The sequence below is a fragment of the Pseudomonas sp. DR 5-09 genome (genome assembly GCF_001655595.1).
Lineage (GTDB): Bacteria > Pseudomonadota > Gammaproteobacteria > Pseudomonadales > Pseudomonadaceae > Aquipseudomonas > Aquipseudomonas pharyngis.
Genome location: NZ_CP011566.1, coordinates 5,661,216 through 5,716,642 on the forward strand (window position 1 = coordinate 5,661,216; position 55,427 = coordinate 5,716,642).

At 61.7% G+C, this 55,427-nt stretch carries 58 protein-coding genes (1 of these 58 only partly in view); 25 read left to right on the plus strand and 33 right to left on the minus strand.

The window, feature by feature from the left end; all coding sequences use genetic code 11:
* The 3 genes from ispA to PDR5_RS25465 all read left to right on the plus strand — a co-directional run.
* Positions 1 to 423: the 3' portion of a (2E,6E)-farnesyl diphosphate synthase gene (ispA, locus tag PDR5_RS25455; RefSeq protein WP_064599720.1), read on the plus strand. The gene continues 465 nt to the left of window position 1, outside the view; only the last 423 of its 888 coding nucleotides appear in the window; its start codon lies off the left edge, out of view; its stop codon occupies positions 421 to 423.
* 91 nt (positions 424 to 514) lie between these two features.
* The gene (gene dxs / locus PDR5_RS25460; protein ID WP_064599722.1) at positions 515 to 2,413 is read left to right on the plus strand and encodes a 1-deoxy-D-xylulose-5-phosphate synthase; all 1,899 of its coding nucleotides are present in this window, start codon (positions 515 to 517) and stop codon (positions 2,411 to 2,413) included.
* Between the two features lie 152 nt (positions 2,414 to 2,565).
* Positions 2,566 to 4,449, plus strand: a complete 1,884-nt coding sequence (locus tag PDR5_RS25465) for a TonB-dependent receptor domain-containing protein (RefSeq protein ID WP_064599725.1) — start codon at positions 2,566 to 2,568, stop codon at positions 4,447 to 4,449.
* On the opposite strand, the gene PDR5_RS25470 is transcribed toward PDR5_RS25465, so the two are convergent.
* From PDR5_RS25470 to nrdR, 12 genes are all read right to left on the minus strand, one after another.
* Positions 4,446 to 5,246 carry a cobalamin-binding protein gene (locus PDR5_RS25470; protein ID WP_064599726.1) on the minus strand — a complete coding sequence of 267 codons (801 nt, stop codon included), beginning with the start codon at positions 5,244 to 5,246 and terminating at the stop codon, positions 4,446 to 4,448. The genes PDR5_RS25465 and PDR5_RS25470 overlap by 4 nt on opposite strands.
* On the minus strand, positions 5,246 to 5,665 hold the full coding sequence (locus PDR5_RS25475) for a hypothetical protein (RefSeq protein WP_064599728.1): 420 nt from the start codon (positions 5,663 to 5,665) through the stop codon (positions 5,246 to 5,248). The genes PDR5_RS25470 and PDR5_RS25475 overlap by 1 nt, the downstream gene beginning before the upstream one ends.
* The gene (ribA, locus tag PDR5_RS25480) at positions 5,662 to 6,279 is read right to left on the minus strand and encodes a GTP cyclohydrolase II (RefSeq protein WP_007955551.1); all 618 of its coding nucleotides are present in this window, start codon (positions 6,277 to 6,279) and stop codon (positions 5,662 to 5,664) included. Before ribA ends, PDR5_RS25475 begins: the two co-directional genes overlap by 4 nt.
* A gap of 132 nt (positions 6,280 to 6,411) precedes the next feature.
* Positions 6,412 to 7,137: a substrate-binding periplasmic protein gene (locus PDR5_RS25485; protein WP_064599730.1), complete on the minus strand. Its 726-nt coding sequence runs from the start codon at positions 7,135 to 7,137 to the stop codon at positions 6,412 to 6,414.
* Positions 7,138 to 7,165: 28 nt separating this feature from the next.
* Positions 7,166 to 7,669, minus strand: coding sequence for a phosphatidylglycerophosphatase A family protein (locus PDR5_RS25490; RefSeq protein WP_007910933.1), 504 nt, complete (start codon positions 7,667 to 7,669; stop codon positions 7,166 to 7,168).
* Positions 7,666 to 8,631 carry a thiamine-phosphate kinase gene (gene thiL, locus PDR5_RS25495; RefSeq protein ID WP_064599733.1) on the minus strand — a complete coding sequence of 322 codons (966 nt, stop codon included), beginning with the start codon at positions 8,629 to 8,631 and terminating at the stop codon, positions 7,666 to 7,668. Before thiL ends, PDR5_RS25490 begins: the two co-directional genes overlap by 4 nt.
* Positions 8,632 to 8,658: 27 nt before the next feature.
* Positions 8,659 to 9,159: a transcription antitermination factor NusB gene (nusB, locus tag PDR5_RS25500; RefSeq protein WP_024014489.1), complete on the minus strand. Its 501-nt coding sequence runs from the start codon at positions 9,157 to 9,159 to the stop codon at positions 8,659 to 8,661.
* Entirely contained in the window at positions 9,156 to 9,632 is a 477-nt protein-coding gene (ribH, locus tag PDR5_RS25505) for a 6,7-dimethyl-8-ribityllumazine synthase (protein ID WP_003228649.1), read from the minus strand. Before ribH ends, nusB begins: the two co-directional genes overlap by 4 nt.
* A 91-nt stretch (positions 9,633 to 9,723) precedes the next feature.
* Positions 9,724 to 10,815, minus strand: a complete 1,092-nt coding sequence (gene ribBA / locus PDR5_RS25510; protein ID WP_039771922.1) for a bifunctional 3,4-dihydroxy-2-butanone-4-phosphate synthase/GTP cyclohydrolase II — start codon at positions 10,813 to 10,815, stop codon at positions 9,724 to 9,726.
* A gap of 16 nt (positions 10,816 to 10,831) precedes the next feature.
* The gene (locus PDR5_RS25515) at positions 10,832 to 11,509 is read right to left on the minus strand and encodes a riboflavin synthase (RefSeq protein WP_064599735.1); all 678 of its coding nucleotides are present in this window, start codon (positions 11,507 to 11,509) and stop codon (positions 10,832 to 10,834) included.
* A gap of 47 nt (positions 11,510 to 11,556) precedes the next feature.
* Positions 11,557 to 12,690, minus strand: a complete 1,134-nt coding sequence (ribD, locus tag PDR5_RS25520; RefSeq protein WP_064599737.1) for a bifunctional diaminohydroxyphosphoribosylaminopyrimidine deaminase/5-amino-6-(5-phosphoribosylamino)uracil reductase RibD — start codon at positions 12,688 to 12,690, stop codon at positions 11,557 to 11,559.
* A complete protein-coding gene (gene nrdR, locus PDR5_RS25525; protein WP_003228656.1) occupies positions 12,687 to 13,151 on the minus strand; it encodes a transcriptional regulator NrdR in 465 nt (154 codons plus the stop codon). The genes ribD and nrdR overlap by 4 nt, the downstream gene beginning before the upstream one ends.
* A gap of 128 nt (positions 13,152 to 13,279) precedes the next feature.
* Here nrdR and PDR5_RS25530 point away from each other — a divergent pair, with 128 nt between their 5' ends.
* From PDR5_RS25530 to trxA, 3 genes are read left to right on the plus strand one after another with little or no spacing between them, the layout of a single operon-like run.
* Positions 13,280 to 13,744: a YbaY family lipoprotein gene (locus tag PDR5_RS25530; protein ID WP_011336139.1), complete on the plus strand. Its 465-nt coding sequence runs from the start codon at positions 13,280 to 13,282 to the stop codon at positions 13,742 to 13,744.
* A complete protein-coding gene (locus tag PDR5_RS25535; protein WP_064382218.1) occupies positions 13,741 to 14,397 on the plus strand; it encodes a class I SAM-dependent methyltransferase in 657 nt (218 codons plus the stop codon). Before PDR5_RS25530 ends, PDR5_RS25535 begins: the two co-directional genes overlap by 4 nt.
* Positions 14,398 to 14,436: 39 nt before the next feature.
* Positions 14,437 to 15,309, plus strand: a complete 873-nt coding sequence (gene trxA, locus PDR5_RS25540) for a thioredoxin (RefSeq protein ID WP_007955581.1) — start codon at positions 14,437 to 14,439, stop codon at positions 15,307 to 15,309.
* Positions 15,310 to 15,314: 5 nt separating this feature from the next.
* Here trxA and PDR5_RS25545 read toward each other — a convergent pair whose 3' ends face one another.
* Complete coding sequence (locus tag PDR5_RS25545) at positions 15,315 to 15,671, minus strand: hypothetical protein (protein WP_064599739.1); 357 nt, start codon at positions 15,669 to 15,671, stop codon at positions 15,315 to 15,317.
* 134 nt (positions 15,672 to 15,805) lie between these two features.
* Here PDR5_RS25545 and PDR5_RS25550 point away from each other — a divergent pair, with 134 nt between their 5' ends.
* The 5 genes from PDR5_RS25550 to PDR5_RS25570 all read left to right on the plus strand — a co-directional run bounded on the left by PDR5_RS25550 (position 15,806) and on the right by PDR5_RS25570 (position 19,853).
* Positions 15,806 to 16,399 carry a DUF2796 domain-containing protein gene (locus tag PDR5_RS25550; protein WP_064599741.1) on the plus strand — a complete coding sequence of 198 codons (594 nt, stop codon included), beginning with the start codon at positions 15,806 to 15,808 and terminating at the stop codon, positions 16,397 to 16,399.
* Between the two features lie 14 nt (positions 16,400 to 16,413).
* Positions 16,414 to 17,124, plus strand: coding sequence for an ABC transporter ATP-binding protein (locus PDR5_RS25555; RefSeq protein ID WP_064599743.1), 711 nt, complete (start codon positions 16,414 to 16,416; stop codon positions 17,122 to 17,124).
* A 1-nt stretch (position 17,125) separates the two neighbouring features.
* Complete coding sequence (locus PDR5_RS25560) at positions 17,126 to 18,391, plus strand: ABC transporter permease (RefSeq protein WP_064599744.1); 1,266 nt, start codon at positions 17,126 to 17,128, stop codon at positions 18,389 to 18,391.
* Between the two features lie 11 nt (positions 18,392 to 18,402).
* Positions 18,403 to 18,921 carry a DUF3299 domain-containing protein gene (locus PDR5_RS25565; RefSeq protein ID WP_039772003.1) on the plus strand — a complete coding sequence of 173 codons (519 nt, stop codon included), beginning with the start codon at positions 18,403 to 18,405 and terminating at the stop codon, positions 18,919 to 18,921.
* Positions 18,922 to 19,154: 233 nt separating this feature from the next.
* A complete protein-coding gene (locus PDR5_RS25570) occupies positions 19,155 to 19,853 on the plus strand; it encodes an OmpW/AlkL family protein (protein ID WP_064599746.1) in 699 nt (232 codons plus the stop codon).
* Positions 19,854 to 20,030: 177 nt separating this feature from the next.
* Here PDR5_RS25570 and PDR5_RS25575 read toward each other — a convergent pair whose 3' ends face one another.
* Positions 20,031 to 20,960, minus strand: a complete 930-nt coding sequence (locus tag PDR5_RS25575) for an NAD-dependent epimerase/dehydratase family protein (protein ID WP_064599748.1) — start codon at positions 20,958 to 20,960, stop codon at positions 20,031 to 20,033.
* Positions 20,953 to 21,837 carry a sugar nucleotide-binding protein gene (locus tag PDR5_RS25580; RefSeq protein ID WP_064599750.1) on the minus strand — a complete coding sequence of 295 codons (885 nt, stop codon included), beginning with the start codon at positions 21,835 to 21,837 and terminating at the stop codon, positions 20,953 to 20,955. Before PDR5_RS25580 ends, PDR5_RS25575 begins: the two co-directional genes overlap by 8 nt.
* 179 nt (positions 21,838 to 22,016) lie before the next feature.
* Here PDR5_RS25580 and PDR5_RS25585 point away from each other — a divergent pair, with 179 nt between their 5' ends.
* Positions 22,017 to 26,312 carry a DEAD/DEAH box helicase gene (locus PDR5_RS25585; RefSeq protein WP_064599752.1) on the plus strand — a complete coding sequence of 1,432 codons (4,296 nt, stop codon included), beginning with the start codon at positions 22,017 to 22,019 and terminating at the stop codon, positions 26,310 to 26,312.
* On the opposite strand, the gene PDR5_RS25590 is transcribed toward PDR5_RS25585, so the two are convergent.
* Complete coding sequence (locus PDR5_RS25590; RefSeq protein ID WP_064599753.1) at positions 26,306 to 28,411, minus strand: mechanosensitive ion channel family protein; 2,106 nt, start codon at positions 28,409 to 28,411, stop codon at positions 26,306 to 26,308. The genes PDR5_RS25585 and PDR5_RS25590 overlap by 7 nt on opposite strands.
* Positions 28,412 to 28,819: 408 nt before the next feature.
* Here PDR5_RS25590 and PDR5_RS25595 point away from each other — a divergent pair, with 408 nt between their 5' ends.
* From PDR5_RS25595 to PDR5_RS25615, 5 genes are all read left to right on the plus strand, one after another.
* Positions 28,820 to 30,031 carry an MFS transporter gene (locus tag PDR5_RS25595; RefSeq protein WP_039771949.1) on the plus strand — a complete coding sequence of 404 codons (1,212 nt, stop codon included), beginning with the start codon at positions 28,820 to 28,822 and terminating at the stop codon, positions 30,029 to 30,031.
* Positions 30,032 to 30,133: 102 nt separating this feature from the next.
* Positions 30,134 to 31,060, plus strand: a complete 927-nt coding sequence (locus PDR5_RS25600) for a DUF72 domain-containing protein (protein ID WP_064599755.1) — start codon at positions 30,134 to 30,136, stop codon at positions 31,058 to 31,060.
* Entirely contained in the window at positions 31,057 to 31,854 is a 798-nt protein-coding gene (locus tag PDR5_RS25605; protein WP_064599757.1) for an endonuclease/exonuclease/phosphatase family protein, read from the plus strand. The genes PDR5_RS25600 and PDR5_RS25605 overlap by 4 nt, the downstream gene beginning before the upstream one ends.
* Positions 31,851 to 33,137, plus strand: coding sequence for a cardiolipin synthase ClsB (gene clsB, locus PDR5_RS25610; RefSeq protein ID WP_064599759.1), 1,287 nt, complete (start codon positions 31,851 to 31,853; stop codon positions 33,135 to 33,137). Before PDR5_RS25605 ends, clsB begins: the two co-directional genes overlap by 4 nt.
* Positions 33,134 to 34,135 carry a lysylphosphatidylglycerol synthase domain-containing protein gene (locus PDR5_RS25615; protein ID WP_064599761.1) on the plus strand — a complete coding sequence of 334 codons (1,002 nt, stop codon included), beginning with the start codon at positions 33,134 to 33,136 and terminating at the stop codon, positions 34,133 to 34,135. Before clsB ends, PDR5_RS25615 begins: the two co-directional genes overlap by 4 nt.
* Here the strand turns inward: PDR5_RS25615 and PDR5_RS25620 are convergent.
* From PDR5_RS25620 to PDR5_RS25630, 3 genes are all read right to left on the minus strand, one after another.
* Entirely contained in the window at positions 34,123 to 34,881 is a 759-nt protein-coding gene (locus tag PDR5_RS25620) for an alpha/beta hydrolase family protein (protein WP_064599763.1), read from the minus strand. The genes PDR5_RS25615 and PDR5_RS25620 overlap by 13 nt on opposite strands.
* Entirely contained in the window at positions 34,871 to 35,977 is a 1,107-nt protein-coding gene (locus PDR5_RS25625) for a DUF3182 family protein (protein ID WP_064599765.1), read from the minus strand. The genes PDR5_RS25620 and PDR5_RS25625 overlap by 11 nt, the downstream gene beginning before the upstream one ends.
* Before the next feature lie 177 nt (positions 35,978 to 36,154).
* The gene (locus tag PDR5_RS25630) at positions 36,155 to 37,150 is read right to left on the minus strand and encodes a GlxA family transcriptional regulator (protein WP_064599766.1); all 996 of its coding nucleotides are present in this window, start codon (positions 37,148 to 37,150) and stop codon (positions 36,155 to 36,157) included.
* Between the two features lie 100 nt (positions 37,151 to 37,250).
* Between PDR5_RS25630 and PDR5_RS25635 the strand changes: the two genes are divergently transcribed.
* The 7 genes from PDR5_RS25635 (at position 37,251) to PDR5_RS25665 (ending at position 42,426) form a co-directional block, all read left to right on the plus strand.
* A complete protein-coding gene (locus PDR5_RS25635; protein WP_064599768.1) occupies positions 37,251 to 37,805 on the plus strand; it encodes a cysteine hydrolase family protein in 555 nt (184 codons plus the stop codon).
* Positions 37,806 to 37,957: 152 nt separating this feature from the next.
* A complete protein-coding gene (locus tag PDR5_RS25640) occupies positions 37,958 to 38,626 on the plus strand; it encodes a YjfI family protein (protein ID WP_007955624.1) in 669 nt (222 codons plus the stop codon).
* A 17-nt stretch (positions 38,627 to 38,643) separates the two neighbouring features.
* A complete protein-coding gene (locus PDR5_RS25645) occupies positions 38,644 to 39,342 on the plus strand; it encodes a PspA/IM30 family protein (protein WP_064599771.1) in 699 nt (232 codons plus the stop codon).
* A gap of 124 nt (positions 39,343 to 39,466) precedes the next feature.
* A complete protein-coding gene (locus PDR5_RS25650) occupies positions 39,467 to 40,117 on the plus strand; it encodes a DUF2491 family protein (RefSeq protein WP_064599773.1) in 651 nt (216 codons plus the stop codon).
* Positions 40,118 to 40,130: 13 nt separating this feature from the next.
* On the plus strand, positions 40,131 to 40,556 hold the full coding sequence (locus PDR5_RS25655) for a DUF350 domain-containing protein (RefSeq protein ID WP_064599775.1): 426 nt from the start codon (positions 40,131 to 40,133) through the stop codon (positions 40,554 to 40,556).
* Between the two features lie 17 nt (positions 40,557 to 40,573).
* Positions 40,574 to 41,266, plus strand: a complete 693-nt coding sequence (locus PDR5_RS25660) for a DUF1190 domain-containing protein (protein ID WP_011336163.1) — start codon at positions 40,574 to 40,576, stop codon at positions 41,264 to 41,266.
* 2 nt (positions 41,267 to 41,268) lie between these two features.
* Positions 41,269 to 42,426: a glutathionylspermidine synthase family protein gene (locus PDR5_RS25665; RefSeq protein WP_064599777.1), complete on the plus strand. Its 1,158-nt coding sequence runs from the start codon at positions 41,269 to 41,271 to the stop codon at positions 42,424 to 42,426.
* Between the two features lie 76 nt (positions 42,427 to 42,502).
* Here the strand turns inward: PDR5_RS25665 and PDR5_RS25670 are convergent, their stop codons facing one another.
* Together PDR5_RS25670 and PDR5_RS25675 are read right to left on the minus strand one after the other, a co-directional pair.
* Positions 42,503 to 43,021: a single-stranded DNA-binding protein gene (locus PDR5_RS25670; protein WP_003228709.1), complete on the minus strand. Its 519-nt coding sequence runs from the start codon at positions 43,019 to 43,021 to the stop codon at positions 42,503 to 42,505.
* Positions 43,022 to 43,030: 9 nt separating this feature from the next.
* Positions 43,031 to 44,428, minus strand: coding sequence for an MFS transporter (locus PDR5_RS25675; protein ID WP_039771979.1), 1,398 nt, complete (start codon positions 44,426 to 44,428; stop codon positions 43,031 to 43,033).
* A 191-nt stretch (positions 44,429 to 44,619) separates the two neighbouring features.
* Here PDR5_RS25675 and uvrA point away from each other — a divergent pair, with 191 nt between their 5' ends.
* Positions 44,620 to 47,454, plus strand: a complete 2,835-nt coding sequence (gene uvrA, locus PDR5_RS25680; protein ID WP_064599779.1) for an excinuclease ABC subunit UvrA — start codon at positions 44,620 to 44,622, stop codon at positions 47,452 to 47,454.
* 66 nt (positions 47,455 to 47,520) lie between these two features.
* Here the strand turns inward: uvrA and bfr are convergent, their stop codons facing one another.
* From bfr to rpsE, 12 genes are all read right to left on the minus strand, one after another.
* A complete protein-coding gene (gene bfr, locus PDR5_RS25685) occupies positions 47,521 to 47,988 on the minus strand; it encodes a bacterioferritin (protein ID WP_064382244.1) in 468 nt (155 codons plus the stop codon).
* Positions 47,989 to 48,137: 149 nt separating this feature from the next.
* Positions 48,138 to 49,592, minus strand: a complete 1,455-nt coding sequence (locus PDR5_RS25690) for a catalase (RefSeq protein WP_039771983.1) — start codon at positions 49,590 to 49,592, stop codon at positions 48,138 to 48,140.
* Between the two features lie 238 nt (positions 49,593 to 49,830).
* Positions 49,831 to 50,217, minus strand: coding sequence for a 50S ribosomal protein L17 (rplQ, locus tag PDR5_RS25695; RefSeq protein WP_007955635.1), 387 nt, complete (start codon positions 50,215 to 50,217; stop codon positions 49,831 to 49,833).
* Between the two features lie 42 nt (positions 50,218 to 50,259).
* Entirely contained in the window at positions 50,260 to 51,261 is a 1,002-nt protein-coding gene (locus PDR5_RS25700; protein ID WP_003186012.1) for a DNA-directed RNA polymerase subunit alpha, read from the minus strand.
* A gap of 26 nt (positions 51,262 to 51,287) precedes the next feature.
* Entirely contained in the window at positions 51,288 to 51,908 is a 621-nt protein-coding gene (rpsD, locus tag PDR5_RS25705) for a 30S ribosomal protein S4 (RefSeq protein WP_011336168.1), read from the minus strand.
* An 18-nt stretch (positions 51,909 to 51,926) separates the two neighbouring features.
* Complete coding sequence (rpsK, locus tag PDR5_RS25710) at positions 51,927 to 52,316, minus strand: 30S ribosomal protein S11 (protein ID WP_002555466.1); 390 nt, start codon at positions 52,314 to 52,316, stop codon at positions 51,927 to 51,929.
* Between the two features lie 30 nt (positions 52,317 to 52,346).
* Positions 52,347 to 52,703, minus strand: a complete 357-nt coding sequence (rpsM, locus tag PDR5_RS25715) for a 30S ribosomal protein S13 (RefSeq protein WP_009045849.1) — start codon at positions 52,701 to 52,703, stop codon at positions 52,347 to 52,349.
* 130 nt (positions 52,704 to 52,833) lie between these two features.
* Positions 52,834 to 52,950 carry a 50S ribosomal protein L36 gene (gene rpmJ / locus PDR5_RS29520; RefSeq protein ID WP_002555468.1) on the minus strand — a complete coding sequence of 39 codons (117 nt, stop codon included), beginning with the start codon at positions 52,948 to 52,950 and terminating at the stop codon, positions 52,834 to 52,836.
* 27 nt (positions 52,951 to 52,977) lie between these two features.
* The gene (gene secY, locus PDR5_RS25720) at positions 52,978 to 54,306 is read right to left on the minus strand and encodes a preprotein translocase subunit SecY (protein ID WP_003228718.1); all 1,329 of its coding nucleotides are present in this window, start codon (positions 54,304 to 54,306) and stop codon (positions 52,978 to 52,980) included.
* Positions 54,307 to 54,744, minus strand: a complete 438-nt coding sequence (rplO, locus tag PDR5_RS25725; protein ID WP_011336169.1) for a 50S ribosomal protein L15 — start codon at positions 54,742 to 54,744, stop codon at positions 54,307 to 54,309.
* Positions 54,745 to 54,747: 3 nt separating this feature from the next.
* Complete coding sequence (rpmD, locus tag PDR5_RS25730; protein ID WP_003176408.1) at positions 54,748 to 54,924, minus strand: 50S ribosomal protein L30; 177 nt, start codon at positions 54,922 to 54,924, stop codon at positions 54,748 to 54,750.
* 2 nt (positions 54,925 to 54,926) lie between these two features.
* Positions 54,927 to 55,427, minus strand: coding sequence for a 30S ribosomal protein S5 (gene rpsE, locus PDR5_RS25735; protein ID WP_007955637.1), 501 nt, complete (start codon positions 55,425 to 55,427; stop codon positions 54,927 to 54,929).

Sequence of the window (55,427 nt, forward strand, 5' to 3'; positions counted from 1 at the left end):
GGTCAGGCCATCGACCTCGGTTCGGTCGGCCTCAAGCTTGATCAGAAAGCGCTGGAACAGATGCACCGGCACAAGACCGGCGCGCTGATCGAAGTCAGCGTCAAGCTCGGCGCCCTGGCCAGCGGCCGTGCCGAGAAGGATGAACTGAAGTCCCTGCAGACTTATGCACAGGCCATCGGCCTGGCGTTCCAGGTGCAGGACGACATTCTCGACGTCGAAAGCGATACCGAAACCCTCGGCAAACGCCAGGGCGCCGACATTGCCCGTGACAAGCCAACTTACCCGGCCCTGCTCGGCCTCGACGCCGCCAAGGCTTACGCGCTGGAACTGCGCGATCAGGCCCTGCACGCGCTGCGACCGTTTGACGCGGCTGCCGAGCCGTTGCGCGATCTGGCCCGGTATATCGTCGACCGGCGCAACTGAAGGCTTATCTGCCAAAAAAGACCAACGCGTGGGCAGGGGGCGATGCATCAGGTAAACTGCCGCATCTTTTATACCTATAACGATTCGCCTGATGCCCACGACGTTTCATGAGATTCCCCGCAAGCGCCCGACCACGCCCCTGCTCGACCGCGCTAACACGCCGGACGGCCTGCGCCGGTTAGGCGAAGCCGAGCTGGAAACCCTGGCTGATGAGTTGCGCCTGGAATTGCTCTACACGGTCGGCCAGACCGGTGGGCATTTCGGTGCCGGCCTGGGCGTCATCGAGCTGACCATCGCGTTGCATTACGTCTTCGACACCCCGGATGACCGGCTGGTGTGGGACGTCGGTCATCAGGCCTATCCGCACAAGATCCTCACCGGTCGTCGCGAGCGCATGGAGTCTTTGCGCCAGAAGGACGGCATCGCCGCCTTCCCGCGCCGCTCCGAGAGCGAGTACGACACCTTCGGCGTCGGCCACTCCAGCACCTCGATCAGTGCCGCGCTGGGCATGGCCATCGCCGCCCGCCTGCAGAACAGTGATCGCAAGGCCATCGCGGTGATCGGCGACGGTGCACTGACCGCCGGCATGGCGTTCGAGGCGCTGAACCACGCGCCGGAAGTCGACGCCAACATGCTGGTGATCCTCAACGACAACGACATGTCGATCTCGCGCAACGTCGGCGGGCTGTCGAACTATCTGGCGAAAATCCTTTCCAGCCGCACTTACGCGAGCATGCGTGAAGGCAGCAAGAAAGTGCTGTCGCGCCTGCCCGGCGCCTGGGAAATCGCCCGCCGCACCGAAGAATACGCAAAAGGCATGCTGGTCCCCGGCACCCTGTTCGAAGAGCTGGGCTGGAACTACATCGGCCCGATCGACGGTCACGACCTGCCGACCCTGATCGCCACCCTGCGCAACATGCGCGATCTGAAAGGTCCGCAGTTCCTGCACATCGTCACCAAGAAAGGCAAAGGCTTCGCCCCGGCGGAAGTCGACCCGATTGGTTACCACGCCATCACCAAACTCGAACCGCTGGACGCCCCGGCCGCTGCGCCGAAGAAGGCCGGCGGGCCGAAGTATTCCGGCGTGTTCGGTGAATGGCTGTGCGACATGGCCGCTGCCGACCCGCGTCTGGTGGGCATCACCCCGGCGATGAAGGAAGGCTCGGATCTGGTGGCGTTCAGCGAGCGTTTCCCGCTGCGCTACTTCGACGTGGCGATTGCCGAGCAACACGCCGTGACCCTCGCTGCCGGCATGGCCTGCGAAGGCGCGAAACCGGTGGTGGCGATCTACTCGACGTTCCTGCAACGCGGTTACGACCAGTTGGTGCATGACGTCGCGGTGCAGAACCTCGATGTGCTGTTCGCCATCGACCGCGCCGGTCTGGTGGGCGAAGACGGCCCGACCCACGCCGGCAGCTTCGATCTTTCGTACCTGCGCTGCATCCCGGGCATGGTCATCATGACCCCGAGCGACGAAAACGAATTGCGCAAAATGCTCACCACCGGCCACCTCTACAACGGCCCGGCGGCGGTGCGTTACCCACGCGGCAACGGCCCGAACGCGACCATCGAAAAAGACCTCGAACCGATCGAGATCGGTAAGGGTGTGGTGCGTCGTCAGGGCAGCAAGGTCGCCCTGCTGGTGTTCGGCGTGCAAATGGCCGAAGCCCTGAAAGTGGCCGAGACGCTGGACGCGACCGTGGTCGACATGCGTTTCGTCAAGCCGATGGACGAAGCGCTGGTACGCGAGATCGCCGACAGCCACGAGCTACTGGTGACCCTCGAAGAGAACGCGATCATGGGCGGCGCCGGTGGCGCGGTCAGCGAATTCCTCGCCCGCGAGAACATCCTCAAGTCGGTGCTGCACCTGGGCTTGCCGGACGTTTACGTCGAGCACGCCAAGCCGGCGCAGATGCTGGCCGAGTGCGGGCTGGATGAAGTCGGGATCGAAGCGGCGGTGCGGGAGCGCCTGGAACTGCTTAACCGCTAATTCGCTGGATAAACGCAAAACCCCATGTGGGAGCGGGCTTGCTCGCGAAAGCGTCGGATCAGTCGATGATGAGTTGACTGACAAACCGCCTTCGCGAGCAAGCCCGCTCCCACATTTGATTTGTGTACACCTGAAAGACCTACGGAATACCGATGAACCTCTCGCGCGTCGCCCTGCCCCTCCTGCTGCTGCCATCCGCCAACACCCTCGCCGACACCTTCGAACGCGACCAGGCCCTGAAGCTGCCGGACGTGCTGATCAGCGCCAACCGCCAGGTCGAAGCGCGCAACGACAGTAGTGCCGCCAATACGGTTTTCACCCGCGAAGACATCGAGCGCCTGCAACCGCGCAGCGTCACCGATCTGCTGCAACGGGTGCCGGGCGTGCAAGTGGCGCAAACCGGCGGGCGCGGCAGTCTGCCGGGGATCTACATTCGTGGCACGCAATCGGCGCAAAGCCTGGTGCTGGTCGACGGCCAACGCATCGGCAATTCGACGTCCGGCGACAGCAACCTGCAACACCTGAACATCGAACAGATCGAGCGCGTGGAAGTGCTGCGCGGTTCGCGTTCGGTGATTTACGGTAGCGATGCAATTGGCGGGGTGATTCAGATCTTCACCCGACGCGGCGGCGAACAGGGCTTGCAGCCGCGGATGCATGTGGGCTTCGGCAGCAACCAGACCTGGGAGCGCAGTGTCGGTCTGTCCGGAGGCGATGAGAAAACCCGTTTCAACCTCGGCGCCAGTCTCGATGAAACCGCCGGGATCGACCGCACCCACGAGTCCTATCCCAGCGACAGCGATCACGATGGCTATCGCAATAAGTCCATCAGCCTGAGCCTCAGCCATGCGCTGAGCGATGACATCGAACTCGGTGCCAACCTGCTGGATAACCGTGGCAAAAGCGAGTTCGACAGTCCATGGGGACGTTACGTTGAAACAACCGGCCGATCCTATGAAGAGCAGCCTTACAGCGATTTCACCGTCAGCAGTTTCAGCAGCTACATCGATGCGCGGATCAACGAGCGCTGGAAGTCGCGTCTGGAACTCGGCCACAGCGAAAACCGCGAGGAGACCTTCGACAAGCTCAGCGACGAACGCTCGGTGTTCAACACCTATCGGGATTCGGTGACCTGGCAGAACGACCTGACCCTCGATGCGCGCAACAGCCTGATCCTTGGCGGCGACTGGTACGAAGACCGGATCAACAGCAGCACCGCGTTCGACGAAGACAGCCGCTGGAACCGCGCCGCGTTCATCCAGCATCGCTTCCAGGCCGACAGTTTCTCCACCGAACTGGGCCTGCGTCGTGATGACAATCAGCAGTTCGGTGGCCAGAACAGCTGGAGCGGCACATTGACGTTGCCGGTCAACCCCGACAACGATCTGCTCTTGAGCTACAGCGAAGGCTTCCGTGCCCCTACTTTCAACGATCTGTACTACCCCAAGTACAGCAATCCGGATCTGAAACCGGAAACCTCCAAAAGCTATGAGTTGCAGTGGCGCAGCCAGTTAAATGACAGCAGCCGCCTAGAGGCGTCGATTTATCGTACAGATCTGAAGGACGCGATTATCGCCGCTGACGGCAACCCTCCAGAGAACGTCGCCTCGGCGCGGATCAACGGCTTCGAAGCAGCGCTGAAACAGGAGCTGTTCGGCTGGCAGAGCAACCTCGGCGTGGCGATCATCGATCCCCGCGACCGCGACACCGGCCACACCTTGGCACGTCGTGCTAGGCGCACCTTGAGCTGGGATCTGGACCGACAGTTCGATCGCCTCGGTCTTGGTGCCAGCTGGCAAGCGGTCAGCAGCAGCTATGACGATCTGAACAATCAGCAACCACTGGGCGGTTATGCACTGCTAGGACTGCGCAGCAGCTGGGCGCTGAACCGCGAGATCAAGCTGGATTTCAAGGTCGACAACCTGCTGGACAAGGGTTACAGCCGGGCGCTGTACAGCCATGACGGCAGTCAGTATGACTATCGCGAGGAAGGTCGGGCGTTCATGTTCGGGGTGACCTGGACACCGCAGCTCTAACGGTCTGGCGCGATCAGGTGGCAGAGTTTGGCGGTCGCCTCGATCATCTGCCCGCTCGGGCGCTCCAGGCCTTTGTCGGTGACCAGCAGCAACTGCCCGTGCTTGGCCGCTGCCACCTGCGGCCAGGCGTTCCACGCGTCCAGTTGCAGCTGATCGCCGGCCAGAATCACTTCGGGATCACGCTGTAAAACGGCCTCGATGCTCACCTGCGGCGCCGGCAGACTCAAGTCGGCAAACACATTGCGTGCGCCGCACACTTCAAGCGCATCGCTGATGATCTGCCCGCCACCGACGGTGTACAGCGGCTTGTCCCAAACCTGATAGAACACCCGCAGCGGTACTTCGCGGCGGTAGCGCTGGCGCAGCTTATCGAGTTTTTGCCGCAACTCGCTGGCCCGCGCGATCCCACGCTCAGGACGACCGAGCTGTATCGCGATGCCCTCAATCTGCGCAGTCAGCTGTTCGAGACTGTGAGGCTCGGCAACGAACGTCGGGATGTTCAGGCGCTTGAGCTGATCACGCTGGGCCGGGCCGACACTGCCGGGCCATAGCAGCAACAAGTCAGGTTTGAGGCTGAGCAGCCGTTCCATGTCGAGCTGGCCATAACGGCCCACCGAAGGCACGTCCTTGATAGCAGACGGACGCTCACCGGCATCCAGCACGCCGACCAGCAGATCGGCCGAATCCAGTTCAACCACGATTTCAGACAGGGATGGCGCGAGGCTGACCACCCGTAGGGCGGCCAGCGTTTCACCGCTGACGGCCAGCAGCAGAACCGCCAGCCAGAGACGACGCATCAGGCGAGTTGACGCGGGATACGGTAGAGGTAGAACAGCACCGCCGTGGACAGCGCCAGCAACATCAGCGGCACCGCTTCAAGACCGACAAACACCGCCAGCGCGCCAATCCATGCCGGCAGCGCCGCGACCACGAATGCACTGCGAAGGCAGGCCGCCAGGGCGATCCAGGCGGCGGGCTCGTCAGGGGTATCGAGGGCTTTTTGCGTGGCGATCAGCGCATGCTTGTAGCGGCCGAAAAACTTCAGGCTGACAAACATGGAGGCCACGCCCGCGATAAAGAAAGGCATCGCCAGCACCGGCAGAATTGCCTCGCCCTGACCGAATACAGCGTTGATCACGAACAGCGGCAACAGCGCCAGCGCCAGGTATTTCCACCAGGCGATCGACAGACGGCGCCGCACTTGCCCGCGGGTCACGCCCGGTCTACCTCGCCCTGATGCTCGTTACCCATCATGTGGTCGAGCTTGCTGGCCTTGGTCGCCAGATAGAGTTTGTTGTGCGGGTTGTGGCCGGTGTGCAGCGGCACGCGCTCGGCGACGACAATGCCCATGTCGGTCAAGGCTTTGACCTTGCGCGGGTTATTGGTCATCAGGCGCAGGGATTTGACGCCCAGATGCTCGAGCATCGGCAGGCACATGGCATAGTCACGCTGGTCGGCGGCAAAGCCCAGACGCTCGTTGGCTTCAACGGTGTCGGCGCCGCCGTCCTGCAATTCGTAGGCACGGATCTTGTTCAAAAGACCGATGCCGCGCCCTTCCTGACGCAGGTACAGCAACACACCACGGCCTTCGCGAGCGATGGCCTTGAGGGCGCCTTCCAGTTGCGAGCCGCAGTCGCAACGCTGGCTGAACAAGGCATCGCCGGTCAGGCATTCGGAGTGCAGACGGCCGAGTACCGGGGCACCGTCGGCAATCTCGCCCAGGCTCAGCACGACGTGCTCGCGGCCGGTGGCTTCATCGAGAAAACCGTGCATGGTGAATTGCGCAAAAGGCGTTGGCAGCTTGGAAGCGGCGACAAAAACGACAGGCACCGGTGTGCTCCTGATCTGAAAAGTCCGAGATTCGCTGGGCGGCATTGTAACAGCAGGTTCCTACAGGCGCTTAGGCTGAATTATCGGGGATAACTATCAAAAAGTTTGATGACAGGCTCGTCGCTATCGCCTTTACTCGAACGGATACGGCTGCTTCCAGCGCTCGAAGATCGGCTTCAACTCGCCGCTTTTCACCAGTTGCTCCATGCGCTGGTCGTAGATCGACATCAGCGCCCGGCCTTGCGGGGTGTCGGCGAAGCCGAGGTACAGCGGCAACTCTGCCAGATGCGAATAACGGTACGGCGAAGGATCGGCGGCGTTTCGCAGCACCGCTTCGATTTCCGTCAGCGCATCGATGTAGTAATCCGCCCGCCCCTGCTTGAGCATCGACAGGATCCCGGTGCGGCGCTCGATCTGGTTGAAGCGTTTGACGTTCGGCAGATAGGTTTCGTAGCGATAGCCGCGCACCCAGGCCAGTCGGTACTTGCCCAGGGTCGCCTGGGTCGGCGAAGGATTGCTGGCCAGGCCGAGCGCGTAGATGTGGTCGGAATCGAAATTCCATTTCGGGTACAGCACCTGCTCGGCTTCGCCGCGATAGGAACCGACCAGTGCATCGACTTCCTTCAGTTGTACCAGCCCCACCGAACGAGTGTAGGGCACGGTGCGAATATCCAGGGTCACGCCGGCCGGCTCGAACACTTTGCGCAACACATCCCAGGCCAGGCCATGGCCGTCGGCGGCGGTGTAGTCTTCCCAGTCTTCGCTGGCCAGGTGAATGACCGACGGCGATGCGTCCTGTGCCTGGGCCACGGCACCAAGCAAGGTCAAAACCACTATCGCCAACCAGCGTCGAGTCATCCCTGCGTCCCTCCTCCACGCCCGGAAATCAGGCGAAAATCCACACCAGTCCCTGCATCGCCAGCCAGGCAAACACGCCGGCCAGCACGTCGTCGAGCATGATGCCGACGCCGCCGTGAACATGCCGGTCGATCCAGCGGATCGGCCACGGTTTGAGAATGTCGAAGAAGCGGAACACCAGGAACCCGGCGAGCAACCAGTACCAGCCTTCCGGCACCAGCCAGAGGGTGATCCACATCCCGACCATTTCGTCCCAGACGATGCCCTCGTGGTCGTGCACCCGCAGATCGTCGGCCACTTTGCCGCACAGCCAGAAGCCGAACAACATGGTGATCCCGAGCATCAGCCAGTAACCCCAGTCCGGCAGCATCTGCCACAACGGGATAAAGGGTAGCGCAACTAACGAGCCCCAAGTGCCCGGCGCCTTGGGCAAGGTGCCCGAGCCAAAGCCGAACGCGAGGAAATGCCAGGGATTGCGCCAGACCGACGGCGGAACGAATTCGGCCGGAACCTGTTTCGGGTGATCTGTCACGGTGACTCCTGAAAATGTTGATAACCCCGGATTTGCGGGGTGATGTCGTGCCCGTCGCGATCCAGCAACACTACGCCCTGCCCTTGCGTCACGCGGCCGATCACATGGATCGACCAGCCATCGGCGAGCAGCGCCGGCAACTCGACGGCCGGCAGGGTGAAGGCCAGCACGTAGTCATCGCCACCGCTCAACGCCGCACGTTCGGCGCCGCGCTGACCGAGAAACGCCACCAGCGCCTCCGACAACGGAACGCGCTCGCGCTCGACTTCGAGGCGGACCTTCGAGGCCAATGCGATGTGACCGCAATCGGCGAGCAGCCCATCGGAGATGTCCAGCGCCGAAGTGGCCTTGCCACGCAGGGCCTGACCGAGAGCGAGTTGCGGTTGCGGCGACCAGTAATGATCAAGCAGCGGCTGGGCAATGTGAGGCTCGGCGTCACGCTGACCCAGCACCAGCGGCAAGGCCCCGGCGGCATTGCCCAACTCACCGCCGACACACAGCAGATCGCCCGGCTGCGCGCCGCTGCGGGTCAGCGCTTTACCGGCCGGGACGCGACCAAACACGGTGACGGTCAGGCTCAACGGCCCGCGGGTCGTGTCGCCGCCGACCAGTGCCACGCCGCAGTCCTGCGCCATGCGATTCAAACCGCGGGCATAGGCTTGCAGCCAATCGGCGGTCACCGTCGGCAAGGTCAGGGCAAGGGTAAAGGCGACGGGCGTGGCGCCCATGGCAGCGAGGTCGCTGACCGCCACGGCCAGCGAGCGCTGACCGAGCAGAAACGGATCGCAGGGATCGGCGAAATGCACGCCGGCCACCAGCGTATCGGTGGAAACCGCCAGCTGTTCCCCGGAAGGGACCGCCAGCAAGGCGCAGTCGTCACCGATCCCCAGTGCAACGCCTTCGCCGCCCTGCGCACAAGGCGCGGCGGCGAAGAAATTGCGGATCAGCTCAAACTCGCCCATGGCTGAGAAAAAGTATTCAAGCGCGGATCAGCGCTTGAACGCCTTCACTTCAGCTTCACGCAGGCGCGGAGCCAGCTTGTCGAGCACGCCGTTGACGAACTTGTGGCCGTCGGTCGAACCGAACACCTTGGCCAGCTCGATACCTTCGTTGATCACAACGCGGTACGGCACGTCGACGCGCTTGAGCAGTTCCCAGGTGGACAGGCGCAGAACTGCCAGTTCAACCGGGTCCAGCTCTTCGATCGCCAGGTCCAGGCAAGGCGTGAGCGCGGTGTCGATTTCGGTCTTGAACTGCGGAACCCCGTGGAGGATTTCGCGGAAGTAAGCCCCGTCGACATCGGTGAAATCGTTATCGACCCGGAACTGCGCTTCGATCTCGTTCAACGATTGCCGAGCCATGTGCCATTGATACAGGGCCTGGGTCGCGAGCTGACGGGCTTCGCGGCGCTTGGCGCTCTTCGATGGCTTGCCGGCATCCGCAGGTTTCGGATCGCGCGGGTTGAAACGATCGCTTTCGTCGCTAATCACTTGGCCTCCAACTGCGCCAGCAGGCTGACCATTTCCAGAGCGGACAGGGCAGCTTCAGCACCTTTGTTGCCGGCCTTGGTGCCGGAACGTTCGATGGCTTGCTCGATGGAATCAACGGTCAGGACGCCGAAAGCGACCGGTACGCCGAACTCCATGGACACCTGGGCCAGGCCCTTGGTGCACTCACCCGCCACGTATTCGAAGTGCGGAGTACCGCCACGAATGACCGCGCCCAGGGCGATGATTGCTGCGAACTCGCCTTTCTGGGCGACTTTCTGCGCAACCAGCGGGATTTCGAAGGCGCCAGGTGCGCGGATGATGGTGATGTCGCTTTCGCTCACGCCGTGGCGAACCAGGGCATCAACTGCACCGCTGACCAGGCTTTCAACCACGAAGCTGTTGAAGCGGCCCACTACCAAAGCGTAGCGGCCTTTAGGGGCGATGAAGGTACCTTCGATGGTCTTCAGGGTCATTCGTCAGATCTCTTAAAGAGCCGGGACGCGTCTGTTTCGCGTCCCTCAGTGATTTATTTGCCGCGAATACAGGGCCGGAAACAACCGGTCATTATTCGGAGGGCACGTATTCTACAACTTCCAGATCGAAACCGGATATCGCATTGAACTTCATCGGTGCCGACATCAAACGCATTTTGCGCACACCGAGGTCACGCAGGATCTGCGAACCGGCACCGACGATGCTGTAGGTGGTCGGTTTTTTCGGTGCGGCCTGATCGCCGGTTTCGCGGATGTGCGCCAGCAACACGTCGCCATCCAGTGGGTGACCGAGCAACAGCACCACACCGCTGCCGGCCTCGGCAACCGCAGCCATGGCGGCGCGCAGACTCCAGCGGCCCGGTTGCTTGACCATCAGCAGATCGCGCAGCGGGTCCATGTTGTGCACGCGAACCAGGGTCGGTTCTTCGGCGCAAACGGTGCCCAGGGTGAGTGCCATGTGCACGTCGCCTTCCACCGAATCACGATAGGTCACCAGGTTGAATTGGCCCAGTTCGCTGTCCAGCGGCTGCTCGGCAATCCGCTGAACGGTACGTTCGTGGATCATCCGGTAGTGAATCAGGTCGGCGATGGTGCCGATCTTGATGTTGTGTTCAGCGGCGAAGGCTTCCAGCTCGGCGCGACGGGACATGGTGCCGTCATCGTTCATCACTTCGCAGATCACGCCGCTCGGCTCGAAACCGGCCATGCGCGCCAGGTCGCAGGCGGCTTCGGTGTGGCCGGCGCGGGCCAGGGTGCCACCGGCCTGGGCCATCAGCGGAAAAATGTGGCCCGGGCTGACGATGTCTTCGGCCTTGGCGTCTTTCGCGGCGGCCGCTTGCACGGTGCGCGCACGGTCAGCGGCGGAAATGCCGGTGGTCACGCCTTCGGCCGCTTCGATCGAGACGGTGAACTTGGTGCCGAAACCGGAACCATTGCGTGGCGCCATCAGCGGCAGCTTCAGGGTTTCGCAGCGCTCGCGGCTCATCGGCATGCAGATCAGGCCACGGGCGTATTTGGCCATGAAGTTGATGTGCTCGGCCTTGCAGCATTCGGCGGCCATGATCAGGTCGCCTTCGTTCTCGCGGTCTTCGTCATCCATGAGGATGACCATCTTGCCTTGGCGGATGTCTTCAACCAGTTCTTCGATGCTATTGAGCGCCACAAGGCACCCCCTTCAGTCAGGATTTGAGGTAGCCGTTGGCGGCCAGAAAGCTTTCAGTGATGCCACCGCCAAGCTTTTGTGAAGAGTCAGGCTCAGCGGCCCTGTCGCCCAGAAGCAGACGCTCCAGATAACGCGCCAGCAAGTCGACTTCCAGGTTCACCCGGCGACCTGGCTTGTAGGACGCCATAATGGTTTCGCTCAGGGTGTGCGGAATGATCGTCAGCAGGAACTCGGCGCCATCGACCGCGTTCACCGTCAGGCTGGTGCCATCAACGGTGATCGAGCCTTTATGGGCGATGTACTTGGCCAGCTCCTTCGGCGCGCGGATGCGAAATTCCACGGCGCGGGCATTGTCGCTGCGCGAAACCACTTCGCCGACACCGTCGACGTGACCGCTGACCAGATGGCCGCCGAGACGGGTGGTCGGGGTCAGGGCTTTTTCCAGGTTGACCGGGCTACCGCTTTTCAGGTCATTCATGGCGGTGCAGTCGAGGGTTTCGCGACTGACGTCGGCGGCGAAGCCGTTGCCCGGCAGTTCAACCGCGGTCAGGCACACGCCGTTGACCGCGATGCTGTCGCCGAGTTTGACGTCGCTCAGGTCGAGCTTGCCGGTTTCGACATGCACCCGCACATCACCGCCCTTTGGGGTCAGTGCGCGGATACTGCCGATGGATTCGATGATGCCGGTAAACATGGGGTTCTCCTTGAGAACGAAGCCAGCGCTAACGCGATGGCCGGGAATTATACGCTCGCCGATGGGACAGGGATGGCAGTGACTCGCCAGTCATCGCCAACCGCGCGAATTTCAGTGATTTTCAGCTCCGGCGCATCCTTCATACAGGCCAGCGGCCAGTCCAGAAGCGGACGCGCCGTGGAGCCGAGGAACTTGCCAGCGATGAAGATCACGAACTCGTCGACCAGTCCGAGCTGGGCAAACGCGCCGGCCAGTCGCGGACCGGCCTCGACCAGCACTTCGTTGACGCCACGGTTGGCCAGTTCGACCAGTAACTGGTGCAGATCGACCTGACCGTCATCGCCCGGCACGATCAGGCATTCCGGACCATGGGCGTACTGTTCTTCGATGGCCACGCAGGTGGCGACCAGCGCCGGGCCGGCCTTGAAAAACGGCGCGTCCAGGGGCACTCGCAGACGCCCGTCGATCAGCACCCGCAGCGGCGGACGGCTCAAGGCCAGCGCGGTTTGTTCGGTATCCAGCCCCAGCTCGTCACCGCGAACGGTCAGGCGTGCGCCATCGGCCAGCACCGTGTCGGCGCCGGTCAGCACGACGCTAGCCTGGGCGCGCAGACGCTGCACCGCCGAACGCGCGGCCGGGCCGGTGATCCATTGGCTCTCGCCGCTTTCCATCGCCGTGCGACCGTCGAGGCTCATGGCCAACTTGACCCGCACGAACGGCAAGCCGTGCTCCATGCGCTTCAGAAAACCTTGATTGAGCTTGCGCGCCTCAGCTTCCAGCACGCCGCTTTCGGTGGCGATGCCGGCATCGCTCAAGCGCTGCAGACCGCGTCCGGCGACTTGCGGATTGGGATCACGCATCGCCGCGACCACCCGGCCAACACCGGCATTCACCAGTGCATCGGCGCACGGCGGTGTGCGGCCATGGTGGCTGCAAGGTTCGAGGGTCACGTAAGCCGTGGCGCCCCGGGCCAGTTCACCGGCGGCGCGCAGGGCGTGGACTTCGGCGTGGGGTTCGCCAGCGCGTTCATGCCAGCCTTCGCCGACAATCTGCCCGTCGCGCACGATCACGCAGCCAACCCGTGGATTGGGGTGCGTCGTGTAATGCCCCTTGCGCGCCAGCTCCAGGGCCCGGGCCATGAAGTGGGCGTCGAGGATGGCCTGCTCGGCGGCGGCGGTCATTCTTTCACCGGTTCGCGGGCGAGGCGGTCGATCTCTTCGCGGAATTCGTTGAGGTCCTGGAAGCGGCGGTACACGGAGGCGAAACGGATGTAGGCGACTTCATCGAGCTTTTGCAGCTCGGCCATCACCAGTTCGCCGACCACGAGGGATTTGACCTCACGCTCGCCGGTAGCGCGCAGCTTGTGTTTGATATGGACCAGCGAGGATTCGAGGCGCTCGACGCTCACCGGACGTTTCTCCAGGGCGCGTTGCATGCCGGCGCGGAGTTTTTCTTCGTCGAACGGTTGGCGGCTGCCGTCGGTTTTGATCAGGCGCGGTAACACCAGTTCGGCCGTCTCGAACGTCGTGAAACGTTCGCCGCAGGCCAGGCATTCACGCCGGCGGCGCACCTGTTCGCCCTCGGCGACCAGACGCGAGTCGATGACCTTGGTGTCGTTGGCACCGCAGAAGGGACAGTGCATGGTGGCTGGCAACAAAAAAAGGGAGGGCCATGGTAGCGCATCCCGGTGGCAAGACAAGCCATAGGCTTTGCGGTATACAGACTGCCATGATCGATTGATCCATGGATTTCATTTTGCTGGAGCCACCAATGTCCCTACGACCGCTCGTTTTGCTCAGTGTTTTCAGCCTGCTGGTGGCCTGTGGCAGCGACGCGCCCAAGCCTCAGCCGCCCACGCCGGGCCCGGCGCCGCAACAGGCGCAGAAAAAAGCCCGGGAAGCTGCTGATCTCGGCCCGCTGCCCGCGTATCAACGCGAACTGAGCGGCACCCTGCAAGGCGTGCCGGCCGGTGCCGAAGTCGAACTGGCGCTGCTGGTGATCGACGAGAAGGATCGCCCGCAACAATTGCTCGCCAGTTCCAGCCTGATCGGCAACAACCAGATTCTGCCGTTTCACCTGCGCTTCAACCCCGAATCCTTCCCGGTTGGCGCGCGGGTTGAATTGCGCGGCCGCGCAAGCCAGTCCGGCCAGTTGATCCTGCACCTGCCGTCGCAGACCATCACTCAGCCAACCACACAGGCGCTGGGCCAGCTGCAATTTGTCAAAGCCCCATGAATGCCCCGTCAGACCTGCAACAGTCGCTGGGCGAGTTGCTCGGCGACGCTCGACTGAAAGCCTGTACATTGCCGGACACCGATTTGCAGCTGTGGCTGATCGATGGCGACAACATGGCGCGTGAATTCAGCCAGGAAGAAACCCAACGAATCCTGCATGAACCGCCGTACTGGAGTTTCTGCTGGGCCAGCGGTCTGGCGGTGGCGCGCTATCTGGCGGAGTTTCCCGAGTGGGTGCGAGGCAAGCGCGTACTGGATTTCGGCGCCGGTTCCGGGATCGCCGGCATCGCGGCGGTGAAGGCCGGCGCGCTGGAAGTGGTGGCCTGCGACCTTGACCCGCTGGCGATTGCCGCCTGTCGGGCGAATGCCGAGCTCAATGATGTGCAGATGAGTTATTCCACGGATTTCTTCGCCGAGGCGGATCGCTTCGATCTGATCCTGGTGGCCGACGTTCTCTACGACCGGGAAAATCTGCCGCTGCTCGACGCATTCCTGAGCCGTGGCCGCGAAGCGCTGGTGGCGGATTCGCGGGTTCGCGATTTCCGCCATCCGTTGTACCGGCGCATCGAAATGCTCGAAGCCATGACCCTGCCGGATCTGGCCGAGCCGGAAGAGTTTCGCCATGTCAGCCTCTACCATGCGGCCCGCGCCTGACCGTATAGTTGCCCCATTCACGCTTTTACGAGATACCCCATGAGTCAGCAAACGCCGTACATCTTCGACGCCACGACGGCCGACTTCGACCAGTCGGTGATCGAGGCTTCCTTTCAAAAACCGGTGCTGGTGGATTTCTGGGCCGAATGGTGTGCGCCGTGCAAGGCGCTGATGCCGATGCTGCAAGGGATCGCCGAGAGCTATCAGGGCGAGTTGCTGCTGGCCAAAGTCAATTGCGATATCGAGCAGGACATCGTCGCCCGCTTCGGCATCCGCAGCCTGCCGACCGTGGTGCTGTTCAAGGACGGCCAACCGGTGGACGGCTTTGCCGGCGCGCAACCGGAATCCGCCGTGCGCGCCCTGCTCGAACCCCATGTACAGATGCCCGCGCCGTCGGCTGCCGATCCATTCGAACAGGCTCAGGCACTGTTTGACGAGGGCCGTTACGCCGACGCGGAAGCGACGCTGGTTACGCTGTTAGGCGAAGACAACACCAACGCCAAGGCGCTGATTCTCTACGCTCGCTGCCTGACCGAACGCGGTGAACTGGGCGAAGCGCAAACCGTGCTCGACGCGGTCAAGAGCGATGAGCACAAAGCCGCGCTGGCTGGCGCCAAGGCGCAGATCAAATTCCTCGGCCTGGCCCGTGACCTGCCAGATGCTGCCGACCTGAAAAGCCGTCTGGCGCAGAACCCGCAGGACGATGAAGCAGTGTATCAACTGGCGATCCAGCAACTGGCCCGTCAGCAATACGAAGCGGCGCTGGACGCACTGCTCAAGCTGTTCATCCGCAACCGCAGCTACGGCGAAGGCCTGCCGCACAAAACCTTGCTGCAAGTGTTCGAACTGCTGGGCAACGATCACCCGCTGGTGACCGCTTACCGGCGCAAGGTGTTTGCCGCGCTGTACTAACCCCCTTACTCGATCCAGCTGTAGAGCGGCGTATCCCCGCCGCTCGCCACCTTCACATCTGCCGAATGACGCAGACGCACCAGCAAGCGCTTGCCCGCCGCTGCGCTGCCGGTCAGCCCTTCGAGCTGATCCAGCAGATCCGGGCCGCTGAGCTGCCCGGCCTTGCGCAGCAAATCCCTGGCGACCTGCCACAACGCATCGTCCTGATTCACCGGTTTCGCCACCGCCGCCGCTGCTGCTTGCGGCTGGGCCGTCTGCACCTGCACGCCAAACTGCGCACCGAGCCGCGCCCAGTCGCTTTCATCCAGTTCCAGGGTCAAATCCACCGGCAAGTCGCCGACGGTTCCGCGTATCCGCAACATAAGCTTTCTCCCGCACATTTCTGACCTGCATGCTCCCATGGGACTTGTGTAACGCCAAGCGGGCGGGCAAACTCTGCGCACTTTCGTTATAAGATTACATAACAAACTCTTCACTTTACTTCCCGGAGACCGCCATGCGTCGTCTGCTGCTCGCTTTGCCGTTTGCCCTGTTGCCGCTGGCCATCGCCCAGGCTGCCGATGAGCATGATCACGACCATGAGCACGGCAGCCTCGCTGCCCACGAACATGGCGTTGGACGCCTGAACGCCGCGCTCGACGGCCAGACCCTGGAGCTGGAGCTGGAAAGCCCGGCGATGAACCTTGTGGGTTTTGAACACGTCGCCACCAGCGATGCCGACAAGGCCAAGGTCGCCGCCGCCCGCGCGCAACTGGAAAAACCGCAGGCTCTGTTCAGTCTGCCGGCCGCCGCCGGTTGCAAAGTCACCAGCCAGGAGCTGGAAAGCCCGCTGTTCGGCGACAAGCCGGATGCCGACGACCACGACGAAGAGGAGGCCGGCAAGGACGGTCACGAGCATCATCACGACCACAGCGAAATCCACGCCCACTACCAGTTCAGCTGCGCGGCGCCGGGCGCGTTGAAAACCCTGGATCTGGCGAACCTGTTCACTACCTTCCCGGCCACCCAGAAAATTCAGGTACAACTGATCGGCCCGAGCGGCCAGCAAGGCACGGAAGTGACGGCCAAGGCCGCCGCCCTGAAGTTCTGACACGAAACGGCGCCATGACCCAAGCACTCATCGAACTGTCCGACCTGGGCTTCAACTGGCCCGGTCACCCGCCGCTGCTGGACATCCCGGCGTTTCGCCTGGAAGCCGGCGAAACCCTGTTCCTCAAGGGCCCCAGCGGCAGCGGCAAGACCACCCTGCTCGGCCTGCTCGGCGGGGTGCAGAAACCCGGTCGCGGCAGCATTCGCCTGCTCGGCCAGGAACTGACCGAACTGGGTGCTGGCGCCCGTGATCGCTTTCGCGTCGACCACACCGGCTACATTTTCCAGCAGTTCAACCTGCTGCCGTTTCTCTCGGTGCGCGAGAACGTCGAGCTGCCGTGCCACTTTTCGAAGCTGCGCGCCGAGCGTGCGAAACAGCGTCACGGCAGCGTTGATCAGGCCGCCGCCACCCTGCTCGCCCACCTGGGTTTGAAGGACGAAAGCCTCCTGAGTCGCCGCGCCGATTCGCTGTCGATCGGTCAGCAGCAACGGGTCGCCGCTGCCCGTGCATTGATCGGGCAACCGGAACTGGTGATCGCCGACGAACCGACATCGGCACTGGATTACGACGCCCGGGAAAACTTCATTCGCCTGCTGTTCGCCGAGTGCCGCGAAGCCGGCTCGAGCCTGTTGTTCGTCAGCCACGACCAGAGCCTCGCGCCGCTGTTCGACCGTCACCTGTCCCTGGCCGAACTCAATCGCGCCGCCACGTCTGCCGAGGTCTGAGATGTATCTGTTCCGTCTGGCCATGGCCAGCCTCGCCAACCGTCGCTTCACCGCCCTGCTCACTGCTTTCGCCATTGCCCTTTCTGTCTGCCTGCTGCTGGCAGTCGAGCGGGTGCGAACTGAAGCCAAAGCCAGTTTTGCCAGCACTATCAGCGGCACCGACCTGATCGTCGGCGCCCGCTCGGGCTCGGTGAACCTGTTGCTGTATTCGGTGTTCCGCATCGGCAACGCCACCAACAACATCCGCTGGGACAGCTTCGAACACTTCGCCAGCAATCCGAAGGTGAAGTGGGCGATCCCGATGTCCCTCGGTGACTCTCATCGCGGCTACCGGGTGATGGGCACCACCGAAGCCTATTTCGAGCATTACCAGTACGGGCGTCAGCAGCATCTGGAACTGGCCGACGGCCGCGCCTTCGCCACCGATCCGTTCGAAGTGGTGCTCGGTGCCGAAGTGGCCGAAGCGCTGCATTACAAGCTCGGCGACAAACTGGTGTTGGCTCACGGTGTGGCGGCGATCAGTCTGGTCAAGCACGACGACAAACCGTTCACTGTGGTCGGGATTCTCAAGCGCACCGGCACCCCGGTGGACCGCACGCTGCACATCAGCCTCGGCGGCATGGAGGCGATCCACATCGACTGGCACAACGGCGTCCCGGCCCGTGGCAACGGCCGGATCAGCGCCGATCAGGCACGCAACATGGACCTGACGCCGCAAGCCATCACCGCGTTCATGCTCGGCCTCAACAGCAAGATCTCGACCTTCGCCCTGCAACGGGAGATCAACGAGTTCCGTGGCGAGCCGATGCTGGCGATTCTGCCGGGTGTGGCCTTGCAGGAGTTGTGGAGCCTGATGAGCACCGCTGAAAAAGCGCTGTTCGTGGTCTCGCTGTTTGTGGTGCTGACCGGGTTGATCGGCATGCTTACGGCAATTCTCACCAGCCTCAACGAACGCCGCCGCGAAATGGCGATCCTGCGTTCGGTGGGCGCGCGGCCGTGGCACATCGCGAGCCTGCTGGTGCTGGAAGCATTCGCTCTGGCGCTAACCGGGGTGATCGCCGGGCTGGCGTTGCTGTACATCGGCATCGCTGCGGCACAGGGTTATGTGCAGGCCAATTACGGTCTGTATCTGCCGCTGGCCTGGCCAAGCGAGTATGAATGGACGCTGCTCGGTGGCATTCTGGCGGCCGCGCTGCTGATGGGCAGCGTGCCGGCCTGGCGCGCGTATCGCCAATCTCTGGCCGACGGCCTGTCGATCCGCTTATGAGGATGTTCACCATGCCCCGCGCCGTGCTTGCGCTGCTGTTGCTGGTCGCCCTGCCCGTGTGGGCGGCGGCGCCAAAAGACCTGACCTGGTCGGAAATGATCCCGCCGGACGCCGCGCCCGAAGTACCGAACATGACGCCGCTGCACGACCTGTCGAAGATGGGCGACGCGCTGTCGGCGGAGTCCGCGCCAGCGGCCAAACAGGACATGCCCAACGCCCCCGTGGTGCAAAGCCTCGATGGCCAGAACATCCGCCTGCCGGGCTACATCGTGCCGCTGGAAGTGAGCGAAGAAGGTCGCACCACGGATTTCCTGCTGGTGCCATATTTCGGCGCCTGCATCCACGTGCCGCCACCGCCGTCGAACCAGATCGTGCACGTAAAAAGCGAACTCGGCGTGAAGCTCGACGAGCTGTATCAGCCGTACTGGGTGGAAGGGCCGTTGCAGGTCAAGCAGTCCACCAGCGAACTGGCCGATGCCGGGTATCAGATGGAAGCGGACAAGATTTACGTCTACGAACTGCCGGAGTAAATCCGTTGCTCTGTGTTGATTGATCGATTGCCATCGCCAGCAGGCTGGCTCCCACAGGGGATCTTGTGTTGATGCAAATATCCATTGTGGGAGCCAGCCTGCTGGCGATGAGGCCATGAAAGTTCCACAAAATCCCGGGGCATCACTGTTTCATTGAGCTGAGTCAAAAGACCGTATCAGACGGATTCGTACCATAGGACATCAAACATTTTTAACGTCCTTTGGGAGCTTCCATGAACAAGTCCTTGCTCAGCGCCTCGCTGTTTGCCCTCGCGCTCGCAGCCCCGCTCGCCCACGCCCACGAAGCCGGCGACATCATCGTTCGTGCCGGTGCGATCACCGTCAACCCGAAGGCCGACAGCTCCAGCGTCAAGGTCGATCAGGGTCCGCTGAGCGGCGCCAACCTGGGCGGCAAGGCGACCATGAGCAGCGACACCCAACTGGGCCTGAACTTCGCCTACATGCTGACCAACAACATCGGTATCGAGCTGTTGGCCGCCTCGCCGTTCGAACATGACGTGAAGCTCAAGGGCACCGCCCTGCCAGCCGCCAACGGCAAACTCGGCACCCTCAAACACCTGCCGCCGACCCTGAGCGTCGTCTACTACCCGCTGGACGCGAAGTCGCCGTTCCAGCCGTACATCGGCGGCGGCATCAACTACACCTGGATCTACGACGAGCACGTCGGCAGCGAAGCCCAGTCCAACGGCTTCAGCAACTTCAAGGCGAAAAACTCCTGGGGCCTGGCCTGGCAGGTCGGCGCCGACTACATGCTGACCGACAACATCATGCTCAACGCCCAGGTGCGCTACATCGACATCGACACCCGTGCCACCGTCGAGAACAACGCCGTAGCCCCGGGCACCCGTGCACGGGTGAATGTGGACGTTGATCCCTTCATCTACATGGTTGGTCTAGGCTACAAGTTCTAAATAACGTTCACGTGGTGGTGAATGAGGCTTGGTGGCGGGCAGCTCAGAACTGACTGCGATGTTACGCAATCGACCGGGGAGCAAGCTCCCTCGCTACAGGAAACAGGTTTGAAACCCGATTTCCAGCCGTGAAAAAGGCGCCTGTCAAAAGGCGCCTTTTTCATGTCTGCGAAAAGCTCAGCGGCCGAGCAGACGGGCCAGGCCGACGTTCATCGGCGTTGGCGTCGGGCACTTGAATCGCTCCAGCAACCGGCTGTTGTTCGCCCGCGAGTGGCGGATGTCACCGGAGCGCGCCGGGCCATAGCTGACGGGCGGCAACTCGCCGACCACCGCTTCGAGCGCGGCCAGCATCTGCTTGAGGTTGGTCGCCTGATTCCAGCCGACGTTCACCGCACCGACGTCCACTTGCGGCTTCTCGATCGCCTGCACCAGGACGTCGACCAGGTCTTCGACGTACATGAAATCCCGGGTCTGCTCGCCATCGCCGAACACGGTGATCGGCAGGCCTTTCTGCGCGCGTTCGCTGAAGATGCTGATCACCCCGGAATACGGCGAGGACGGATCCTGGCGCGGGCCGAAGATGTTGAAGAAACGGAAGATCGCCGGTTCCAGACCGTGCTGGCGGCGGTAGAAATCGAAGTACTGCTCGCCGGCCAGTTTGTCCGACGCATAAGGCGTCAGCGGCGCCTTGGGCGTGTCTTCGTCAATCGACTCGCCTTCGCCGTTGTTGCCGTAGACGGCTGCGCTGGAAGCGTACAGCACGCGTTTGACGCCGGCCTCGCGCATGGCTTCACAGACGTTCAGCGTGCCGATGAAATTGCTCTGATGGGTTTTCACCGGATCGTCCACCGACGCCTGCACCGAAGCGACGGCGGCGAGGTGTGCGACCGCGCTGCAACCCTGCATCGCCTGTGCAACCAATGCGGCATCGGCCACATCGCCGACGATCAGTTCGACCCTGGGATTATCCAGCGGCAGATTGCTGCGCTTGCCGGTCGACAGGTCATCGAGGATCCGCACCGAATGGCCCTTGGCAAGCAGCGCGTCAGTCAGGTGCGAGCCGATGAAACCGGCGCCGCCGGTGATGAGGACGGGGCCTTCAGCCATGACGATAAAACCTATCCAGTAAGCCCGGGAGCGCGGCACGCCAGGCGCGCGGCTTGATCCCGAAGGTGTGCAGAATTTTCTTGCAGGCGAGCACTGCGTGTTGCGGCTCTTCGGCGGCATCCGGCCGCGCGGCGTGGGCCTGGGCGGTCGGGGCTTCGATGGCCAGCGGGTGCAGGCCGCGCGCTTCGGTGAGAATCGCCTGGCCCAGCGCCAGCGGTGTGGTCGCCTCATGCCCGGCGTAGTGGTATGTGCCCCACAGCGGCGCGGCGCAATCGAGTTGCTTGAGCACCGAAATGATCACCCGCGCGGCATCGTCGACCGGGGTCGGATTGCCACGGCGGTCATCGGCCAGCAGCAGTTCTTCCGGCTGTTCGGCACGGGCCAGGAAGCGCCCGAGGATCCCATCCGGGCTGTCGTCGAGCAGCCAGCCGAAGCGCAGCAGCACATGTTGCGGGCAAGTGGCGCGGACGCTCTGTTCGATCCGCCACAGCGCCTGACCGCGCAGGCCCAATGGCACCGGTTCGTCCTTTTCGCTGTAGGCGGTGGCGCGGGAGCCGTCGAACACTCGATAACTGGAAGGCTGCACCAGCACGATGTTGTGGTGCTGGCACAGTTCGGCCAGGCGTTCGATGGCGCGTTCCTGCCCGGCCAGACGGCTTTCACTGACGACCTCGGCCTGGAACCAGTCGAAATAGTAGGCAAGGTTGATCAATGCATCGGGACGGGTGTCGTCGAGCAATTGGGTCAGGCTCGCGGCATCCCAGCCGTCTTCGGGCGGGCGGGGGGCGAGGAAACCGATGTCTTCCTCCGCACCGAGGCGAATCAGCGCCTGCCCAAGGGCATTTCCGCCGCCCAGTAACATAAGGCGCATTCGCATAGAGTCAGCAGGCCCAGTCTGATTGGAACGATGGCTTTGGCGACGATGCTTTGTGACACCGTCGTCGATAATTGCCGGAATCGTTGCATTTTGCGGGTTTAGTGCGCAACCGTCACCCGTAAAGTGTAGATCCCGAGCGGTACTTGCAACTTCGCCCACCCACCCGCATAACTGGAGCCATGAATCTGCCCCTTCCCACGGACGCGGCGCTGGCAGGCTTTCACCCCGCCGTCAGCGCCTGGTTCAGCAGCACCTTCCCGACGGTAACCGCCGCCCAGGCCCGCGCATGGCCGTTGATCCGCCAGCGCCGTTCGACGCTGATCGCCGCGCCCACCGGTTCCGGCAAGACCCTCACCGCGTTCCTCGCCGTGCTCGACGAACTGGTCCACCGCGGCCTGGAAACCCCGGAAGGTCTGCCGGACGAAACCCTGGTGGTCTACGTTTCGCCGCTCAAGGCGCTGTCCAACGACATCCGCATCAACTTGCAGAACCCGCTGGCCGGGATTACCGAGCAGTTACGCCAAATGGATCGGCCGGCGCTGGAAATCACCACCGCCGTGCGCACCGGCGACACCCCGCAGAAAGACCGCGCCGCCATGCGCAAGAGTGCGCCGCACATACTGGTGACCACCCCGGAATCGCTCTACGTGCTGCTCGGCTCGGAGTCCGGGCGAAAAATGCTCGGCACCACGCGCACCGTAATCGTCGACGAGATCCACGCCATCGCCGCCGGCAAACGCGGCAGCCACCTGGCCTTGAGCCTCGAACGCTTGCAGGCGCTGTGTCCTGAACCACTGACCCGCATCGGCCTGTCGGCCACGCAAAAACCGATCGATGCGGTCGCACGATTTCTGGTCGGCCATGACCGCCCGTGCGAAATCATCGACATCGGCCACGCGCGCCCACGGGATCTGGGCATCGAAGTGCCGCCGGTGCCGTTGACGGCGGTGATGGCCAACGACGTCTGGGAACTGGTCTACGACCGCCTCGCAGCACTGGCCCATGAACACCGCACCACGCTGATTTTCGTCAACACCCGACGTCTGGCCGAGCGCCTGAGTCGACACCTCAGCGAACGCCTCGGCAAACACGCGGTGGCGGCGCACCACGGCAGTCTGGCCAAGGAGTTTCGCCTCGACGCCGAACAACGGCTCAAGCGTGGCGAGCTGCAAGTGCTGATCGCCACCGCCTCGCTGGAGCTGGGGATCGATATCGGCGAAGTCGACCTCGTCTGCCAGATCGCTTCACCGCGCTCGATTGCCGGTTTTCTGCAAAGAGTTGGCCGCTCCGGGCACCAGGTCGGCGGCACGCCCAAGGGGCGCCTGTTCGCCACCACCCGCGACGACCTGATCGAATGCGCTGCCCTGCTCGACTGCGTGCGGCGGGGTGAACTCGATACGCTGCACATCCCCGAAGCGCCGCTGGATGTGCTGGCGCAGCAGATCATCGCCGAGGTCAGTTGCCAGGAATGGGCCGAAGACGGTTTGCTCACGCTGTTCCGCCGGGCCGAGCCCTACGCCCGCCTTGACGAAAAACATTATCAGGCGCTGCTGGGCATGCTCGCCGAAGGCTACAACGGCCGTCAGGGCATCCGCAGCGCCTATCTGCACCGCGACGCCATCAGCCGAACCCTGCGCGGACGACGCGGTGCAAGGCTGACGGCAGTCACCAGCGGCGGCACCATCCCCGACAATGCCGACTACAGCGTCTTGCTCGAACCCCAGAGCCTGAACATCGGCAGCGTCAACGAAGACTTCGCCGTGGAAAGCATCGCCGGCGATGTGTTCCAGCTCGGCAACGCCTCTTACCGGATCCTGCGGGTGGAAGCCGGCAAGGTGCGGGTCGAAGACGCCCGGGGCCTGCCGCCGACCATTCCGTTCTGGCTCGGCGAGGCGCCGGGACGCAGCGATGAACTGTCGGCGGCCGTGGCGCGCCTGCACGCGCAGCTCGATCAACTGCTCAGCGCCAGCCCCGGCAACCTGCAACCGGCCCTCGACTGGCTGACCGACACCCTCGGCCTGAACCTGGCCAGCGCCGAGCAACTGGTGGATTACCTGGCCCGCGCCCGCCTCGCCCTCGGCGCCTTGCCGTCGCGCGACACGCTGCTGATGGAGCGGTTTTTCGACGAGTCCGGCGGCACCCAGTTGATCATCCATTCGCCATTCGGCAGCCGAATCAACCGCGCCTGGGGCCTGGCCCTGCGCAAGCGTTTCTGCCGCACCTTCAACTTCGAATTACAGGCCGCCGCCAGCGAAGACGCGATCGTGCTGTCGCTGTCCACCAGCCACAGTTTCGAACTCGATGAAGTCTGGCGTTACCTGCACAGCAACAGTGCCGAGCACATCCTGACTCAAGCGGTGCTGGATGCGCCGCTGTTCGGTGTGCGCTGGCGCTGGAATGCCGGGGTGGCGCTGGCCCTGCCGCGCTTCACCGGCGGGCGCAAGGTCGCGCCGCAATTGCAGCGGATGAAAAGCGAAGACCTGATCGCCAGTGTGTTTCCCGATCAGATCGCCTGCCTGGAAAACCTCGCCGGTGAACGGGAAATTCCCGAGCATCCGCTGGTGGAACAGACCCTCGACGATTGCCTGCACGAAGCGATGGACAGCGAAGGCTGGCTGCAACTGCTGCGGCGCATGGAGCGCGGCGAAGTGCGCCTGATCGCCCGCGACCTGCCGGCGCCCTCGCCGTTGGCGGCGGAAATCCTCAGCGCCCGCCCCTACACCTTTCTCGACGACGCGCCGCTGGAAGAGCGTCGCACCCAGGCCGTGCTCAACCGCCGCTGGAGCGATCCGCAATCCACCGACGACCTCGGCGCGCTGGACGCCGACGCGATCAACGCCGTGCGCGAAGAAGCCTGGCCGACGCCGAACAGCGCCGATGAAATGCATGAAGCGCTGATGAGCCTGGCCTGCATCAGCGATCGCGAAGTCGAGGCCAATCCGCAATGGCGCGAGTGGCTGAATGCTTTGGCCGAAACCGGGCGAGCCTGCCGATTGCAGATCGATCCCGAGCACTCACTGTGGCTGGCGAGAGAACGCCTGACCTGTCTGCAAGCGCTTTATCCACAGGCGCATTCTGAACTGGCCGCTTTGCCCGGTTTCGACGAAGCATGGACCGCCGATGAGGCACTGATCGAAGTGATCCGCGCGCGGCTCGGCGCATTCGGTCCGCTACCGCTGGCGGCGATTGCAGAACCGCTAGCCCTGATGCCGGCCGCTGTTCATCAAGCCCTCGCTCATCTGGAGCGCGAAGGTTATGTACTGCGCGGCCACTTCACGCCGGGGTCGACCGTTGAAGAATGGTGCGAACGGCATCTGCTGGCGCGCATTCACCGCTACACCGTCAAGCGTCTGCGCCGGGAAATCGAGCCGGTGGCGTTGCAGGATTTCATGCGGTTTCTGTTCGACTGGCAGCACGTGTCCCCGTCCACCCGTGGTCAGGGCAACGCCGTATTGCCGGCGATTGTCGGCCAGTTCGAAGGCTACCCGGCCGCCGCTTCGGCCTGGGACAGCGACATTCTTCCGGCGCGGCTCAAGGATTACTCACCGAGCTGGCTGGATGATCTGTGCCGCAGCGGCAAACTGGTATGGACGCGCCTCAGCGCCCGGCAAAACAGCAGTGGCACGGCATTGCGCAGCACCCCCATCGTGTTGCTGCCGCGCAGTCAGGTCGGCTTGTGGAGCGCGCTGGCCGAGGAGACGCCGGTCAGCGAACTGTCGCCCAAGACCCGCAAGGTGTTCGACGCGCTGAGCCAGCACGGTGCGTTGTTTTTCGATGAGCTGATTCATGAAGCACACCTGCTGCGCACCGAGCTGGAAATCGCCTTGCAGGAACTGGTCGGCGCCGGGCTGGTGAATGCCGACAGCTTTGCCGGATTGCGGGCGCTGATCACCCCGGCGAGCAAGCGCCAGCAGCGCAGCAGTCGACACGGGCGCGGGGCGTTTGTCGGTGGCATGGACGATGCCGGGCGCTGGGCGCTTTTGCGTCGCGGGCCGGTGGTGGAAAACCGTCAAACGGCGTCGCCCGAAACCCTCGAACACATCGCCATGACCCTGTTACGCCGCTATGGCGTGGTGTTCTGGCGCCTGTTGGAGCGCGAAGCAGACTGGCTGCCGAGCTGGCGCGAGTTGTTGCGCACGTTCCATCGACTGGAAGCGCGGGGCGAGATTCGCGGCGGGCGTTTTGTCAGCGGTCTGGCCGGCGAGCAATTAGCCCTGCCCGAGGCGATTCCGCTATTGCGCGAAGTCCGCCGTCGCCCCCATGACGGCAGCCTGATCGCGGTGTGCGGCGTCGATCCGCTGAACCTCGCCGGGACCTTGTTGCCGGGGGCGAAAGTGCCGGCGCTGGCGAGCAATCGGCTGGTGTATCGCGATGGGTTACCGGTCGCTGCCGAGGTCGCGGGCAAGCCGCAATTCTGGGTGGAGCTGGACTCCGCCGCCATGAGCGAAATCCGCAACAAGCTGACCCGTCACTGAGTGCGCGCCTGCTCCGGCAACACCACCGACGAATGCACCGGCGGCGCCTCTTCGTCCTGCCGCTTGGGCAACAGAACCTGCTGTGGATAAGTCTGCGCGAAATGCACCCAGGGGCTGTTATCCACAAGTTTTTTCAGGCGCTGATTGAACGCGCGGCTCACCGCATATTGCCCGCCCGAGACCGTGCGGAACTGCGCGGTCAGCACCACGCCGTTCAGGTCCATCCTGTCCACGCCGAACACATCCAGCGGACCCTGCAGGTTGTACTTGAGGAACGGGTCTTCGCGGATCGAATCCCCCGCCTCACGGATCAGCTCGATGGCCTTGTCGACATCAGTGTCATAGGTGAACTGCACCGAGAAAAACGCGAACGCAAACTGTCGCGATTGATTGGTCACGGCCTTGATCTGGCCGAACGGCACCGAGTGCACGAAGCCCTTGCCGTCGCGCAGGCGCAGGGTGCGAATGGTCAGGCCTTCGACCGTGCCGGCATGCCCGGAGTCGAGCACCACCCAGTCGCCGATCGACAGGGTGTCTTCGATGATGATGAACAGCCCGGTGATCACGTCCTGCACCAGTTGCTGCGAGCCGAAACCGATGGCCAGGCCGACCACCCCGGCACCGGCCAGCAGCGGTGCGACGTTGATCCCGAGATTGGCCATGGTGGTGATCGCGCAGATCACCACCAGGATGATTTTGATCGCGTTGCGCAGCAGCGGCAGGATGGTTTTCACCCGGGTGCTGGGCTGGCGCGCCGAGCGTTTGCTGACCGGTGGTTTGAGTGCTTCCTGAATCGCCGTGTCGAGCACCACCCACAGCAGCCATGTCACGAGGAAGATCAGGCCGATGCTGCTCAGAGCATTGCTGATCGCCCGACCGACCGTGCTGCTCTGCGCAAAATCGAGCAGCGACACCCCCCAGATCCGCCCGAGAATATCGATGAACGCAATCGCAATGACGATCCGCAGCAAGGCGTGCAACAGGCTGAGAAAGCGTTCCTTGTAGGCACTGCTGCGCTGGATCGCCTCGGCCCTGCGCGATTTGAACAGGTGTTGCAGCACGGTGCTGAGAAACACCGTACCGATCAACAGCACCGTGGTGAGCAACGCGCAGCGCAAGGCCTTTTGATTGTCCTCGCCAATGCCGATCAGATTGACCGCCGAGACCAGCACCATCAGCACGATCGGCCAGTACCAGAGCCCGGAAAAAATCCTCAGGGACTCCTGCAGCGACGGCTGTTTCAGGCGCTGTGCCAGCGGGCGATTGCGGATCAGGTGCGCCACCGGCCGACGCAGGCGAATTACCAGCAGACCGAAGATGATCGACGCCAGCAGACCGGTGAACACCGCGATGCTGCTGGTGATGTTGCCGCCCAGTTGCCGGGCGATCTGCGGGCTGGTCAGGGCGTCACTCAACGCGGCGAGAAAGCCGATCAGGAACAGCGGTTTCGGGCAGTAGTCGCGGATGATCTGCACGGCGCGGCGCTTGTGGCCGACATTGAACATCACCACCACGCACAACAGCATCGACGTGGAAAATATCCCGCTGCTGGTGGCGTAGGCAAAACACAGCGCCAGCGCTCGCCCCACCGAGGCCGACAGAAAATGGCTGACGTACAGGGTCAGCGGCAGGCAGATCAGCGCGGGCAGCGTGTAGGGCAACAGGTAACCGAGCAGGTCCTGACTGCGCTGGCGGGTGCGCAGCCAGCGCCCTTCCCGCAGACGCTTGCCCAGCACGCTGCCGAGCACCGTCAACACGGCAAACGTGCCCAGCCACACGCCGGACAGCATCATGAAATCCCCCGCCACGCTCCAGCCTGAGCGGTTCGAAGGTTGATTGACCAACCTGTCGACTTCATCCGCCGCCCGATCGGCGCGCAGGCGCCAGGCGTCGACCAGATGTTCGTTGAGGTCGAGCTTGTCCTGCACGTCGTCGATGCTGGAACTGATGGCGCCGAGCAGTCCGCCCTGGACGATCGGTTCCGGTTTGGCCGGCTCTTCACTGGCCGCCGGAACGCCCGGCAGGCTGGCGGCTTGCACTGCATGGCCGCCGAACAACAGCAATGCCCCCAATAGAATCGCGATCCTGAACCTGGTCAAAACGCAGAGCTCCCTTGGTTGAACCTGTAAGGAACTGATCGACATTTGACCGACAAAGTTCAAGAGCCCCCTCACCCCAGCCCTCCCGAAACGTCGGACCGCCCGGAGGGAGAGGGAGCCGACCGAGGTGTTTTCACGAGTTACATCGACCTGCAAAGTTCGTTTTGTTCTCAAGTCCGAGAGCCGGCCTATGCTGCGTCGAAACCTGAGTATGGCTCGGTGTATCACGTCGGCGTAACTCAAAAGGACACATCGATCAGTCCCCTCTCCCCCCGGGAGAGGGTTAGGGTGAGGGGGTGCTTTTGATCTTTGCGCCCAGATCAAATATCAAATGCCCACCCCTGTATTTTTCCACCCCCACCAAACCCCGACACTGCGCTCCATTCAATCCCCCACCGGAGTGCCGTCATGCCCATTGCCCTGCTCGCGCTGACCCTCAGCGCCTTCGCCATCGGGACGACCGAGTTCGTCATCGTTGGCCTGCTTCCCACCATCGGCGCCGATCTCGGCGTCAGCTTGCCGTCCGCCGGTCTGCTGGTCAGTCTCTACGCCCTCGGCGTAGCCATCGGTGCGCCGGTCTTGACCGCCCTCACCGGCAAAGTCCCGCGCAAACTGTTGCTGCTGTCGCTGATGGTGCTGTTCACCCTCGGCAACCTGCTGGCCTGGCTGGCGCCGAGTTATGAATCGCTGGTATTGGCGCGGATCGTCACGGGTCTGGCCCATGGCGTGTTCTTTTCGATCGGCTCGACCATCGCCACCAGCCTGGTGCCCAAGGAGAAAGCCGCCAGTGCGATTGCGATCATGTTCACCGGCCTGACCGTGGCGCTGGTCACCGGCGTGCCGCTGGGCACGTTCATCGGTCAGCATTTCGGCTGGCGTGAAACCTTCCTTGCCGTTTCAGCACTGGGCGTGATCGCGTTTATCGGCAGCCTGCTGTATGTGCCGAACAACATTGCCCACAGCAAACCGGCGTCGCTGTTGCAGCAATTGCAGGTGCTCAAGCAACCGCGTCTGTTGCTGGTCTACGCCATGACGGCCATCGGTTACGGCGGCTCGTTCATCGCCTTCACGTTCCTGGCGCCGATCCTTCAGGACATCTCCGGCTTCAGCGCCGGCACCGTCAGCCTAGTGCTGCTGGTGTACGGCGTGTCGGTGGCGGTCGGCAACCTCTGGGGCGGCAAACTGGCCGACAAACGCGGGCCGATCAGCGCACTGAAAATCATCTTCGCCCTGCTCGCCGCCGTGTTGTTCGTGCTCACCTTCACCGCCGCCAACCCGTGGCTGGCACTGGCCACCGTGCTGGTCTGGGGCGCGGTCGCCTTCGGTAACGTGCCGGGCTTGCAGGTGTACGTAGTGCGTCAGGCTGAACATCACACACCGCACGCCGTGGACGTGGCATCGGGCCTGAACATTGCCGCATTCAACCTCGGTATTGCCGGTGGCGCGTGGGGTGGTGGTCTGATCGTCGAGCACATCGGCTTGATTCACACCGCGTGGATCGGCGGCCTGGTGGTGCTGGTGGCACTGGCCCTGACCGCCTGGAGCGGTCGCCTTGATCGCCTGGGCCCGGTGTACGCCGAACCCGCCGAAGGCTCGGCCCGGATCGTCACCGGGCACTGATCCGTATCAGCCCGACCGTCCGTAATCCCGTCGAAACTTTCCGCGACCGCCCGCAGTCATCCACAGACAGAGGCCGTATGGGGACTTTCGACGGGAGGCGGCATGGCTACGATTCATATCGGCATTTCAGGCTGGCGTTACGCCCCGTGGCGCGGGGACTTTTACCCGAAGGGGCTGGCGCAGAAACGCGAATTGCAGTTCGCCTCTCGGGCGGTCAACAGCATCGAAATCAACGGATCGTTCTACGCCTTGCAGCGGCCTGAACGTTATGCCCAGTGGTACGCCGAAACGCCGGACGATTTCGTGTTCAGCATCAAGGCGCCCCGCTTCATCACCCACATCCGCCGTCTGCGCGATATCGAAAAACCCCTGGCCAATTTTTTCGCCTCCGGGGTGCTGGAACTGAAGGAAAAACTCGGGCCGGTCCTTTGGCAATTCCCGCCCAACTTCACTTTCGACCCCGAGCGTTTCGAAGCCTTTCTCGACCAGTTGCCCCACGACACCCAGGCCGCTGCCGCCCTCGCCCGTCAGCACGACTCACACCTGCACGGCCACGCGAGCCTGAAGGCCTACGGCAAAAAAACGCTGCGCCATGCCGTGGAAATCCGCAACGACAGTTTCATTGACCCCGACTTCGTGCGCCTGCTCAAGCGCTACAACACTGCGCTGGTGATCGCCGACACCGCCGGGAAATGGCCGTACCGCGAAGACCTCACCAGCGACTTCGTCTACCTGCGCCTGCACGGTGCCGAAGAACTTTACGCCAGCGGCTACACCCCAGCTGCGCTGCGACGCTGGGCCGAACGGATTGATGACTGGCACCATGGCCGGCAACCGGGCGACGCCCATTTGATCGCCCCGCGCCTGAAGCCTCGGGCCCGTAAATCCCGTGAGGTATTCTGCTACTTCGACAACGACATCAAGGTCCGCGCGCCGTTCGATGCCCGCAGCCTGCTGCAGCGCTTCGATCTGGATAAAACACTCGAAACCGTGCCCGGCGAACCGGCTGCCGAGGGGGTACTCGCATGAGCATTCCCGAGCCGCTCGGCTTCACCGACGAGCAGTCCACGGTCATCACCACCGAGCGCCGTTTTACTGTGCTGACGGTAAACACCCACAAGGGCTTCACCGCCCTGAACCGGCGCTTCATCCTGCCGGAATTGCGCGAAGCGGTGCGCAGCGTGTCCGCCGACGTGGTGTTTCTTCAGGAAGTTCACGGCACCCACGAACATCATCCCAAGCGCTACAACAATTGGCCGACGATGCCGCAGTACGAATTTCTCGCCGACAGTCTCTGGCCGCAGTTCGCCTACGGCCGCAACGCCGTGTACCCGGAGGGCGATCATGGCAATGCGGTGCTGTCGAAATTCCAGATCGTGCGCCATGACAACCTCGACGTGTCGATCAGCGGCCACGAAAACCGCGGGCTGCTGCATTGCGTGCTGCGCCTGCCGGGAGACGACCGTGAAGTGCACGCGATCTGCGTCCATCTGGGCCTGCGCGAAAGCCATCGCAACGATCAGTTGGCTCTGCTGAAAAAGCGCCTGGCCGAACTGCCTGAGGATGCGCCGGTGATCGTCGCCGGCGATTTCAACGACTGGCGCCAGCGCGCCGATGCCTTGCTTGAACCCTGCGGTCTGCATGAGGTGTTCGCTGCGCATCACGGCCGGGCAGCGCGCAGTTTTCCCGCACGTCTGCCGTTGCTGCGCCTGGACCGCATCTACGTGCGCAACCTCAAGGCCAGCCAGCCCAAAGTGCTGGCGAACCGTCCCTGGTCACACCTTTCCGACCACGCACCGCTATCGGTGGAGATTGAACTATGAGCAGTGCACCGTTGGAGAAATCCGCCGTAGAGCCGGTCAGCATCAACCCACCCGTGCGCGAGCCCGGCACCGTCGATGTCGAGTATCGCTGGCAGGGTAACAACCGCGTCGAGTTGCTGGAAAACGGCGAAGAGTATTTCCCCCGGGTCTTCGAAGCGATGCGCGCAGCGAAAAGCGAAATCCTGCTGGAGACCTTCATCGTCTTCGAAGACAAGGTCGGGAAAGAGTTGCAGGAAATTCTGATCGATGCCGCCCGGCGTGGCGTGCGCACCACCGTCAGCCTCGACGGCTTCGGTTGCGGCGAACTGAGCACCGGTTATCTGGCCGCGCTGAGCGAAGCCGGCGTCCACCTGCAGATCTTCGATCCGGCCCCCAAGCATCTGGGTATTCGCACCAACTGGTTCCGCCGTTTGCACCGCAAGATTGTGGTGGTCGACGGGCTGGTTGCGTTCATCGGCGGGATCAATTTTTCCGGCGATCATCTGGCCGATTTCGGTCCCGAAGCGAAGCAGGATTACTCGGTGGAAATTCAGGGCCCGGCGGTGGCCGACATCCATCATTTCGCCCTGCTGCAAAGCGGCCGCCCGGGACGCGCAAGGTTCTGGTGGCAACGCCGTCGACAGCGGCGCGCCGAGATGGCAATCGATGATCACGACGGTCAGGTGCGTCTGGTGTTCCGCGACAACGATCGCCACCCCACCGATATCGAAGACGTCTATCTGCAGGTGCTGCGCCGCGCCCAACGGCGGGTGGTGATCGCCAACGCCTACTTCTTTCCTGGCTACCGCCTGCTGCGCGAGCTCCGCAACGCCGCCCGGCGCGGAGTCGAGGTGCGGCTGATTCTGCAAGGGCAGCCGGACATGCTGGTGGCCAAACTCGCCGCGCGCATGACCTACGACTACCTGCTCAAGGCCGGGGTGCAGATTCACGAATATTGCGAGCGGCCGCTGCACGGCAAAGTGGCGCTGGTGGACGAGGAATGGAGCACCGTCGGCTCAAGCAATCTTGATCCGCTGAGCCTGTCGCTGAACCTGGAAGCCAACGTGCTGATCCGCGACCGCGCCTTCAATCGGCACCTGTTCGAACGCCTCGAAGACCTCAGCCACAACCACTGCAAGGCGATGGACGCCACGAAATCGCCACGCGGACGGATCTGGCACATGACCGTGGGCTTTCTGGTGTTTCACTTCCTGCGGCATTTTCCGGCCATGGCCGGTTGGCTGCCGGCGCACAAGCCACGACTCAAACCCTTTTCCCATGCCGCCGGGAGCGATCCTTCATGAGCCAATCCGAAGCCCACGCGGCGGTGCATCCGGCACCGGCGAGCAAGTCCCGCTGGAGTCGCTGGAAACGTCCGCTGACCCTGCTGTTTTTTCTGGCGCTGATCGTCCTGCTGACGATGTTCGCCAGCCGCATCGAATGGGCCGAGGTATTGCAAACCCTTGCCGACTTCAAGGTACGCACGCTGATCATCGCCTCCAGCCTGACCTTGCTGAGCTTTTTGGTGTACGCCAGTTTCGACCTGATCGGCCGCACTTATATTCGTCAGGACCTGACCTGGAAACAGATCCTGCCGGTGGGCGTCATCAGCTATGCATTCAACCTCAACCTCAGCGCATGGGTCGGCGGGATCGCCATGCGTTATCGGTTGTACTCGCGGCTCGGGGTGAGCAAAAGCAACATCGCCAAGATCCTCGGCCTGAGCCTGGCGACCAACTGGTTCGGCTACATGACCATCGCCGGCGTGGTGTTCGCCAGCGGGCTGGTGCGCATGCCGCCTGGCTGGAAAGTCAGCAGCGGCGCATTGCAGGGCATTGGCGTGTTGCTGCTGTTGGTCAGTGTCGGTTATCTGGTTGCCTGCCAGTTTTCCCGGCGTCGCGAGTGGTCGATTCGTGGGGTGGAAATCAACCTGCCGTCGCTGCGCATGGCGGTTCTGCAATTGCTGCTCGGGGCATTGAACTGGTCGCTCATGGCAGCCGTGATTTTCACCTTGCTGCCGAGCAAACTCGACTATCCGCTGGTGCTCGGAGTGCTGTTGATCAGCGCGATTGCCGGGGTCATCACCCACATTCCCGCTGGGCTCGGCGTGCTGGAAGCGGTGTTCGTGGCGCTGCTGCAACACGAGGCTTCGCGCGGCAGCCTGGTGGCGGGGCTGCTGGCGTATCGGGCGATCTATTTTCTGCTGCCGCTGCTGATCACCGTGGTCATGTATCTGGTGGTAGAAGCCAAGGCCAAGGCGTTGCGGATCGAGAAGAAACCCAAATCTGATCAGCGCGACTGAATGATGCTCAACCGCTCACCCACCACCATCTCGGTGATCCAGTCGACGAGGATCGAGGTGTAGGCCTGCTGCGAGGTCGGATCGCTCAGGGCATGGTCGGCGCCATCGATGATGCGGTGGGTCAGCGAATGGGTCTGCTGGCACGCGGCGCGGTAACTCATGATGGTCGCGTGGGGCACGTACTCATCGGTTTCCGACTGCACCAGCAGCACGTCCCCGGTGAATTGCGAGCAGGCGTGCAAGGCGCGGTTGCTGTCGGCGCGGATCAGCGTGCTGCGATAATCGCGCAGATCGGCCTTGTCCAGCTCGCGCTTGGGCGTGTGCCATTGCTCGTCGCGGTACAGCGCCGGCACCCGCAGCGCCAGCCAGCGCACCGGACGCAGCGAGGTAAGAATCGAGGCGAGGTAACCGCCATAGCTGGTGCCCACCACCGCGATGGCCGAAGTATCCAGCGCCGGGTGGGCGAGCAGCCGGTCGTAGGCCGCCAGCAAGTCACGCAGATTGTCTTCACGGGTGACCCGGCTCAGCGGAATGCCGGTACCGCCGGTGTGCCCGCGCAGGTCGAACGTCAGACACACACAGCCCAGACCGGCGATGCCTTTGGCCCGTTCCAGATCCCGCTCCTGGCTGCCACCCCAGCCGTGTACGAATAACACGCCGGGGACTTTCGATTTGGGACTGAGGAAGGTCCCGCTCATCTGCTCGTCATCAATGTCGATTTGAATGCTTTCGCTTCTAGCCGTCATAGGATTTGACCATCACGTATTTGAGAAGAAAGTCGCTGTTTTCGGCCGGCCCGCGATACACCTCAATGGCATCCGCCGGCAGGGCTTGATCGGTATAGGTTTCCACCGATGACACGCGGATCGCGCGCATCGAAGGATCGTTGACGAAACTTTGCAACGCCGCCACTTCCGCGCTGCTGGCGCCGCCCATGCGCCAGGACTGCTCGAGCACGCCACTGCGCGGCCGGCCTTCGCTGTCCAGGCCCTGGGCGATGTCGTAATTGCGCCGCGAGGCATAGAAGCGCGGATAGGCCTCGTCCGCCGCCCGGTCGAACACCTGCGCCTGCCGGATCGCCAGACGCACGTCGTCGGGCAGATCCAGCGCCAACAGATCCTCGTAACCGCCCTGCACCACCAGCAGGTTCGAGCCGCCGTACACCTCTTCGCCGTGGGCGTCCTTGGTCAAGTATTGATCACCGCAGTAACTCAGCACCCTGCCGCCGATGAACGACTGGCCGACGCTGTGGGTAACCACCTGACTCAAATCCTGCTCCAGCACCACGCCATCGCTGAACAGTTCTCCAGCCTCGGGTCGGGCGAGGATTTCGTCGAACGCATCGAGACTCTTGATCACTTCCTGCCCACGCCCGGCACAGGCATGGATCGGCTTGATCCGGATCGGCCCGCTGTACAACAGATGTTCGGCGGCGGGCCGTGCATCCTCAAGCGCAAAAACACTGAGCCCGTCCAGCACCACGGTGCGCACCCGTTCGGAAAACAATGGCGACCAGCCGTGCGGCGCATGAGCCTGATGGCTGCGCAAACCGTGGCTGATGGCTTTGGTGCAGATGAAATCGTGCTCGACAAAACCGCCCCACAAATCGTCCGGGCCGCTCACGCCCAGTTCGCGGGCCGCAGCGCCAACGAGGGTCTGGGTCGGCAGCAGATAAATATCCCGGCCGCGATGTTTTTCAGCGTCGTAACTGCCGCCGAACTTGAGGCCGAGGATCTGCGCCAGCCATCGCGCGAGGGCCTTGTTGGTCTGCACTTCATGTTGTGGTGCGCCGGGCCGGACCGAATGGGCGACGACCACTTTCCTGCGGGATGTCGGGGTCATGCGTCCCCCTCCAACGGCGGGTTGAATGTAGGTCAGAGGGTGCAGAGATCAGGCCAACCGGGGCTCGCCTGAAACACTCTGAAAATCAGCCACTTGAAAAACCCGTACTGGCACCGCGCCCGTTTCAATCTGCACGACCGCGCTGCAGGGTCCGGCATTTTGCACGACGGGTACGTTTTACTTCGCCACGGCAGGCGGCGGACTGACGCCGAATCGCGCGCGATATTCACTCGGCGCCAGCCCGGTGATTTTCTTGAACGTCGCGCGAAAGGCGCCCGGATCCTGATAGCCCACCGTCCACGCAATGTGATCGATGGTGCCATTGGTGAATTCGAGCATTTCCCGGGCCTTGCCGACCCGCAGGTGCTGGCAGTATTCGGTGGGTTTCAGGCCGGTCGCCGCACGGAACCGGCGCAGAAATGTTCGCTCCTCCAGACCCGCACGTTCGGCCATTGCCGTCAGCGAGACATCGGTTGCGCCGGTGCCCTGCAGCCAATGCTGAACCTGAAGAATCGGCCCGTCGCCATGATTGAGAATCGGCGCAAAATTGCTGCCGCACGCACTGGCACTGTCGCTGTGCTCCACCACCAGAAACCGCGCGGTGCTGCTGGCGATGCTCGGCCCGAGCAATCGGTCCACCAGACGCAAACCAAGCTCTGACCAGGCCATCAGCCCCGCCGTCGTTATCAGGTCACCGTCGTCGACAATCGGCGTGTCGGCCTTGAGCCTGATCTTCGGGTAACACTCGGCGAAGGCCTTGGCCGAAGTCCAGTGCGTGGTAGCGCTGCGACCATCGAGCAACCCGCTCTCCGCCAGCAGCCACGAGCCGACACAAACCCCGCCAAGCGTCGCGCCACGAGCATGTTGTTCACGCAGCCAGGGCAGCAGCCCGGCCGGCATCTGTTCCGCGGAAAAACCGGCAATCGACGGCGGGATCAACACCGCCAGCAAACCGTTGTCGGCTCCGGGATGACTGTCGTAAACCCGCACGGGCGGGTGGTCGTCATCGACCTGCCAGTGGCTGATCCGCAGCAGCGGCAATTGCGTGGCCTGGTGTTCGGCGGCGATCCGGTTGGCGACCCCGAACAGGTCGGTCAGGCCATGCACCGCCGCCATTTGCGCCCCGGGATACATCAGCACGCCCAGTTCCGCGACGGTCCTTTCTGCACCCATTGTCAGTTTTCCCCTGTGTATTGTCGGTGCGGCCAATCCTCGAAACCGTGGCCAGCGCCAATACTGAACCCACGCCAACCCACACTTCGAGGACACACCCATGGCCAAGCAAGCGCTCATCGTAGTCGATATCCAGAACGACTACTTCCCCCAAGGCAAGTGGCCGCTGGCCGGTGCCGACGCCGCCGCCGACAACGCCGCCCGGCTGATCGCGGCCTTCCGTGAAGCCGGTGATTCGGTGGTGCATATCCGCCACGAATTCACCTCGCCCGAGGCACCGTTTTTCACCCCGGGCTCCGAAGGCGCGAAGCTGCATCCGAAAGTGCTCAACCGCACCGACGAGCCGGTGGTGCTCAAGCACTTCGTCAACTCGTTCCGCGAAACCGAGCTGCAATCGATCCTCGACGAACAAGGCATCAAGGAGCTCGTGGTGGTCGGCAGCATGAGCCACATGTGCGTCGACGGCATCACCCGTGCGGCGGCGGATCTGGGTTACACCGTTACGGTGATCCACGATGCCTGCGCCAGCCGTGACCTGGAATTCAACGGTCTGACCGTGCCCGCCGCCCACGTGCATGCGGCGTTCATGTCGGCGCTGGGCTTTGCCTACGCCAGCGTGGTGTCCACCGACGAATTCCTCGCCGCCAGCCGCTGAGCCCGCTCTGATACAACTGGAAATACCTGCGCCCGCCTCGTTGCGGGCGTTTTTCCGTGGGTCATGAAAATCTCACGCGTGAGCCATTGATGGCATTTTGATTTGGTTGTAGTGTGGCTCACGCGTGAGATGTTCATAACGGAGTCATCGCCATGAAAAGCCGCTCCCCTGCCACCAAGTCAGAGAGCCCAAAGGGAGTGCGCTCGACACCGTCCGCGAAAAAACCGTCGAGCTTCTACATGAAGCAGATGCGCGCGGGCCTGGCTGCCGCCGGTTATGTGAAACACGAAACTTGGGTGCTTCCGGAAAACCGAAGCTTGCTCAAGCAAATGGAGCAACAGCTACGCCAACCGATTCTGGCTGGCTCTTTCATGTCGGAGAATTACATGAGCGCAGGCAACAACTGGAACATCGATAGCCTCTACAACGCTTTCAAGGCGCTGGACGAGGTGGCTTCGCAAGAGATCACGCTGTCTCTGATCCAGAGCTCCGAACCCAGCCTCAAGCTGGAAATGAACGAATTCGGCGGTCTGCCGATTCACATCGCCCTCGCCGGTCAGCAGATCATCGTCGACACCGTGCTGGTGGACATCGATTCGATCACCGACGTGCGCGCCTTCAACGACGCCGTGCTGCGCAGCCGGGAAATGTTCCCGCTGTCGTCGATCGGCATCGAGACCATGCCCAACGGCCAGACCGTCTACAACATGTTCGGTGCACTGAGTGCCGACTCGAGCCTGACCAACGTGGTCACCGAGGTGAAAACCCTGGTCGACAACGTGCAGCGCGCCAGCGAAGCCTTCGAACACTTCTTCAAGTAATCAACAGGGAATATCCAATGACTCAGTCCATCTGGAGCAAGTTGTTCACCGCGCTGCGCGGCGGCGCCAACGAAGTCGGCGAAGCGATCGCCGATCAACAGGCCCTGCGCATCCTCGATCAGGAAATCCGTGACGCCGACAGCGCGCTGTCCAACGCCCGTCGCGAACTGGTCACCATCATGGCCAAGCACAAACTCTCCGCCGACCGCGTGAGCGAATACGAAGCCAAGATCAGGGACCTGGAAGCCAAGGCCGTTTCCGCCCTGAACGCCGGCCGCGAAGACCTGGCGCTGGAAGTGGCCGAAGCGATCTCGACCCTGACCAACGACCTGGGCGTCGAGAAGAAACAAAGCGACGAGTTCGGCACCTACGCCGACAACATGCGCAAGGACATCAACAAGGCCGAAGCGCGGATCAAGAGCCTGCGCCAGCAAGTGGACATGGCCAAGGCCCGTGACAGCGTGCAGAAGGCTCAGGTCAGCGCCTCGATCGCCAGCGGCGGCGCCAACGGCAAGCTGGAAACCGCCGTCGGCACCCTGAACCGTCTGCAAGCCAAGCAGCAGCAACGCGCTGCCGAGCTGAGCGCTGCCGACGAGCTGGCCGATGCGTCGACCGGCAACGACCTGGATCGCAAGCTGCGCGAAGCCGGCATCACGCCGAACGAAGGCAGCGCCAACGCCATCCTCGAGCGTCTGAAGCAGAAGTCCGCCCAGTAACGGCGGCGGGAGTAAAGAAGGGCACCGGGTGCCCTTCTTTTTTGCCTGCTCGTTCGCCGCGCGCCCGGTACACTAGCGGCGTTTTTGCAAACGAATACCTCCACCCGCTTCAAGGAATGTACCCATGGGATGGTTCAAAGATTTGCTCGGCACCAGCAACTGGCAGTCGGCCGCGCCGGCGTCCGGGTCTGCCGGCGGCCCCCTCGGACTGGCGCAGGGCAAGGCGATCCGCTTCGACACGACCCTCGGCCTGTTGCTCGACGGCAGCACTTCAGTGCGGGTTCCCGACGCCCAGGCCATCTGGAGCGCCGGCTGGATCGACCTCGGTCAGTCGAACAAACTGCATCGCTACTACCTGAACGATGAAGAATTCTGGGTACAGATCCATGTCACGGGCGACGATCAGATCGAATCGGTGACGCTGTTCAATTACGTCAGCTATGTGACGGTCAACAGTGACGCCGAATTGCAGCGCCTGGCCGGGCCGAACAGCCTGATCGGCCTGCCGACCTACCGCCACGAAGGTGTCGAATACACCCGTGAATGGGGCACCGAACGCGGCCAGACCGAACTGGTGCCGCTCACCGAACAGGTGGTCAACCCGGACGAGTCCTACACCATCAACCATCACTCAATGCTGTACGCCCGCGAGACCGGCCTGACCGATCGCCGCGAGCTCTTGCTGTTCTCCGTCGAACAGGACGAAGAAGGCACCGTCAGCCTGAGCACCTCGCTGGGCATCTCGCTGTACACCACCGATTTGAGCACCATCTAAAAGGAAGTTTTCCATGCTGGAAGCGTTGTCCATCTCCCTGAACAAAGCCGCGCTGGTCGGTTTCGTCGCCTACCTGATCGGCGCCGTGCTGCTGTTCATGCTGTTTCAGTTCGTCTACACCCGCATCACGCCGCACAAGGAATTCGAGCTGATCCGTGCTGGCAACAGCGCCGCCGCGATCGCACTGTCCGGCGCAATCATCGGCTTCGCGATTCCGGCCAGCAACGTGATCGCTCATTCGATCAACGTCCTCGACTTCGTTCTCTGGGCGGTGATCGCGGCCGCGGTGCAATTGCTGGCTTTCCTGGCGACCGGGCTGGTGCTCAAAGGCACGTCCCAGCGCATCGTTAACGGTGAAATCGCCGCCGGCATCTATGTGGCGGCGGTGGCGATCAGCGTCGGCATGCTCAACGCCGCGTGCATGACCCCGTCCTACTGATCGGCAGGAAGCCTGAGATGAAACGAAGCAAGTACGTTCAACTGTCGCTGGCCGCTTCGGTAGCCCTGGCGATTTCCGCTGAAGTGGCCGCCCAGGAGCAGCAACGCAACTTCCAGAGCGTCGAACAATGCGTCGACGCCGAAGTGGCGCCGGATGTCTGCTCGAACGCCTACGTCGCAGCCCTGGCCGAACACCGGCGGATCTCCCCGGCCTACGACGACAAGGCTGCCTGCGACGCGGACTTCGCCGCCGACTGGTGTCAGAAAAATTCCGCCGGCCGTTTCGTACCGAAACTCGGTGGCTTCAAAGTGCCGCAGGACGGTGAGCCGGCGCAGAACCTCGATGCGATCGCCAATGCCCAGATGCCCGCCGGCGACGCGGCCGCCGTGCAGAGCAATCAGACCAGCACTTCGCACTCGTCCAGCGGTGCAGGCAACGGCTGGCTCACCGGATGGCTGATCGGCAATGCCATGAGCAACAACCGCGCGATCGACTCGCGGCCGGTTTATCGTGAGCGTAATACCCGCCAGACCTACGACACCTCGACGCTGAACCGTCGCATCGAATCGGCGCCGAGCCGCAGCCAGCGGGACTACGACAGCGATTACCGCAAACCGGTCAATGTCGCTGCGTCCACCTCCCGTGGCGGCTTCGGCAGCCAGTCCAGCGCACGCAGCGGTTGGGGCGGCTGGGGCCGTTCGAGCAGCTGACCATGAAGAAGATCCACTGCGCCGAGCGCCACGACTGGAAACAGACCGCCGAAAGCCTCGGCTTTCTGTTTCACACCATCGACGACGAGCCGTACTGGGACGAGCGCGCCTACTACCAGTTCACGCTCGCGCAGATCGAAAACGATCTGGAGGATCCGACCACTGAACTGCACGAGATGTGCATGGACCTGGTCGACCGCGTCGTGCACAGCGAAGAACTGCTGGATCGCCTGAGCATTCCGGCGTCGTACTACGACATGATCCGAACGTCCTGGCTGGAAGGTCATCCGCATCTGTACGGGCGTATGGACTTCTCCTACAGCGGCAAGGGCCCGGCGAAGCTGCTCGAACTCAACTACGACACGCCCACCAGCCTTTATGAAGCGGCGGCGTTTCAGTGGGGCTGGCTGGAGGAATGTATCGAGCGCGGGATGCTGCCGCGCCATGCCGACCAGTTCAACAGCATCGACACCCGGCTGCACGAAGCCTTCGCCGAACTGAAACTCACGCGGCCGTTTTACTTCGCCTCGATGAAAGACTCGGTCGAAGACAAGGGCACCACGGATTACCTGCGGCTGATCGCAGAAAAGGTCGGCATCGAATCGCGGCACATCGACATCGAAGACATCGGCCTGAGCGCTGACGGTCGTTTCGTGGATCTCGAAGATCGCTGGATTCCGCACCTGTTCAAGCTGCACGCCTGGGAGTTCATCTTCCACGAACCGTTCGGCGCGGCGATCGCCGAGTGCGACACCCAGTTTTTCGAACCGGCGTGGAAATCCATTCTCTCCAACAAGGGCGCCCTGCCCCTGCTATGGGAGTTTCACAAGGGCCACCCGAATCTGCTCGCCGCGCACCTCGACCCGAATCCGGGCAGCGCGGTGCCCAAGGGCTGGGTGCGTAAACCGTACTTCTCGCGGGAAGGCGCCAACATCGAGTTGCAGACCGCTGAAGGCCTGATCGTCAAAGAGGATGGGCCCTACACCGATGCGCCCTTCATCCTGCAGGAACTTGCCCCTTTGCCGAAGTTCGACGACAGCTACACGCTGATCGGTTCCTGGGTGATCGGCGACCAGGCGGCCGGGATTGGCGTGCGCGAAGACAACAGCCTGATCACCAAGGATTCGAGCCGGTTTTTGCCGCATTTGATTCTTGACTGAAAAACCTGCGGGCATGAAAAAGGCCCGTCGTGTTCAGCGACGGGCCTTTTTTATTCAGCGCGAATTCAGCAGCGACTCAGAACGGAATATCGTCATCGAAGCTGTCGAAATCCGGGGCCGGTTGCGGTGCGGCCTGCTGTGGAGCCGGGGCCGAACGCTGCTGAGGTGCCGACTGCTGCGGACGCGGAGCCTGCTGGCGTGGCGCCTGCTGCTGGTAGTTGTTGCCACCGCCTTGTTGGTCGCCCTGTTGTGGACGGCCGCCCAGCAGTTGCATGGTGCCCTGCATGTCGACCACGATCTCGGTGGTGTAACGCTTGATACCGTCTTTTTCCCACTCACGGGTCTGCAGCTTGCCTTCGATGTAGACCTGCGAACCCTTGCGCAGGTATTCGCCGGCGATTTCAGCAACCTTGCCGAACATCGATACGCGGTGCCACTCGGTCTTCTCGACCTTCTGACCGGTCTGCTTGTCGGTCCACTGCTCGCTGGTCGCCAGACTCAGGTTGGTCACGGCGTTACCGTTGGGCAGGTAGCGTACTTCGGGATCCTGGCCGCAAGTACCGACCAGAATGACTTTGTTAACCCCACGGGCCATAACGTTCTCCTAGGCTTCGCACGCAGTCTGCGCCGGGTTGTTCACCAGGCGTTCGAGAGTGGTGCGATCCATTAATTCGGTGTCCAGTTTGATGTAGATCGCCGCTTCATCAGCGACTATCACTGCATCAGTTACCCCTACGAGGGCCTTGAGACGCTCGACCAGACCCGCTTCGCGGATCGCTTCGGGCGACAACGGCAGGCGCAGGCTCGTCACGTAGGGAGGTTCGCGCATGGTAACAGCAAAGGCCAGCCAAAGTGCAGCCAGCCCGGCACATCCGAGGAACACAACCGACAGACCGCCATGCTGGAACATCCAGCCGCCGAGAATCCCGCCGAGTGCCGAACCGAGGAACTGACTGGTGGAGTACACGCCCATGGCCGTGCCTTTGCCACCCGCCGGTGAAACCTTGCTGATCAGTGACGGCAGCGATGCCTCCAGCAGATTGAACGCGGTGAAGAACACCACCGTCCCGATCACCAGAGCCCGCAGGCTGTCGCCGAACTGCCAGAAGAATAGCTCAGTCAGCATCAGCGTCATCACGGCGCCGAGCAGAACTCGTTTCATTTTGCGTCTCTTCTCGCCGTAGATGATGAACGGAATCATGGCGAAGAAGGAAATCAGCAGTGCGGTGAGGTACACCCACCAGTGCTGCTCCTTGGGCAGACCGGCCTTTTCGACCAGCGCCAGGGGCAGTGCGACGAAGCTCGACATCAACATCGCATGTAACACAAAAATGCCCAGGTCCAGCCGCAGCAGGTCCGGGTGCTTGAGCGTCGGCATCAACGCTTGGCGTGCAACGCCGGACTCGCGATGACTCAGCGGCCCGGTGGACTTCGGCACCATGAACATCACGATCACGATCCCGACCAGGGCCATGCCGCCGGTGGCGAGAAACAGGCCGGACAGGCCGAACGCACGGGTCAGCAGCGGGCCGACAACCATGGCCACGGCGAACGACAGGCCGATGGTCATGCCGATCATGGCCATGGCTTTGGTGCGGTGCTGTTCGCGGGTCAGGTCGGAGAGCAGGGCCATGACTGCCGCCGAAATCGCCCCGGCGCCCTGCAGGATCCGCCCGGCAATCACGCCCCAGATCGAATCGGCCTGAGCCGCCAGCACACTGCCGAGGGCGAAGACGATCAGCCCCAGGTAAATCACCGGACGCCGGCCGATTCGGTCGGAAATGATCCCGAACGGAATCTGGAAAATCGCCTGGGTCAGGCCGTAAGCGCCGATCGCCAGCCCGATCAGGGCCGGGGTCGCTCCCGCCAGATCCATGCCGTAGGTCGCCAGTACCGGCAACACCATGAACATGCCAAGCATACGGAAGGCGAACACCAAGGCCAGACCGCTCGCCGCGCGGGTCTCGCTGCCACTCATGCGTTCGCTGTGGGGATCGTGCATGGAAAAACCTCGTGTGAACCGGCGGCGATTCTACCAGTCCCATCGAGAGACGGGGTATATCGCGACGCTTTGACGCGTACAGATGAAACTCTCTTCATGTAAGGCAAAAAACCCTTCACTTGATAGTGTGCATCCATCCAGTATTTGGCCGTATACTCCTGTGTTTTCGACGCCCGCCGAGCGAGGCCATTTTGGACAAGATCCTGATTCGTGGGGCCCGCACCCACAACCTGAAGAACATCGACCTGACCCTGCCACGGGACAAACTGATCGTCATCACCGGCCTGTCCGGATCCGGCAAGTCTTCCCTGGCTTTCGACACGCTGTACGCCGAAGGTCAGCGCCGCTATGTCGAATCCCTGTCGGCCTATGCCCGGCAGTTCCTGTCGATGATGGAAAAACCCGACGTCGACACCATCGAAGGCCTGTCGCCGGCGATCTCCATCGAACAGAAGTCGACCTCGCACAACCCGCGTTCCACGGTCGGCACCATCACCGAAATCTACGACTATCTGCGTCTGCTTTATGCGCGCGTCGGTACGCCGCGCTGCCCGGATCACGACATTCCGCTGGAAGCGCAGACCGTCAGCCAGATGGTCGACCTGGTGCTGGCTCAGCCGGAAGGCAGCAAGCTGATGCTGCTGGCGCCGGTGATCCGCGAGCGCAAGGGCGAGCACCTGTCGGTGTTCGAAGAACTGCGTGCCCAGGGCTTCGTCCGGGCCCGGGTCAACGGCCGGCTCTGCGAGCTGGACGAACTGCCGAAACTGGATAAACAGAAGAAGCATACGATTGAAGTCGTTGTCGACCGCTTCAAGGTTCGCGCCGACCTGCAGCAGCGTCTGGCCGAATCCTTCGAAACCGCGCTGAAGCTGGCCGACGGCATCGCTTTGGTTGCCCCGATGGACGACGAGCCGGGCGAAGAGATGATCTTCTCCGCGCGCTTCGCCTGCCCGGTCTGCGGCCACGCGATCAGCGAGCTGGAACCCAAGCTGTTTTCCTTCAACAACCCGGCCGGCGCCTGCCCGACCTGCGACGGTCTGGGGGTGAAGCAGTTTTTCGACATCAAGCGACTGGTCAACGGTGATTTGACCCTGGCCGAAGGCGCGATCCGTGGCTGGGACAGGCGCAACGTCTATTACTTCCAGATGCTCGGCTCGCTGGCCGCACATTACGGCTTCAGTCTGGAGCAGCCGTTCAACGAGCTGCCGGCCGATCAGCAGAAGTTCATCCTGCACGGCAGCGGTTCACAGAACGTCGATTTCAAATACCTCAACGACCGGGGCGACATCGTCAAACGCTCACACCCGTTCGAAGGCATCGTGCCGAACCTAGAGCGCCGCTACCGCGAAACCGAATCGGCCAGCGTGCGTGAAGAACTGGCGAAGTTCCTCAGCACCCAGTCCTGCCCGGACTGCCGTGGCACCCGCCTGCGTCGCGAAGCGCGGCATGTGTGGGTCGGCGAGAAAACCCTGCCGGCGGTGACCAACCTGCCGATAGGCGATGCCTGCGATTACTTCGGCGCGCTGAAGATGACCGGCCGCCGTGGCGAGATCGCCGACAAGATTCTCAAGGAAATCCGCGAGCGCCTGCAGTTTCTGGTTAACGTCGGTCTCGACTACCTGTCGCTGGATCGCAGTGCCGACACTCTGTCTGGCGGTGAAGCGCAGCGGATTCGTCTGGCCAGCCAGATCGGCGCGGGCCTTGTGGGTGTTCTGTACATCCTCGATGAGCCGTCGATTGGTCTGCACCAGCGCGACAACGATCGGCTGCTCGGCACCCTCAAGCACCTGCGCGACATCGGCAACACGGTGATTGTGGTCGAACACGACGAAGACGCGATTCGACTGGCCGACTACGTAGTGGATATCGGCCCGGGCGCCGGTGTTCATGGTGGGCAGATCGTCGCTGAAGGCACGCCGGACGAGGTCATGGCGCACCCGGATTCGTTGACCGGTAAATACCTCTCGGGCCGGGTCAAGATCGAGGTGCCGGCCAAGCGCACGCCGCGCAACAAGAAACAGGTGCTGTCGCTCAAGGGCGCGCGGGGCAACAACCTGCGCAACGTCGACCTTGAAATCCCGATCGGCCTGCTGACCTGCGTGACCGGCGTCTCCGGCTCCGGCAAATCGACGCTGATCAACAACACGCTATTCCCGCTGAGTGCCACGGCACTCAATGGCGCGACTACCCTGGAAGCGGCAGCCCACGACAGCATCAAGGGCCTGGAACATCTGGACAAGGTCGTCGACATTGACCAGAGCCCGATCGGCCGCACGCCGCGCTCCAACCCGGCGACCTACACCGGCCTGTTCACGCCGATTCGCGAACTCTTCGCCGGCGTGCCCGAGTCCCGCTCCCGTGGTTACGGGCCGGGGCGTTTCTCGTTCAACGTCAAGGGCGGGCGTTGCGAGGCCTGCCAGGGCGACGGTCTGATCAAGGTGGAAATGCACTTCCTGCCGGACATCTACGTCCCGTGTGACGTGTGCAAGAGCAAGCGCTACAACCGCGAAACCCTGGAGATCAAATACAAGGGCAAGAGCATCCACGAAACCCTCGAGATGACTATCGAGGAAGCGCGGGAGTTCTTCGACGCGGTGCCGGCGCTGGCGCGCAAGCTGCAAACGCTGATGGATGTGGGCCTGTCGTACATCAAGCTCGGGCAGTCGGCCACGACGCTGTCTGGTGGTGAGGCCCAACGGGTCAAGTTGTCCCGCGAACTGTCCAAGCGCGATACCGGCAAAACCCTGTACATCCTCGATGAGCCGACCACCGGTCTGCACTTCGCGGATATCCAGCAACTGCTCGACGTACTGCATCGCCTGCGCGACCACGGCAACACCGTGGTGGTGATCGAGCACAACCTCGACGTGATCAAGACGGCCGACTGGCTGGTGGATCTTGGCCCCGAGGGTGGTTCGAAAGGTGGACAGATCATCGCCACCGGTACGCCGGAGGAAGTGGCCGAGATGAAGCAATCTCACACCGGTCACTATCTCAAGCCGCTGTTGATTCGCGATCGGGCCTGATTGCCGGGCATGAAAAAGCCCCTGTCACTTCGTCAGTGACAGGGGCTTTTTTTGTATCAATTGCAATCAGGACGCGTGGGACTGCAGGTAGTTCTGGATACCGATCAGCTTGATCAGGCCGAGCTGCTTTTCCAGCCAGTAGGTGTGATCTTCCTCGGTGTCATTGAGCTGAACCCGCAGGATCTCGCGGCTGACATAGTCGCCGTGCTGTTCGCACAGTTCGATGCCCTTGCACAGCGCGGCGCGCACCTTGTACTCCAGGCGCAGATCCGCTTCGAGCATGGTTTGCACCGTAGTGCCGACATCCAGATCATCCGGGCGCATGCGCGGGGTGCCTTCAAGCATCAGAATCCGGCGCATCAGCGCATCGGCATGACCGGCCTCTTCTTCCATCTCGTGGTTGATTCGTTCGTAGAGCTTGGTGAATCCCCAGTCCTCATACATCCGCGAGTGAACGAAATATTGGTCACGCGCGGCCAGTTCGCCGGTCAGCAACGTGTTGAGGTAATCGATAACGTCTGGGTGGCCTTGCATCGCCCTACATCTCCCTGCTTGAAAGTCTGTAGTTTGAACCAACCTGACTGGAAGGTCACTCACTTAGCGCAATAAAAGCGAAGATATTCTGAGAAAAGCGGCCTAAATAACGCAAAAACCGCCCAAATGAGGGCGGTTCTGCTTCTCGTTTAGACTTCGTTAAGCTGTACGTTGAGCAGCTTTGCGATTGCTTCTCCGTACGCCGGATCGGCCTTGTAGAAATGCTGCAGCTGACGATCGACGACGTCACTCGACACCCCCGCCATCGCCCCGGCGATGTTGCTGACCAGCAACGCTTTCTGTTCGTCGCTCATCAAGCGGAACAGCGCGCCAGCGTGGCTGTAGTAGTCGGTGTCTTCGCGGTGATCGTAGCGATCAGCCGCGCCGTTCAGGGCCAATGCAGGCTCGGCAAAGTGCGGCGCTTGTTTCGGCGACTCTACGTAGCTGTTCGGCTCATAGTTCGGAGCTGCGCCACCGTTACTGCCAAATGCCATCGAACCGTCACGCTGGTAAGTATTCACCGGGCTGCGTGGGGCGTTCACTGGCAGTTGCTGGTGATTGGTACCTACGCGGTAACGGTGGGCATCGGCGTACGCGAATACCCGACCTTGCAGCATGCGATCTGGCGACAGACCTACGCCAGGCACCATGTTGCTCGGGCCGAACGCGGCTTGCTCGACTTCGGCAAAGTAGTTGAGCGGGTTACGGTTCAGTTCCAGTTCACCCACTTCGATCAGTGGAAACTCCTTTTGCGACCAGGTCTTGGTCACGTCGAACGGGTTCTCATAGTGCGCAGCGGCTTGGGCTTCGGTCATGATCTGGATGCATACGCTCCATTTCGGGAAGTCACCACGCTCGATGGCTTCGAACAGGTCACGCTGTGCGTAATCGGGATCTGTGCCCGCCAAACGTGCCGCGTCTGCCGGCGCGAGGTTCTTGATCCCTTGCTTGGTCTTGTAGTGCCACTTCACCCAGTGGCGCTCGCCCTGAGCACTGATCAGGCTGTAGGTGTGACTGCCGAAGCCGTGCATATGGCGGTAGCCGTCCGGAATGCCGCGATCAGAGAACAGAATCGTGACCTGGTGCAGCGCTTCAGGCGAATGCGACCAGAAGTCCCACATCATCTGAGCGCTTTTCAGGTTGCTTTGCGGCAGGCGTTTCTGGGTGTGGATAAAGTCAGGAAACTTCAGCGGATCGCGAATGAAGAACACCGGGGTGTTGTTGCCAACGATGTCCCAGTTGCCTTCTTCGGTATAGAACTTGAGGGCGAAGCCACGCGGATCGCGCTCGGTGTCGGCCGAGCCACGCTCACCACCGACAGTTGAGAAACGCAGGAAGGTCGGCGTCTGCTTGCCGACAGCAGAGAACAGCTTGGCGCTAGTGTACTGAGTAATGTCACGGGTGACGGTAAAAGTGCCGTAGGCACCCGACCCCTTGGCGTGTACACGACGCTCAGGAATGTTTTCCCGGTTGAAGTGGGCGAGCTTCTCGATCAAGTGGAAGTCATCGAGCAGCAACGGGCCACGAGGGCCAGCGGAGCGAGAGTTCTGGTTATCGGCGACAGGTGCGCCACTGGCGGTCGTAAGCGTCTTGTTCTGGCTCATGCGATCTTCATCCTCTATCGGTCTTGAACTGCCGGCTAATCGGCTTGCTGGGGAGTATCGATCATCAATATGACAGCCACAAATTCATTAACTTATGGTCATCAATAGATAAAAACTAACGATCAATCCGCACACATAGTGCAGACCCAAACAGGGTAGAAGCTTGTACGAACAGCGCATTTCTTACAGGCACAAAAAACCGGGCACTAGGCCCGGTTCTTTGTTTCAGACTGATGTCTTACTCAGCGGATACAGCTTCACCGCCGACAGCACGATCAACCAGTTCGACGTACGCCATAGGCGCGTTGTCGCCAGCGCGGAAACCGCACTTGAGGATGCGCAGGTAGCCACCCTCACGGGTAGCGTAACGCTTGCCCAGGTCGTTGAAGAGCTTACCAACGATAGCTTTCGAACGAGTACGGTCGAAAGCCAGACGACGGTTAGCAACGCTGTCTGTCTTGGCCAGAGTGATCAGCGGCTCGGCAACGCGGCGCAGTTCTTTGGCTTTTGGCAGAGTAGTTTTGATCAGCTCGTGCTCGAACAGCGACACCGCCATGTTTTGGAACATGGCCTTGCGGTGCGAGCTGGTGCGGCTCAGGTGACGCCCACTTTTACGATGACGCATGGTTCATTCCTTACCAAACACTACGTTCGGTGATTACGACGATCAGGCAGTCGCCTTGTCGTCCTTCTTAAGACTTGCAGGCGGCCAGTTGTCGAGGCGCATGCCGAGGGACAGACCGCGGGAGGCCAGAACGTCCTTGATTTCAGTCAAGGATTTCTTGCCCAGGTTCGGAGTCTTCAACAGCTCTACTTCGGTACGCTGAATCAGGTCGCCGATGTAGTAGATGTTTTCCGCCTTAAGGCAGTTAGCCGAACGTACAGTCAGTTCCAGATCGTCAACCGGGCGAAGCAGGATCGGATCGATCTCGTCTTCCTGCTCGACAACCACTGGCTCACTGTCACCTTTGAGGTCGACGAACGCAGCCAACTGCTGTTGCAGGATGGTTGCAGCGCGGCGGATAGCCTCTTCAGGATCCAGGGTACCGTTGGTTTCCAGATCAATAACCAGCTTGTCCAGGTTGGTACGCTGCTCGACACGGGCGTTTTCCACCACGTATGCGATACGGCGAACCGGGCTGAACGAAGAGTCAAGCTGCAAGCGACCGATGCTGCGGCTTTCGTCTTCATCGCTCTGACGCGAGTCGGCTGGTTCATAACCACGACCACGAGCTACAGTGAGCTTCATGTTCAGGGCGCCGTTAGACGCCAGGTTAGCGATTACGTGATCGGGATTAACGATCTCGACATCATGATCCAGCTGAATATCGGCAGCGGTAACCACCCCCGAACCCTTCTTCGACAAGGTCAGCGTAACTTCGTCACGACCGTGCAGCTTGATGGCCAGACCTTTAAGGTTCAACAGGATTTCAATTACGTCTTCCTGTACACCTTCGATGGCGCTGTACTCGTGGAGCACACCGTCAATCTCGGCCTCGACTACTGCGCAGCCGGGCATTGAGGACAACAGGATGCGGCGCAGCGCGTTGCCCAGGGTGTGGCCAAAACCACGCTCGAGAGGCTCGAGAGTGATCTTGGCGCGGGTTGGACTGACAACCTGCACATCAATGTGGCGGGGTGTCAGGAACTCATTTACCGAAATCTGCATGGATGCACCTATTTTCTAGCCCTTACTTACTTGGAGTAGAGCTCGACAATCAGGCTTTCGTTGATGTCGGCGGACAGATCACTGCGAGCAGGAACGTTCTTGAAAACGCCCGACTTCTTCTCAGCATCTACCTCTACCCATTCTACGCGACCACGTTGGGCGCACAGCTCGAGAGCTTGGACAATGCGAAGTTGGTTCTTTGCCTTCTCGCGAACAGCAACCACGTCACCAGCACGAACCTGGTAGGACGGAACGTTTACGGTCTGGCCGTTAACGCTGATCGACTTGTGCGATACCAGCTGACGGGATTCGGCACGAGTCGAACCGAAGCCCATACGGTATACAACGTTGTCCAGACGGCATTCGAGCAGTTGCAGCAGGTTTTCACCAGTTGCACCTTTCTTGCTGGCAGCAGCTTTGTAGTAGCCGCTGAACTGACGCTCGAGAACGCCGTAGATACGACGGACCTTCTGCTTTTCGCGCAGTTGGGTGCCGTAATCGGACTGGCGACCGCGGCGTTGGCCGTGGATACCAGGTGCTGCTTCAATGTTGCACTTCGATTCGATCGCGCGCACGCCGCTCTTCAGGAAGAGATCGGTGCCTTCGCGACGAGCGAGTTTGCATTTTGGACCAATGTAACGAGCCATTCTTTACAATCTCCTGGATTACACGCGGCGCTTCTTCGGCGGACGGCACCCGTTGTGCGGGATTGGCGTCACGTCGGTGATGCTGGCGATCTTGTAGCCACAGCCGTTCAAAGCGCGGACTGCGGATTCACGACCTGGACCTGGGCCCTTGACGTTCACGTCGAGGTTTTTCAGGCCGTATTCCAGCGCAGCTTGACCAGCACGCTCAGCAGCTACTTGAGCAGCGAACGGGGTGGACTTGCGGGAACCGCGGAAACCCGAACCACCGGAGGTAGCCCAGGAAAGAGCGTTACCTTGACGGTCGGTGATGGTCACGATGGTGTTGTTAAAAGAGGCATGGATGTGGGCGATGCCATCAACCACTGTCTTTTTAACTTTTTTACGAGGACGAGCAGCAGGTTTTGCCATGATTAAATTCCTGTCGATTCGCTGGGGCGATTACTTGCGGATCGGCTTACGCGGACCTTTACGGGTACGCGCGTTGGTCTTGGTACGCTGACCGCGTACTGGCAGACCACGACGATGACGCAGACCGCGATAGCAACCGAGGTCCATCAAGCGCTTGATTTTCATGTTGATTTCGCGACGCAGGTCACCTTCAGTGGTGAACTTCGCCACTTCGCCACGCAGCTGTTCAATCTGCTCGTCGCTCAGATCCTTGATCTTTGCGGCTGGGTTTACCCCAGTCTCTGCACAGATCTTCTGTGCAGTAGTGCGACCAACACCATAGATGTAGGTCAGCGAGATAACAGTATGCTTGTTATCTGGAATGTTAACGCCTGCAATACGGGCCATTCAGTGGGACTCCAATTGACAGCTACCTACGCCCCGGAAGCCAAGAAATAGGGCGCGAGATAATATCGCTGTAATAACAAATAATCAACCCGGTAGCGCACTAGCTACCGGGCTTGAAGCACAATCACACTCAGCCTTGGCGCTGTTTGTGACGCGGTTCCGCGCTGCAAATTACTCGAACAACACCTTCGCGGCGAATAATCTTGCAGTTACGGCACAGCTTTTTCACCGATGCACGAACTTTCATCACCAACTCCTCGAACCTTATGGGTACTCAGCGCAACATGCCGCTGCCGTAACCCTTCAGGTTGGCTTTCTTCATCAGGGATTCGTACTGGTGCGAAACGAGGTGCGATTGTACTTGGGACATGAAGTCCATCACAACCACGACCACGATCAGCAACGAGGTCCCGCCAAGGTAGAACGGAACGTTTGCTGCAACCACCAGGAACTGGGGCAACAAGCACACGGCCGTCATGTAAAGAGCACCGAACATGGTCAAGCGAGTCAGAACGCCATCAATATAGCGTGCGGACTGCTCACCTGGACGGATGCCCGGAATAAAGGCACCGGACTTCTTCAGGTTTTCCGCTACGTCTTTCGGATTGAACATCAACGCCGTATAGAAGAAGCAGAAGAAAATAATCCCTGCACTAAACAGCAGAATATTCAACGGCTGACCAGGAGCGATCGACTGCGAGATGTCCTGCAACCAGCCCATACCTTCAGACTGACCGAACCAGGCACCCAACGAAGCCGGGAACAGCAAAATGCTGCTCGCGAAAATAGCCGGAATAACACCGGCCATGTTCACCTTCAGCGGCAAGTGGCTTGTCTGCGCAGCAAAAACCTTGCGGCCCTGCTGACGCTTGGCGTAGTGAACAGCGATACGACGCTGACCACGCTCAATGAACACCACGAAACCGATAATCGCTACTGCCAGCAAACCGATGGCAACCAAGGCGAAGATATTGATATCGCCCTGACGCGCAGACTCGAAAGACTGCCCGATTGCTCTCGGAAGACCGGCGACGATACCCGAAAAAATCAACATCGAGATACCGTTGCCTACACCACGCTCAGTAATCTGCTCACCCAGCCACATCATGAACATCGCGCCAGCCACAAACGTGGAGACCGCGACGAAATGGAAGCCAAAGTCACCAGTGAACGCAACGCCCTGCCCCGCCAGACCAATGGACATGCCAATGGCCTGAACGAGAGCGAGGACGACGGTGCCGTAGCGGGTGTACTGGCTGATCTTGCGACGGCCAGCTTCACCTTCCTTCTTCAACTGCTCCAGCTGCGGGCTGACGGCGGTCATCAGTTGCATGATGATCGATGCCGAAATGTACGGCATGATCCCCAGTGCAAAGATGCTCATCCGCTCCAGCGCGCCGCCGGAAAACATGTTGAACAAGCTAAGAATGGTCCCCTCATTCTGTCGAAACAGGTCTGCGAGTCGGTCCGGGTTGATACCTGGAACCGGGATGTGTGCGCCTATTCGGTAGACGATAATCGCCAGGAACAGAAAACGCAGACGAGCCCAAAGTTCAGACATACCGCCTTTGCCGAGCGCAGAGAGAGCACCTTGCTTAGCCATTTATTCCTCGAACTTGCCGCCAGCTGCTTCGATAGCCGCACGCGCACCTTTGGTGGCGCCGATTCCCTTGCCGATAGTGACAGCGCGAGCCACTTCACCGGACAGCATGATTTTCACACGCTGCACGTTGACGTTGATCACGTTGGCATCTTTCAGGGACTGCACGGTGACGATGTCGCCTTCCACTTTAGCCAGCTCGGACAGACGCACTTCTGCGCGATCCATGGCTTTCAGGGAAACGAAACCGAACTTCGGCAGGCGACGATGCAGCGGCTGTTGACCGCCTTCAAAGCCTGGAGCGATGGTGCCACCGGAGCGGGAAGTCTGACCTTTGTGACCACGGCCACCAGTCTTACCCAAACCACTACCGATACCACGGCCCGGACGATGCTTTTCGCGACGGGAACCCGGCGCTGGACTCAGATCATTGAGTTTCATCGATTAACCCTCGACACGCAGCATGTAGTAAGCCTTGTTGATCATCCCGCGATTCTCGGGAGTATCCTGGACTTCTACAGTGTGACCGATGCGACGCAGACCCAGACCCTTCACGCACAGTTTGTGGTTAGGGATGCGGCCGGTCATGCTTTTGATCAGCGTAACTTTAACGGTAGCCATGATTACTTGATCTCCTCAACACGCAGGCCACGCTTGGCTGCAATGGACTCAGGAGACTGCATAGCCTTCAGACCCTTGAAAGTGGCGTGAACCACGTTTACCGGGTTAGTCGAGCCGTAGCACTTGGCCAGAACGTTCTGAACGCCAGCAACTTCGAGGACAGCACGCATAGCGCCGCCAGCGATGATACCGGTACCTTCAGAAGCAGGCTGCATGTACACCTTCGAAGCGCCGTGAGCGGACTTCATTGCGTACTGCAGAGTGGTGCCGTTCAGATCAACCTGGATCATGTTGCGGCGAGCAGCTTCCATTGCCTTCTGGATCGCAGCAGGCACTTCACGCGACTTGCCACGGCCGAAGCCAACACGCCCTTTACCATCACCAACCACGGTCAACGCGGTGAAAGTGAAGATACGGCCGCCTTTAACGGTTTTGGCTACGCGGTTAACTTGAACCAGCTTCTCGATGTAGCCTTCGTCGCGCTTTTGGTCGTTATTTGACAT

Coding starts and splice junctions, on each gene's coding strand:
- PDR5_RS25470 (WP_064599726.1), bottom strand. CDS start 5,246: ATGCGTCGTCTCTGGCTGGCGGTTCTGCTGCTGGCCGTCAGCGGTGAA.
- PDR5_RS25535 (WP_064382218.1), top strand. CDS start 13,741: ATGAATGCCCCGTCAGACCTGCAACAGTCGCTGGGCGAGTTGCTCGGC.
- PDR5_RS25655 (WP_064599775.1), top strand. CDS start 40,131: ATGCTGGAAGCGTTGTCCATCTCCCTGAACAAAGCCGCGCTGGTCGGT.
- PDR5_RS25670 (WP_003228709.1), bottom strand. CDS start 43,021: ATGGCCCGTGGGGTTAACAAAGTCATTCTGGTCGGTACTTGCGGCCAG.
- PDR5_RS25650 (WP_064599773.1), top strand. CDS start 39,467: ATGGGATGGTTCAAAGATTTGCTCGGCACCAGCAACTGGCAGTCGGCC.
- PDR5_RS25570 (WP_064599746.1), top strand. CDS start 19,155: ATGAACAAGTCCTTGCTCAGCGCCTCGCTGTTTGCCCTCGCGCTCGCA.
- ribH (WP_003228649.1), bottom strand. CDS start 9,632: ATGACCCTGAAGACCATCGAAGGTACCTTCATCGCCCCTAAAGGCCGC.
- PDR5_RS25530 (WP_011336139.1), top strand. CDS start 13,280: ATGTCCCTACGACCGCTCGTTTTGCTCAGTGTTTTCAGCCTGCTGGTG.
- PDR5_RS25605 (WP_064599757.1), top strand. CDS start 31,057: ATGAGCATTCCCGAGCCGCTCGGCTTCACCGACGAGCAGTCCACGGTC.
- PDR5_RS25620 (WP_064599763.1), bottom strand. CDS start 34,881: ATGACGGCTAGAAGCGAAAGCATTCAAATCGACATTGATGACGAGCAG.
- PDR5_RS25575 (WP_064599748.1), bottom strand. CDS start 20,960: ATGGCTGAAGGCCCCGTCCTCATCACCGGCGGCGCCGGTTTCATCGGC.
- PDR5_RS25555 (WP_064599743.1), top strand. CDS start 16,414: ATGACCCAAGCACTCATCGAACTGTCCGACCTGGGCTTCAACTGGCCC.
- rpsE (WP_007955637.1), bottom strand. CDS start 55,427: ATGTCAAATAACGACCAAAAGCGCGACGAAGGCTACATCGAGAAGCTG.
- rpmD (WP_003176408.1), bottom strand. CDS start 54,924: ATGGCTACCGTTAAAGTTACGCTGATCAAAAGCATGACCGGCCGCATC.
- bfr (WP_064382244.1), bottom strand. CDS start 47,988: ATGCAAGGCCACCCAGACGTTATCGATTACCTCAACACGTTGCTGACC.
- PDR5_RS25690 (WP_039771983.1), bottom strand. CDS start 49,592: ATGAGCCAGAACAAGACGCTTACGACCGCCAGTGGCGCACCTGTCGCC.
- PDR5_RS25675 (WP_039771979.1), bottom strand. CDS start 44,428: ATGCACGATCCCCACAGCGAACGCATGAGTGGCAGCGAGACCCGCGCG.
- PDR5_RS25660 (WP_011336163.1), top strand. CDS start 40,574: ATGAAACGAAGCAAGTACGTTCAACTGTCGCTGGCCGCTTCGGTAGCC.
- PDR5_RS25595 (WP_039771949.1), top strand. CDS start 28,820: ATGCCCATTGCCCTGCTCGCGCTGACCCTCAGCGCCTTCGCCATCGGG.
- PDR5_RS25485 (WP_064599730.1), bottom strand. CDS start 7,137: ATGACTCGACGCTGGTTGGCGATAGTGGTTTTGACCTTGCTTGGTGCC.
- PDR5_RS25515 (WP_064599735.1), bottom strand. CDS start 11,509: ATGTTTACCGGCATCATCGAATCCATCGGCAGTATCCGCGCACTGACC.
- PDR5_RS25625 (WP_064599765.1), bottom strand. CDS start 35,977: ATGACCCCGACATCCCGCAGGAAAGTGGTCGTCGCCCATTCGGTCCGG.
- PDR5_RS25465 (WP_064599725.1), top strand. CDS start 2,566: ATGAACCTCTCGCGCGTCGCCCTGCCCCTCCTGCTGCTGCCATCCGCC.
- PDR5_RS25545 (WP_064599739.1), bottom strand. CDS start 15,671: ATGTTGCGGATACGCGGAACCGTCGGCGACTTGCCGGTGGATTTGACC.
- PDR5_RS25635 (WP_064599768.1), top strand. CDS start 37,251: ATGGCCAAGCAAGCGCTCATCGTAGTCGATATCCAGAACGACTACTTC.
- rplO (WP_011336169.1), bottom strand. CDS start 54,744: ATGAAACTCAATGATCTGAGTCCAGCGCCGGGTTCCCGTCGCGAAAAG.
- trxA (WP_007955581.1), top strand. CDS start 14,437: ATGAGTCAGCAAACGCCGTACATCTTCGACGCCACGACGGCCGACTTC.
- thiL (WP_064599733.1), bottom strand. CDS start 8,631: ATGGGCGAGTTTGAGCTGATCCGCAATTTCTTCGCCGCCGCGCCTTGT.
- PDR5_RS25560 (WP_064599744.1), top strand. CDS start 17,126: ATGTATCTGTTCCGTCTGGCCATGGCCAGCCTCGCCAACCGTCGCTTC.
- PDR5_RS25700 (WP_003186012.1), bottom strand. CDS start 51,261: ATGCAGATTTCGGTAAATGAGTTCCTGACACCCCGCCACATTGATGTG.
- rpsK (WP_002555466.1), bottom strand. CDS start 52,316: ATGGCAAAACCTGCTGCTCGTCCTCGTAAAAAAGTTAAAAAGACAGTG.
- PDR5_RS25600 (WP_064599755.1), top strand. CDS start 30,134: ATGGCTACGATTCATATCGGCATTTCAGGCTGGCGTTACGCCCCGTGG.
- PDR5_RS25640 (WP_007955624.1), top strand. CDS start 37,958: ATGAAAAGCCGCTCCCCTGCCACCAAGTCAGAGAGCCCAAAGGGAGTG.
- ribD (WP_064599737.1), bottom strand. CDS start 12,690: ATGACCGCCGCCGCCGAGCAGGCCATCCTCGACGCCCACTTCATGGCC.
- PDR5_RS25550 (WP_064599741.1), top strand. CDS start 15,806: ATGCGTCGTCTGCTGCTCGCTTTGCCGTTTGCCCTGTTGCCGCTGGCC.
- PDR5_RS25645 (WP_064599771.1), top strand. CDS start 38,644: ATGACTCAGTCCATCTGGAGCAAGTTGTTCACCGCGCTGCGCGGCGGC.
- clsB (WP_064599759.1), top strand. CDS start 31,851: ATGAGCAGTGCACCGTTGGAGAAATCCGCCGTAGAGCCGGTCAGCATC.
- PDR5_RS25665 (WP_064599777.1), top strand. CDS start 41,269: ATGAAGAAGATCCACTGCGCCGAGCGCCACGACTGGAAACAGACCGCC.
- rpsD (WP_011336168.1), bottom strand. CDS start 51,908: ATGGCTCGTTACATTGGTCCAAAATGCAAACTCGCTCGTCGCGAAGGC.
- PDR5_RS25580 (WP_064599750.1), bottom strand. CDS start 21,837: ATGCGAATGCGCCTTATGTTACTGGGCGGCGGAAATGCCCTTGGGCAG.
- PDR5_RS25630 (WP_064599766.1), bottom strand. CDS start 37,150: ATGGGTGCAGAAAGGACCGTCGCGGAACTGGGCGTGCTGATGTATCCC.
- nrdR (WP_003228656.1), bottom strand. CDS start 13,151: ATGCACTGTCCCTTCTGCGGTGCCAACGACACCAAGGTCATCGACTCG.
- rpmJ (WP_002555468.1), bottom strand. CDS start 52,950: ATGAAAGTTCGTGCATCGGTGAAAAAGCTGTGCCGTAACTGCAAGATT.
- PDR5_RS25585 (WP_064599752.1), top strand. CDS start 22,017: ATGAATCTGCCCCTTCCCACGGACGCGGCGCTGGCAGGCTTTCACCCC.
- PDR5_RS25615 (WP_064599761.1), top strand. CDS start 33,134: ATGAGCCAATCCGAAGCCCACGCGGCGGTGCATCCGGCACCGGCGAGC.
- rpsM (WP_009045849.1), bottom strand. CDS start 52,703: ATGGCCCGTATTGCAGGCGTTAACATTCCAGATAACAAGCATACTGTT.
- dxs (WP_064599722.1), top strand. CDS start 515: ATGCCCACGACGTTTCATGAGATTCCCCGCAAGCGCCCGACCACGCCC.
- rplQ (WP_007955635.1), bottom strand. CDS start 50,217: ATGCGTCATCGTAAAAGTGGGCGTCACCTGAGCCGCACCAGCTCGCAC.
- PDR5_RS25565 (WP_039772003.1), top strand. CDS start 18,403: ATGCCCCGCGCCGTGCTTGCGCTGCTGTTGCTGGTCGCCCTGCCCGTG.
- secY (WP_003228718.1), bottom strand. CDS start 54,306: ATGGCTAAGCAAGGTGCTCTCTCTGCGCTCGGCAAAGGCGGTATGTCT.